The following is a 57671-nucleotide window of genomic DNA, read 5'->3' on the forward strand; positions in this document are numbered from 1 at the left end:
GACATGTAAACACCAAGGGCATGGAGGAAAACAAAGGCCCGTGGCGGGGGGGCCGAACTTTTTCGCCAGGGCCTGTTTTGTCAGTTGTGTGAGGGCCGATTTCGGATCCTCAGTCTTCGGGTCGTCTGCTTTTGGATCGTCTAGTTTGGATTTCGGTTCGAACTTGCGGTTTCCACGGTGACAGTCCTCTGGGTGGGCGCGATCTGCAGGGTCCGCAGAATTGCGTCGAGGCGCAGCATGACCCTGTCAGGATTGACTTCTCGTGCCAGGCCATCCTGGTTGCGGGTCTTCACTCCCATCTCGACTTCGTAGCAGGTGCCGTTGCTGTAGGTCTTATACTGGCGGACCTTCGATGCCTCGACGCCGTCTTCGGTCTCGATGTCGATCCAGTCGAAGCCGACTCCGTTGACGGTGTCTGTCTCGATCTTGCCGCCTTCGAGCACGTGGAACGTCGCTTCGCATTCGGACTCGCTGGCGATCTCCGGATCGAGGCTGAGGGTGAAGTATCCGCTTTCGAAGTCGGTCCCGTCATAGAAGCCCTTGGGAATGTCGATGCGGGCGAGCGTGATCTGGGAGTCGTGACCGTCGGACTTCGGACGCAGCGAGGCGTTGGCGCTGGATTTGGCGATGGTCTTGGCGTTCACAAACGCATACTGCCATGGGTAGACAAACGAGACTCCGTAGTCGCGGCTCTTGTAGGTGACAGGCTTCGGCACAAGCGGCTTCTCGGCGGATGGCGTCCTGGCGTTGGTCGTGGCCAGCGCGGCCGATGGGGCCCAGGCGACGGCAGCGGCCACGACGGCGAGCGCGGCCAAGAGAGTAATAAGGTTGACTGTACTGATAGATGGCGTGGTGGATGCATCGGACGGTTTCATAACGGCCTCCTTGGGGCTGCTCGTGGAGGTGCAAAGCACCAGCCAATCGAGGCCGCGTTGATTCTTCGCGACTTAGAGTTTTCTCGAGCCGGCGGCGAGCGTGGACGCCCTGACACAGTGTCTAAAAAACAGCTACAAGCTCCAAGCTGCAAGCTACAAGGGAAAGCAAATAGTCGCCAGCCGCCAGTTGCCAGAAAGCAGTTTCAAGTTTCAGGTTTCGAGTTTCGAGGAACTGCAGGGGCTGAATGCTGATTGCTGAGTGCTGAATGCTGAATGCTTTCCAAATCCGCGCAAATCCGTGAAATCCGCGGTTAGCTTTTGCTCTTGCCTATTATTTATACTTCCCTCGCCCAGCGAACGGAGGAAAAATTACATGGGAGGCTTGATCCCGCTTGGCGATGCTTCGCGGCGGCCGGTACGCATGCCTGTCGTCACCGTGCTGATCATCCTGGTGAACGTGTTTGTTTTTGTGCGCGAGCTGTTGCGTGGCGACGCATTCGTGATGCAGTGGTCTGCGATCCCCGCGCAAATTGTCTCCGGCCATCACTGGATCACGATTCTGACGGCCATGTTCATGCACGGCAGTTGGTCGCACATCATCGGCAACATGGTCTTTCTGTGGGCTTTCGGCCCTGAGATCGAAGATGCCATGGGCCGATGGCGCTATCCGGTTTTCTACCTGCTGGGCGGCGTGGTCGCCATGCTTGCCCAGGTTGCCGCCGACCCCCATTCCACGGTCCCTAACCTGGGCGCCAGCGGCGCGATTGCCGCGGTGATGGGCGCGTTTCTGGTCACGTATCCGCGCGATCAGATTCGCTCGGTTTTGTTCATCTTCATTTTTGCGCGGATCACCTTTATCCCAGCCGTTCTCTTAATCGGTTTCTGGTTCCTCACCCAGCTCTTCAGCGCCGGCTCGGTGGCCCATGTACAGACCGGCGGAGTGGCTTACCTGGCGCACGTAGGCGGTTTTATCTTCGGCGCCGCTACTGCGCGCTGGTTTGAAGACCGGCGGCGGATCGCTTTGCAGCCGACCGTCGACTGAGGGCAGTTGCCAGCTAGCAGTTGCCAGTTGCCAGTCAAAAAGCAAAGGCTTTTCGCCGCGGATTGACGCGGATCAGCGCGGATTTCAATGACGCCGGGTGCCCACTCGCGCGCCAGCGTGTGTGGGATATGTTTCTCTGCTGCGCCTCCAACGGGCCAGATCGAATGATTCAACCATGACGAAAAAGGTTCAAATGATACCACTCTGATATCAAAATGTTGATTTTCACCAATTGTGCGTCATCATGGTCCTCAGGTGTCCCTGGAAGGGATACCGGAAAGGATATCTATGAAAATCGCAGAGCTTTTTGGAGTAAAAACCAACCCCGGCCAGCAACCCCGTTGCTGCCACAAACGTAATGACGGAACCGAGTGTAAGGCCAATCCTCGCAAGGGCAGTCAATATTGCTTCTTCCACGATCCCGCAGTCGAAGAGAAAAGGGCGGCAGCGCGCCGCGCCGGCGGAGTCATCCGCGGTCGCAACGCCCAGGCGAATGCCCAGGCCATTCCCGTGCTGGCGGCCTACCTTCTCGCCAAACCCATGGGCGAATCCTCCGGCGTGCGCGAGTTTTTAAACGAAGCCGCCAGCCAGTTCTGCCAGGGCAAGATTGACTCCCGCGACGCCAACCTCCTCCGCCATTTCGCCCTCGCTGTGCTCCGCACCCTTGAGTCCGACGCGCGCACCGAACGCCAGGCCAACCGCGAAGCCGCTCGCCCTGCCAAAAAACAACGTATTGAAAGCGTAAACTTTGTCGTCAGGGATATTGTCACCGGGGAAGTGTTCGATCCTCACAAGAACACCACCGAAGCCTCTACCCCGAAACCCTTCTCCCCGCTAGGCCAGTCAGACCCAAAGCCAGACGCAAAGCAAGACCAACCGGATCAAGGCTGGCAGCGGAGCATCAACCCCGCATCCGATGCTAGCGCCCAAGCTCCGGAACAGATGAAAGTTCAGCCACTGGCAAAAGCCTCGCAAAAGAATAAACAAAACGAACCCCCATCGAACGGCCACGATGTCATGAACCCGGCCTCGCCTTCCGCGCAGCCCATCTCATCTCCGCCGCAAGAAAATCAACCCGTATACCCTCCGGGCCTGGGGCCTCGTTATCTCGCCGTGGCCACGTCCTGCATGCCCTGGTGGAGAAAACAGGGAATCAATCAAGGCTTCGTGACCGGCACGGTTCCCCGGACTGCCACCAGGCCAGCCCCGGCCACGCGCTTCAGGGGCACAAGGCGGTAGCAGGCACTAAGAGTTTGGAAAGGCATCCCAGGATGCGGGGCTTACTCGGAATAGGGTGAGCGCGGAGCGAGCGCCGATGCAGCGCGAGCGGAGCGCGAGGGCGAAGCAGCCTTGTTTTGGCTGCGAAGCCCTTAGAATAATGCCCTTAGAGGTCTTTGAAAATTCATGAAGGCAGCGCTCACACGACCGCGCAGATAGCTGCGGGTTTGCTTCGATCCGTGTTGATCCGTCCTCATCCGTGGCGAAAAGGGTTTGCTTTTCCTTGGAGCTTGGAGCTGCGAACTTGGAACTGCCCCTCAGCTAGTCCCCACCCTGACATCAGTTTCCCCCAGCAAATACGCGATGATCAGCGCTGTTTTAGAGCTCTGGGCACTAGCTAGCAAGTCCCCACCCCGCGGCTCCGGGTTCTATAAAAACTGCATGGCGCATCACACTTCAAACTGAAGCGCACCCAAATCTAAACCAACCTTCTTGGCTGAAGTGCGTCCAATAATAGGGAACTTTGCCGTCTTTTTTCCGTATTCTTCTCTATATGCGGTTACTGCTTGATATCTTCCTGCAGACCATACGCACCCTCTGGGCGCATAAGCTACGCTCGTTTCTGACTATGTTTGGCATTGCCTGGGGTGTGGGCTCGCTGCTGTTGCTGGTCGGGGTGGGCGAAGGGTTTCGTTCCGGCCAGAGGCGTGAGCTGAACAATATTGGCGAGAACATCATGTTCATCTTTCCCGGCCGAGTTCCAGCCGTCCAGGGAAGCCAGATATCCGCCCGGCCTTACCAGTTGACCTACGATGACTATCTTGCCGTGCGTGACGGGGCCAAGGCAGTGCGCTACGTTTCGCCCATCCTCTCGCGCGGGGACATCAGCGCGGTCAGCGACTACACCAGCACCAACGGCGAAGTCTTTGGCATCGTGCCTGAGTACAACAAGATCCGCACCATTAACATGGGGCCCGGTCGCTGGATCAATGATGAGGATAACGCCCAGCACCGCCGCGTGACCGTGATTGGCTCCGAGATGGGCAGGAACCTTTTTCCCGGACGCCCCGCGGTGGGCAACACCATCACGCTCAACAATGTGAGTTTTGAAGTTATCGGAGTGCTGGTAAAGATCGGCAAGGAAGGGAACAGCGGCACCAACCTGCGCTTCTTTGTGCCGGTGAATACCATGCGCGACCTGTTCCGGGTCAAGGGCGACAACAAATACGACGCCATTTCATTCATCAACTACCAGCCGCTCACCACAGATGGGCACGAGCTGGCCAAGCAGCAGGTGCATCAGATCATCGCCCAGCGCCACGCCTTCGACTGGCACGATAAAGACGCCTTCGAGGAGTGGGACACCATTGAAAACATGAAGACCGTAGGAAAGATCTTCGATGTGATGGATTTGTTCCTGGGCGGCGTGGGCATGGTAACGCTGGGACTGGGCGCTATCGGCATTATCAACATCATGCTGGTTTCGGTGACCGAGCGCACCAAAGAAATTGGACTGCGCAAGGCCCTGGGTGCGACCAACAAGAACGTGCTCACGCAGTTTTTCCTGGAGGGCGCGTTTCTCACGCTGCTGAGTGGAGGCGCGGGATTGGCGGTTGCCGCCGGGATGATGGCGCTGCTTTCCAATCTTCCCCAGCCTGAGGGTTTTGATACGCCGCAACTGGTGCCCACGTCGGCGGCGCTGGCCATTGCTTCCCTCGCGCTTGCCGGTATTGTTGCCGGGCTGTATCCGGCGCGGAAGGCCGCTATGATGACGCCGGTCGAGGCGTTGAGGAGCGAGTAGGGAAGCGAAGTAGGAAGTGCGAAGGAAGAGAGTTAGAAGATTCTTCAGGGAATGCCTTGAGGCAGCATGGCTACTGAAATATTTTCGGGGTCCTTCGACTCCGCGCCCATCCGCATGGTTTGGGAAAGGCTCTGGCGGCGCTACGCTCAGGATGACACTTCCTGAAAAGTAAAAGCTATTGGGGATGCGATCAGGGCGAAAGCTGAAAGTAAAAGCTAAAAGCTAAGAGCCAAAAGCTAAGAGCCAAAAGCTAAGAGCTAAAACGACCAAACACAGCTAGAAGCTAGGAGCTAGGAGCTTGAAACTAGCAGCTAGCAGCCAGGAGCTAAAACATGACCACCGATTTGCTCGAGCAGGCATACAGTTCGTTGAAGCATAACCGCCGGCGTTCGGCGCTGACCATGCTGGGCATGGCGTGGGGCATTGCTACCGTGGTGCTGCTGCTCTCCTATGGCGCGGGCTTCGAGCGTGCCATCATGTATTTCTTCTCCAGCTTCGGCTCCAACATGATCGGCGTTTTTCCCGGACGAACCTCGCTCCAGGCTGGTGGAACCAAAGCCGGAGCGCAGATCCGTTTCAAGATGGAAGACGTGGATGCTCTCACCGCCGAGGTTCCTCTCATCAAACGCATCTCGCCTTTTGTGGACATAAACAACGCCACGGCGCAATATGACACGCGCAGCGCCATCATCTCCACCAGTGGCGTCTATCCCAGCTATCAGGACATCCGCAATATGACCGTCTCTGAGGGCAGGCTGCTCAACGAACAGGATGAACAACAGCATTCGCTCTCTGCCGTCATGGGTTCGGAGCTGAAAGACAAGCTGTTTTCCGGCAAGCCGGCCATTGGGGAAAGCGTGCGCGTGAATGGCCTCTCCTTTCAAATCGTCGGTGTCTTGCAGCGCAAGGTCACCGACGGCGATGATAACGACAATAACCGCGTCTTTATCCCTTTCAGCACGATGGGCCAGATCAAAGACACGCAATACGTGAACGGAATCTTCATGGAATACGAGGGCCCCAACAACGAGAAGGTGGAAAACGCGGTCCGTCAGAGCATGGCGGCCCACCATAACTTTGATGCTAAGGACAAGCGCGCCATCTTCGTCTGGAACCTCATGCAAGACGTCCAGGAGTTCCGCATCGTGACCACCGGCATCAAGATCCTGCTGGCCTTTATCGGCACGCTCACCCTGGGCATCGGCGGCATTGGTCTGATGAACATCATGCTGGTCTCGGTCACGCAGCGCACGCGCGAGATAGGCGTCGAAAAAGCGCTGGGTGCGCGCAAACGCCACATCCTCTTTCAATTCCTGGCGGAAGCCATGGCCATCACCGCCGCAGGAGGCATTGCCGGCGTGATTCTGGCCTACATTGTTTCCTGGTGTGTCGGGTCGCTGACTCTGTTTGGCGCTTTCGTGAAAGATGCCGGTGAAGGGGACATCCATTTAAAAATTGATCCCTCAATCCTGCTGACGGCCACATTGATTCTGGCCTTCGTGGGATTGGTGAGCGGCATGCTCCCCGCCATCAAAGCGGCGCGCATGGATCCTATTGAGGCTTTACGCTACGAGTAGAGTAAAGGCTTACCGCGGATTACACGGATTTGCGCGGATTTCAAAACTTCATTGTTAGAGCACGTCTACACGTCTAATAGAATGACGCTTAGGGATGAGCATCAGGTAGTCTTTGTAAGACTGAGGACTGAGGACTAACGACTGAGGACTGCTGTTTCATGCAGATGCTGCTCGACATCTTTCTGCAGACGATGCGCACACTTTGGGCGCATAAGCTGCGCTCGTTCCTGACCATGTTCGGTATTGCCTGGGGAGTGGGATCACTTCTGCTGCTGGTGGGCGTGGGCGAGGGCTTCCGCTCCGGCCAGCAGAAAAACCTGGCGACCGTCGGCCAGGACATCATCTTCGTTTGGTCCGGCCGCATTCCCGCCGTATCCGGACAGCATCAGGGCATGCGTCCTTACTTTCTTACTTACAAAGACTACCTCGATGTCAAGAATGAAGCGCAACTGGTGCGCTACGTTGTTCCTATCATCAACCGGGGCGACCTGCGGGCGATAAGCGATTTTGCCAGCTCCAGCGGGGCGGTGAGCGGCAGCCTTCCCGATTTCAGCAACATTCGTTTCACCCCGATGGGCGAGGGCCGCTGGTTGAATGACGACGATGTAGCCGAGCACCGCGCTGTCTGTGTGCTCGGGTTTCAGATGATGCGCAACCTCTTTCCCGGAAGGCCGGCTATCGGCAGCACCATTCTGCTGAACGGAATCCGCTTTGAAGTGATCGGAGTGCTTTCCAACATCGGACGGCAAGAGAACAACCAGAACAACATGCGCGTCTATATTCCCTTCAGCACCATGCGAATGTACTTTCCCATGAAGAGCGAGCAGACGCCTGACGATATTTCGGCGCTCAACTTTCGTCCGGTCAGCCGCGAGCAGCATGCCGCGGCCATCGAAGAGGTGCACAGGATCATCGGCCGCAACCACGGCTTTGATTATCACAACAAAGATGCGTTCGAAGGCTGGGACACCATACAGAGCGAAGAGCAGGTCGGCAAGATCTTTACCGCCATGGACGTGTTCCTGGGCGGCGTCGGCATGGTCACGCTCATGCTGGGCGCCATTGGCATCATCAACATCATGCTGGTCTCGGTGACCGAACGGACGCATGAAATCGGTCTCAGGAAGGCGCTGGGCGCGACCAATCGCAATATCATGTCGCAGTTTTTCCTCGAAGGCGCATTTCTTACCACACTCAGTGGAGGCATGGGGATCGGGGCCGCGGCTGCTCTGATGGCGGGGCTGGGAATGTTTGAGCCTCCTAACGGCTTTGATCCGCCACACCTGGTGCCCATGTCGGCGGCGCTGGCGGTGATTTCGCTTTCTGCTGCGGGGATCGTGGCGGGGTTGTATCCTGCGCGCAAAGCCGCGCTGCTTACTCCGGTGGAGGCGTTGAGAAGGGAATAGGAAGTATGAAGTACGAAGGAAGAAGGATGAAGCTAAATTCTTATCGCGAGGGAAGGTAAGAGCTAAGAGCCAAAAGCTAAGAGCCACAAGCTAAGAGCTATCAAGAACCAAACACAGCTAGAAGCTAGCAGCTAGGAGCCGCCTTTAGATGGTCCACGATCTTCTCGGGCAAGCCTATTCCGCCATGCGTTACAATCGCCGGCGCACCGCGCTCACCATGCTGGGCATGGCCTGGGGCATCGCGACCGTGGTCTTGCTGCTGGCTTATGGCGCCGGATTCGGGCGCGCTATCCACAACATATTTTCTAATTTTGGTTTGCAGATGATGGGCATCTGGCCGGGGCGCACTTCTCTGCAGGCGGGTGGCGCCAAGGCCGGCACGGCAATACGCTTCACTCTGGATGACGTGCAGCACATTCAGGACCTGGTGCCGCTGGTGCGCCATATCAGCCCGGAGGGTTGGATGCAAACCGACGTCGAGCGTGACAATCGCTCCTTCCAACTCCCCGCCAATGGCTTGACCCCAGACATACAGTACATCCGCGCAATTCAAGTGGAAAGTGGACGGTTTTACGGTCCCGAGGACGAAATGCAGCACGCCCGCGTGGCCGTGCTGAGCTCCGATGCAAAAACCAAGCTGTTTTCAGGCGAGTTCGCGGTAGGTGAAAACATTCGCATACACGGCATCACCTTTCAGGTCATCGGCGTGCTTGCAGCGCACATGCAGGAAGGGGACGACAATATCAACGACATAATCTACATTCCCTTCAACACTATGAGTGACCTGAAAGACATGCACTACCTCGATGGCATATGGATCGGCTACGAAGGCACCGAATACGAGAAGATTGAAGGCAATATCCGCAGCGTGCTGGCCAGTTATCACAACTTCAATCCCAAGGACCCGCGGGCGGTCTTTGTCTGGAACACCATGAAGTCGGTCAACAACTGGCAGATCATCACTGTGGCGCTCGAGGTCTTTCTGGCCTTTATCGGCACGCTGACGCTGGGCATCGGCGGCATCGGGCTCATGAATATCATGCTGGTCTCGGTGACTCAGCGCACGCGCGAGATCGGCGTGGAAAAAGCCCTGGGGGCGCGCCGGCGCGATATCCTGTTTCAGTTTCTGGCGGAGGCGCTGGCCATCACCATTGTCGGCGGGCTGCTGGGCATCATCGTGGCCTACACCATTTCTTTTGCTGTAGGGGCAATTCCTTTGTACAGCGTGATTGCCAAGAATGCCGAGGCGGCGGATATCCACCTGGTCATCTCGCCGGTCAATCTGCTGGTTTCAACCTTTATTCTGATGCTCGTGGGGATTGTGAGCGGCATGCTGCCGGCCATCAAAGCGGCGCGTATGGATCCCATTGAGGCATTGCGCTATGAGTAAAGAAAAAGCTAACCACAAAGGACACTAAGGTATTCACGAAGGACACGAAGGTAAATAGGGGGCACTGCTACAGATAAAAAAGGGCGCACTTGGCGCCCTTCTTAATTCCGACCTGAGAACTGTATTTACGCTCCAACTAACTCGGCTTCTGAGCGTACGCCATACATCTCGTACCACGGGGTTGCGGCCTTCAGGCGCTCGTTAACATTTTGAATATTCTTTACGCCCTCTGTGTTCATCCAATCTTCAAAGGCCTTGCGCCCTTGCTTGGCGTAAACCGGGATGCCATCTTTCCAGGTGGCGCGTCCGCACAGTACTCCGGCGAACTTCACGCCCGACTCGGCTACCAACTCCAAAGACTCGGTGAACTCGGCGTTGCTGACGCCGGCAGAGAGATAAATGAAGGGCTTGTTGGTGGCCTCGGCCGTGCGGCGGAAAAGATCCTTGGCCTCCTGCTTGGTGTAAGCTTTCTGGCCGCCGAAGGCCTTGGTGCCTTCGACAAACTTCATGTTGACGGGGATTTCGACCTTCAGCACGTCTACCCCATATCTGTCTTTGGTGAACTCGGCCATGCTTTTGGTCACGATCTCCGGCTTTTTCTTGGCATATTCCAGGCCTTTTTCATCCACGCCTTCTTCGTATCCCACCAGTTCGAGGAAGTATGGAATGTCGTTGGCGCGGCACTCGTCGCCAATGCGCTCCGCCCAGGCGTGTTTAACGTTGTTGATCTTGTCGCCATCGGTGGGAGTGTAGTAAAGCAGGATCTTGACGGCATCGGCGCCGGCTTCTTTCAGCCGCTTAGCCGACCAGTCGCCCAGTAAATCGGGCAAACGGCCGGGCTCGGTCTTGTCGTAGCCTGTCTTTTCATAGGCGAGCAGCAGGCCGGAGTTCTTGTTGCGGGCCTTGGCAGCCGGCAGCCCCCACTCGGGATCCAGTAAGATGGCGCTGGCATACTGCGTGAGCACCTGGCTCACGACAATCTTGAATTCTTCCATGTTGGCATCGGTAATCTCCCCGCCCTTTTCCTTGGCCAGGGACTTCTGCAGTGAGCCGCGCTGGTCCATGGCGGCGGCGGCGATGACGCCGCGCTTATCGGCGAGATTCTTTAATCCGGCGAGTTTCCCCGGGGTGAGCTTCATGACATCCTCCTGTATGTGACAACAAAAAGAATAACTAATTAAAAGAGTAATTGTAACGCACGCGCACCGGTTCCCGTGCGACCGTCGTCACCAGGCCGTATTCTTAATTTCGGTTTGACAAATTTCGCGCTCCAGCCGAGAGCCTTACTTCTGCGGCGGAGCGGGCGGCTTCCAGGTATTCAGGAATTGGATGATGTCTTCTTCCGACATGCCCCGGGCGCTTTCAAATTCTGCGGTTGCATCAAGCACCTTACCTTCCGGCGTCAGGACGGCCAAAGATGGAATGCCTTTTTCCAGGTCAACGTGGTATTTCTTCACCAGATCCAGGTTCTTGTCGAAGCGGCCAACATCCACGTGTACCACCTTGAAGTTGGCGTTCAACAGCGGCTCTACCCGCGGCTGATGAAAACCGTAGTCGAGCGCGTAGCAGTCTCCACACCAACTGGCGCCAAAGACAAGGATCACGCGCTTATGTTCTTTGCCCGCTTCACTCATGGTGTGCGCAATTTCCTGCTGCGCATCGGCGTCTGAGCGGTACAGATTGGGGTCAGGTCGAAAAGGTATCTTGAGAGGCGTGTTTGCTGTCTGTGCCTGGCAGAAGGTTGCAAGCAGGATCAGCGGAAGAAATAGAGACTTGCGCATTCGCATGTTTAGACCTCATGCGCATAGTAAACCAAAAGCAGGTCTCGTGGAGATTCAGTAGCGTCCTGCATTTATCGCGAGATGCCTTTGCGCGCCAGCAACGCACGGTGATTGCTGGTGTCAGCTTACGTACAGAGAGGGCTGCCACGATATAATCGTGCACTACACGGAGGTGTTGTGTTGGGCCGGCTTCGACAGGTGCTGCTGCGCGACTTTATTGGAGGGTTTGTCATTGCTTGGATGCTGGCCAATGGGCTTGGAAGTCTTATTGGAATCTTTTCCACTCCGCTTGAATTGCTTGCCGCAAGCCTTTTCAATCACGCTGTCAGAGATACCCTCGGGGCCGTGCCGGAGGGTATGAGAGCAGGCCTTGTCATTTCGGGAGTAGTTCGAGCCAGCCTATTCTTTTTGGTGGCCTACATCCTGGCGAGTTGGTTGTATGGTCAACCTAAGCCGCAGAAAGATGATACAAAAGGAAAGATAATTGACGGCGCCGGCGAGGGTAACGGAAGCACCTCACAATAGCTTCACTGACGCAAGAGCAAGCTCCCCAGTACGGCCTGCTGTTTGGTGATCAGCGACTCGATTCCACGAATTTGTAACCGACAAATGATGACGAAGAGCCGGGCTGTTGATATCAGCTTGGTTTGTGGAAGACGGTATAAAGTAAGAAAAGGTTAAGGATGATCCCAAGTAAGCCAAAAACTCGAAAAAACCAGATTGGTTTTGATCCGAACCCGAAACGCTTGTATCGCTCGCTCTGATTAGCCTTTCTTACTTCTGTCGGGTTGAGAAATATATACAACGACATCGCAAATGAGCAGAGAAAAAGGATAAGCATTGCTGCCCTATCGTCGTTATTCATCAAATTGAAAGCCAGACCATTGACCATTCCAGCCTCATTGTCTTAGGAGCAGGCTCCCCAGCACGGCCTGCTGTTTGGCGATCAGGGACTCGATTCCTTTGCGCGCAAGGTCCATCATCTTTTTGAGCTGTGCGTCATCGAAGGGATGTTGTTCGGCTGTGCCCTGGATCTCCACAATCTTTTTGCCGCCGGTCATTACCAGGTTCATATCCACTTCGGCGCGGGAGTCTTCTTCATAGGCAAGATCGAGCAGCACTTCACCATCCACAACGCCCACGCTGGTTGCGGCCACGTAGTCGCGGATGGGAGCGGAGGTAAGCGTGCCCGCCTCTACCAGCTTTTGCATGGCCAAGCCCAGCGCCACGAATGCGCCGGTGATGCTGGCAGTACGTGTACCGCCATCGGCCTGAATGACGTCGCAGTCAATGAAGATGCTGCGTTCGCCCAGGCGGGCGAGATCGGTTACGGCGCGCAGCGATCGGCCGATGAGGCGCTGGATCTCGTGCGTCCTGCCGCCGATGCGTCCCTTGGCCGATTCGCGCGGGGTACGCGTGAGCGTGGAGCGCGGAATCATGGCGTACTCGCTGGTGATCCAGCCCTTGCCGCTGTTGCGCAAAAATGAGGGTACGCTTTCTTCCACGGAGGCGGTACAGATGACGCGCGTGTTGCCCACCTCAATCAACGCCGAGCCTTCGGCTGTGGTGATGTAGTCCGTAATTATCTTCACCGGACGCATCTGCTCCGGTGTGCGATTGTCAGATCGATAGATCATTGGAAGGCGGCTCCAAGCTCTCAGCTCCAAGCTGCAAGCGGAGGCAATCTGAGATCATCTCACAGAAAGATAAAAATCTTAAACGCGGCGAAAATGCGTGGGCAAGATGCCCACACGACAGCCGGCGGGACGCCGGCGCTACTTCAAACTGAACCACTACAGGAAAGCTCTTGCTTGAAGCTCGGAACTGAGAGCTTGGAGTTAGCTCTTGAGCTGCACGAGTTTCACTTCTTCGATGCGCTGGCCCAGGAAGCGTTCGCCTATGCGCTGGAATTTTTCTACCGAGTCAGTAGCGAAGAAAGAGAGTTTGGGCAAAGAATTTTTTGATTGAGCAGGATCGTGGGCTTTGGTTTTTTTGAAGTGCCGTACTACGGCATCTGCCGTGGATTCGGCTGAGTCTACGATGGCAACCCGCGGCGGAGTGAGGCTACGAAGCAGAGCACTCAGCAAAGGATAGTGTGTGCAGCCCAGCAAAAGAACATCCGTCTCCGAATCGTCGGCGAACAATTCATTCAGATAAATCTCGGCAACTTGCCGGGTAACGCTGTGCTCGGTCCATCCTTCTTCTACGAGTGGGACAAAAAGTGGGCAGGCCTTCTCCCGCGCCTCGATGCCACGTTTTTTCAGGGCCCGCTGATAGGCATGACTGGAAACCGTAGCCTCGGTCGCAATGACCGCCACTTTACGGCTTTGGCTGACCTCAGATGCACGGGAAGCGCCAGGCTCAACCACTCCGATGACGGGGATGCGGAGCGCATCTTTGATCGGTCCCAGTGCCAGGGCCGTAGCGGTGTTGCAGGCAACGACCAGCAAATCAGCTCCCCGGCTTTGCAGGAAGCGCGCGCTGGATTTAGCGTACTTGGCCACGGTTTCTGCGGACTTTGATCCGTAGGGCAAGCGCGCTGTGTCGCCGAAATACTGGTAGTGGGCGTGGGGAAAAAGCCGGATCAGTTCTTTGAGAACAGTAAGTCCACCCATGCCAGAATCGAAAACTCCGATGTTGGGCGGATGTTTAGCAGCACGAGATCTAGTGATTTTAGCCATGAGGAATTCAGGTTTTATTGCAATGCTTGTACCAACTGGTTCACGACGCTTGCGTCATAGACTGTGATCAGGTCGGCGTGGCCGGCCAGGGTCTCGCGCTCTTGTCCATCTACCAGGATTTTTACTTGCTTGATCTCGGGGATATTGGCGGAAAGCGTGGCGATCATCGAATCCACGGTCAAAGTTTCTTCCCACACTCCAGAGCGGTGAGTGTCGGCAAAGGTGCTGTTCAAATCAACGACCGCCAGGTTCTGGTTCACCATGTAAACATCGTTGACGTCTGATCCCGCGCCAATCGGATGCGGCGAGGTTTCCTGCAGGTACTCGGTCAGCAAGGTTCGCAAAATCGTCCGTGCTCTTGCCGGAGTCTCACTCGGCAGCGCCACCATCGTAGTGCGCTTGCGCAGCACGCCCAGGTCATCATAGGCAACATAAAGTGTTACTGGTTCGGCGGCGGCGCTTACCGGTGGGGCCAACAGCGTAGAGTCGGTGCTGTGCCAGGTGCTGGTCTCGGCTCTGTGCTTCAAGCTCAGCATGTAGAAGCCAACGCTGAAGATTCCGGCCAGCAGCAAGGCGAACGAGATTTGCACATGGCGTGGAATCATCGCGGCTGCTCCAGGCTGCTTCGCACAGAGACGATAGCGGCGGCCAGCGAGTTGGCAACCATCTGCTGATAGTTGCTGTTGGTCAGGCTTTCTGCGTCACCATTTTGCGGTGCAACTTCAATTGCGATGGCGGCCCCGGCAATATTGTTCAGCGGTCGCACTGGGGCAGGCATCATCGCGACCGGAAGTTTGGACTGGTTCTTGGTGATTTGATCTATCACCGAGTAAGCCAGAATTCTACTGTTGTGCACGTACCCTGACTGCGCCGTTTCCCAGGGAAGGAAAGTGCCGGGCGCAGGAGCAGTTTCAGGCAGCATGGAAGTGTAAACCCGCACTCCGTGCCCCAGGGTACCGGCGTGGATAGCGACATAAACCGCGGCGCGCGACGTGTTGGTCACCGCCGCCCGCTGGTCGAGCGAGATGGTGGAATCAGAGTCGCGGATCATGAACGTTACCAGGCCACGGTCATTCAGTTCGGCGCGCAGCCGGCGGGCAATGGCCAGGGTTATATCTTTTTCCGCCAACTTGTCGCTGAGTGCGGCGCCGCGTTCGGAGCCGCCGTGGCTGGGATCAATCACAATTAAATAACGCGTATGCGGCACACTAGGCTCGCCCAAAATCGCTGATCCGGAGCTGGCCGCAACAGGTGAGTTAGGATTGCTCTCTGTCGCAGCCGTGCTATTGGCAGCAGGAGTCCCGCTGGCTGTCTGCGTTTCCGCCGGCGAGGTGGCCGTCGCCAGTTTAGGGGCCGCTGAAAGGACAATCGTTTTGCCCTTATCGCTGAAACTTGCCAGCAGGGGCTCAGAAGCCTCGATCACCATCTCGCCTCCGTTTTCATTTTCGGAGTAGTGCACAGAGGTAATGAGCGGGTCGTCATACTTCAGGTTTTGTGCCGTCATCGCCAGCGGGTCATGGCTGAAGGAGAGCCGCAGTTTGCCTCCTTCTGAGGTGATGCGCGGGTTCACGGATGCTGTGAAAGAAAGCGCCAGGGTGCTGGGTGTTCCTTTCTTCAGCTCTGCGGAAAATCGCGTGCCTCCGCCGTTGACAAAGAGCCGCCGGGAGATTTCGTGATATTCGGCGTGTCCACCTGTAAAGTGCGGTAATAGTTCCACCAGCGAGGCGAAGGGCACGAGCCCGTGGTCATTTTCGAGAAGAAATTTGCTTGCGAGCTGTACAGAAGTGTTGCCGACCTTGCCGCTGGTTTGTCCGGACTTAAAATGCGCCTCTAGGCGGTCGTAGCGGAGCTTGAAATTGTCTCCCTCGATCGTGGCAGAGGTGTGTCCCAGTTGATCGAGGATGTTCTGAAGATCAACATATTCCTTGCCCTCGCGTTCCTGAAGAAGAACAGAGAAGCTGCTCTGGGGCGTAATGATGGTGAGTTGTTTATCTTCCGCCGGGCGCGCCACCAGGAAACATAAAGAGACGGCAACCGCAATTCCGGTGATTCGGAATTGCCGCTGCAACAACACCTCTTTATTCCAGCGCATAAATGGTCAGTCCACTTAAGAGTTTAGGATAAAAGTCCGTGGATTTCTGCGGCATAACGTCTCCGGCGAAAGCCACGTCGCGCATCTGCTCAATACGCACCGGGTTCATGAGGAACGCAATATTTGCACTGCCGGAGCGCACCAGTTGCAGGGCCTCTGAGGCATCACGAAGATATCGAATGTGCTCCTGATTGCGGATCGATTCCTCGGACATGCCCAGCGCTCCTTCCAGCAACAATTTGTGCAGTTGGGTTACATCCAGTTGGCGCTGTTGCTCGGGCAGCCCGGCAAGCGCCTGTTGGGCAGCGGGTAAACTTCGCAGCAGTGAGACTGTGTTTTTGGCGGCAGCCAGCAGGGCAACGCCGTTTTTCCCTGCGTCTCTTAGTTTCTGCACCAGTTCGCCGTCTGGAAGCTTTGCGTCAAGCTGCTCGATAGAGAAATATTTTTTTGCTGCCTGGTAAAAGCCCGGTTCGTCAAAAGATGCAAGTCCGGAGACCACGCGGTGTGTCGGCAAAATCAGCAGGCCGGGGCTTGCCATGTTGATCAAGGTCATCATGACGTAATCCCAGGGGGCGGGCTGGGCTGCAGGCGCCGCCGCTCTGCGTTCATTCCGGTAATTGAGGGCGGTTTCGTAGCGGTGATGTCCATCGGCGATGAGAAGTTTCTTGTCGGCCATCACCTGGCGAACGCTCGCGATGATTTCTGGCTCGTTGACTGCCCACAATGAGTGCCGAACTTCATATTCATCGCGCACGCTGATATCGGCCTCGCGGTTTTGCGCCAGCAACCCTTCGACCTCTGATTTAGGGTCGTTGTACAGCATGAAAATCTGGCCAAAGTGTGCGCGGGTAGCACGCAGCAAGTTCAGGCGGTCGCTTTTCGGCTTGGAAAGCGTCTGTTCGTGACGATGAACCACGCCCTCGGAGTACTCGCAAATCTTGCCCAGGGCAATGAAACCCCTGCGCGTATGAACCGGAGCGCTGTAGCCGGGAGCGGTGAATTCCTGGGTATAGAGATAGATAGAAGGCTTGGCATCCTGCAACAGGACTTTTTCAGCCTGCCAGGTTTTCAAATATTCGGCGGCACGGGTATAGACGTTTTGCTGTGGGCCGTCTGCGGCAAACTGTTCCCCCAGGATGATACGTACCAGGTTATGGGGGCTGGCGGCATAATAGCGCCGCTGCATCTCTGGGGTGATTTTGTCGTAAGGTTGAGTCACCAGATTAGAAATCGGGTAACGCACCGCATCGTACCGCAGTGCCTGGAAAGGGAGGATTTCAGCCATGCGAAAGATGATTCTAACATCAACCTGGAATAAGTTCGGGGCGCCGCAGGTTATATCTTGTGTGGTTCGTGAAAGTTAGGAGGGCATGCCTGAAGTGCTTACTAACTGAGGTGCCAAAGAAAACCAATTGTTTGCCCGAAACATCTCAGCGAACTGGCAGATGTCATGTGCCCTTAGAGCTAACCGGGGCGGTGTACTTTAGTGCAGAGCCTGACTTGCAAGCTGTGATAGTATCTGCAGAAAAGAGGCTCTGCTACGTCCATACCTCCCTTGGGCGGACGGAGTTTAGACTGTGCTTTCGACCATAATACTTCCGAGTGCCAGATCGCGCGGGGGGAGGTTCGTACCAGGTTTGCAATCCACAAACCGTGTACGTTTCCAATTCTCAGTTCTCCTGTACGTTATTGTTTTGCTTGCGATCGCAATGATTGCTTCTTCCCCTCTTCTGGCCCAAGGCTCAGACGACCAGGTCCACATCACTCCGCTTCCTAAACCAACTCCTCAGCCGCCGCCTGCGAACAACATTTTAGATCCGACCTTGAAGACGCACACCAAGCCTCTCAAGGTTGATGTGAACCTGGTGCTGGTCAGTGTGACCATTACCGATCCCATGAACCGCATTGTCACCGGGCTGGAAAAGGAAAACTTCCGCATCTTTGAGGGAGACTCCGAGCAGCAAATCAAGCACTTTGCCAGCGAAGATGCGCCTATTTCCCTGGGCGTGATCTTTGACATGAGCGGCAGCATGAGCGACAAAATTGATAAGTCCCGGGAAGCGGTCGTGGAATTTTTTAAGACCGCCAACCCGCAGGATGAATTCTTCATGATTGCCTTCTCCGACCGTCCCGAGCTGGTCTCAGACTTCACGCGGTCGGTGGAAGACATCCAAAGCAAGCTGGTCTACATAGTTCCCAAGGGCCGGACCGCGCTGCTGGATGCCATCTACCTGGGCATGGATAAGATGAAGCAGGCGCAGAACAGCAAGAAAGCGCTTTTGATTATCAGCGATGGTGGCGATAACCGCAGCCGTTACACGGAAGGCGAAATTAAGAGCATGGTGCGGGAAACCGATGTGCAAATCTATGCCATCGGAATCTTCGATTTCCTGGGACGGACCCCAGAAGAGGCAAGCGGTCCCGCCCTGCTGGGTGATATCACGGAAGTGACCGGTGGGCGCACGTATGTGGTTAACAATCCTAATGAGCTGGCAGATACGGCCACAAAAATTGGTATGGAGCTACGCAACCAATATGTGCTCGGATACCGTCCAAACAATGACCGGCATGACGGCAAGTGGCGTAAAATTAAGGTGAAACTGGAGCCGCCCAAAGGGCTTCCGCCGCTGCATGTTTACGCAAAGACCGGATACTATGCGCCTTCGCAATAATCTCGTTCTAGCTATCACAATTCTTTCCCTGATGTGTGTTTCTGGCGCCTGGAATCAGGCAGTGGCCCAGGCTCCTTCGCAACCGCAAGCGGGCGCCGATTCGGAGATCGAGGGCGGCCCCCTCAAACCCGAAGAGCTGGTGGTTCCATCGAATGCGGCCCTGACTTCGCTGTCGCCGCCCATTGTCACCGATTCCACTTCACATTCTCCCAACCATCCCATTGATACCACCCAGGGCAAGGGACACGAGGTGCAGCAGCAGGGCAAAAGCGGCGTCTTTGTCATGCGGGCCGAAGTGGATGAGGTGGTGCTGCACGCTACGGTCGTGGATGATCACCAGCACCTCATCACCACTCTCGATCGCAACGCGTTTTCAGTTTTTGAAGATGGCCAACCGAAGCCCATCACGTCTTTTCGCCATGAGGATGTGCCTGTGGCCGTCGGCATTATTGTGGATAACTCCGGCTCCATGCGCACGAAGCGCGCCGCGGTAACCCAGGCAGCGTTGAATTTCGTCAAAGCCAGCAATCCCGATGACCGGGTATTCATCGTTAATTTTGATACCGACGCCTGGATTGACCAGGATTTCACCGCCAGCATCCCGAAGATGCGCGAGGCGCTGGATCGCATTGATTCGCGCGGCGGTACCGCGCTTTATGACGCGGTAACGGCTTCGGCGGACTACATCATCAAGCAGGAAAAAATTGATAAGAAGCTGGATAAAAAAGTTCTGCTCGTAATCACTGATGGCTGGGACAACGCCAGCCTGCAGTCGCTGGAGCAGGCTGTGCGTCACATCCAGGTTGAAAATGGCCCTACCATCTACACCATCGGCATTCTGGATGAAGATGCGAAAAGAAAGGGCCGCAGGGCACTGCGCGAACTGGCCGAGCAGACCGGCGGAGTAGCTTATTTCCCCAAGGACCTCGCCGAGGTGGACTCCATGACCCAGGAAGTTGCCCGCGACATCCGCAACCAGTACACCATTGGGTTCAAGAAAAACCCTAACGATCCTCCCGGGTATCGCGCAGTCAAGGTAATGGCCCGCGCCGATGGTTACAAAAATCTCACCGTCCGCACCCGCAGCGGATATTTTCAGGGTGAAGAAAAAACTGCAAAGAAATGATGGCCCCCTCCGGCTAGCCCGCAGCGCTTCCGCCTGATAATCTGTATTTACGCCCCATGTATTCACGCCACATGAAAGCTATGCCATGAAAACCCTGGAAGCCGCCCATCTTCGGACTAGGATCAGGATCGCCGAAAACGTCATCGAGCTGGTTGGCAGCACGCCTATGCTGCGCCTCGCCCGGCTGACTCCGCCCGGCGCTGCCGACGTTTACGCAAAACTGGAGTATATGAACCCGGGCGGCAGCGTGAAAGACCGCGCCGCCATAGGCATGATCCGACGCGCCGAGCAGCAGGGCCTGCTGCGTCCGGGATACACGATTCTTGAAGCAACCGCCGGTAACACCGGCATTGGCCTGGCGCTGATCGGCGTGAACAAGGGTTACCGCGTGGTGTTATGTGTTCCTGAGCGCTTTTCCCAGGAAAAAGTCCAGGTCATGGAAGCGCTGGGCGCCGAGGTGCATCGCACGCCCGACGCCGAAGGGATGCAAGGCGCCATCAGGAAAGCCAAAGAGCTGGCTGCAAATATCCCTAACTCTTTTATCGCGCTGCAATTTGAAAATCCCGCCAACCCGGATTTCCACTACGAGACCACAGCCCCTGAAATCTTCGAGCAGATGCAGGGCCAGGTGGATGCTCTGGTGATCGGCGTGGGTACAGGCGGCACTTTTTCCGGAATTGCCCGCTATTTGAAGGAGCGGCTGCCCAACGTTTTGACGGTGGCGGTTGAAACCCAGGGCTCGGTGCTCGCAGGCGGCCCTCCGGGTGAGCATAAGGTGGAAGGCATTGGCGTGAGCTTTATTCCCAAAACCTTCGACAGCCGCGTGGCCGATGAGATCCTTATGGTGCGCGATGACGAAGCTTTTGGCATGGTCAAAGAAATGGCGCGCAAATGCGGCGTGCTGGGTGGCTCGAGCGGCGGCGCCAACGTCTTTGCCGCCGTGCAGGTGGCCAAACGCCTTGGCCCCGGCAAACGTGTGGTCACGGTTGTGGCTGATGGCGCAGAACGGTATTTATCCAAAGGAATTTTTGAGGGCGGAAAGTAAGCTGGAAGTCAGAAGTACGAAGTTAGAGGTAAGAAGCGCGATATGCATTTACTTCTAACTTCTTTCTTCTGACTTCGTACTTCCCAAGAAGTTTGCTAGACATCTCTTATGAAAAAAGATCTAGGTTTTTCCACGAAGTCAATTCACACAGGCCAGGAGCCGGAGCCGGCCACCGGCGCCGTTGTGGTTCCCATCTATGCCACTTCTACTTACGCGCAGGAGGAGATTGGCAAGCACAAAGGCTATGAGTATGCGCGCGTCAGCAATCCCACGCGCACCCGGCTCGAGCAAAATCTGGCGGCGCTCGAAGGCGGCAGCTCATCCCACGTTTTTGCCTCGGGTATGGCGGCCATCAATGCCGTCTGCACCATGCTGAAGGCGGGCGACCACGTTATTTGCTCGGATAACGTTTATGGCGGGGTGCCTCGTCTCTTTAATGAAGTACTGAGCCACTACGGGCTGGAGTTTGCCTATGTTGATACCTCCAATGTTGGCGCAGTGGAGCGGGCCATCAAGCGCAATACCAAAATTGCCTATGTGGAAACGCCCACCAATCCCCTGATGACCATCAGCGACATCGCCGCCATCAGCCGGATCTGCCATCGGCGCAACGTGGAATTGGTGGTAGATAATACATTTCTTTCGCCGTATTTCCAGCAGCCCATCGCGCTGGGGGCCGACATGGTGGTCCACTCCACTACAAAATTCCTCAACGGCCACAGCGATGGTCTGGGCGGAGTGGTGATCTGCACCAAGCCAGCACAGGCAGAAAAGCTGGCGTTTATCCAGAAAGCCGCAGGCGCGATCATGTCACCCTTTGAATGCTGGCTGGTGCTGCGCGGCGTCAAGACTCTAGCTGTGCGTATGGAGCAGCACGACCGCAACGGACGCGCCGTGGCCGCGTTTCTGGAAAAGCATAAGAAAGTTGAGAAGATCTACTATCCCGGTTTGCCCGATCATCCTCAGCACCAGTTGGCCAAACAGCAGATGAGCGGCTTCGGCTCCATGATCACCTTTGAGACCGGCTCGCTGAAAAATGCCAACAAGATGTTGCGCAAATTGCGCATCTGCACGCTGGGCGAATCCCTGGGCGGAGTGGAGACGCTGATCTCGCATCCCGCCACCATGACCCACGCGGCATTAGGCGAAAAAGGCCGCAAAGCCATCGGCATTACCGACGGTATGGTGCGCATCTCGGTGGGCATTGAAGACGTGGAAGATCTGTTCGAGGATCTGGACCAGGCCCTGGCGGCGATTTAACCAGTCGCTGAGCAACATGCAGCAACAACTGTGAAACATGCGCATTACTTCTAGCCATTGCTGGCGCAAGACGTGGTGGTCTCTGCTGCTGATTATGATAAGCGCGGGCCTCTCCGCTTTGCCCAATCACACACAGAAATCGCGATCGGGAAATTCCCGCACTCAAGTGATCGGCTACCTTACCGAAAATGGCGTGAAGGCCGGCCGGTACACTGTGAAAGATGCTGTAACCAGTGGTGCTGCCGGGCTCCTCACCAGGCTTGATTATGCGTTTGGCCGGGTTGAAGGTAATCAATGCCAGATTGGAGACCGGGAAGCGGCGTTGGACCACGCGTACGGCGCTGCAGAGAGTGTTGATGGCACCGCCGATCCAGTTGGCCCCAACCGGCTTCGCGGCGCCTTCCATCAACTCCAGGAGCTGAAGCGCCGTTATCCCAGATTGAAGCTGGTCATATCGTTCGGTGGCTGGGGCCAATCCCAGGGTTTTTCCAGCGCCGCTGAGCCCGACCACGTGCGCGAATTTGTGCGCTCCTGCGTGCACACCTTTGTTGAAGGAAACTTTGCTCCGGGCATTCATGCTCCGGGAATTTTTGATGGCATTGATATTGACTGGGAGTATCCGGTGGAAGGCGGAGTGACCAAGGGCAGCCCGGAGGACACCAAGAATTTCACCGCCATGGCCGCGGAATTCCGCCGCCAACTCGATGCCATTCGGCCAGGTCTTCTGCTCACTGCAGCGCTGCCAGCTGAGGCTGAACTCTATAAAAACTTTGAGCTGAAAAAAATCAGCCGCTCCATGAACGATCTCTCCATCATGGCTTACGATCTCCATTGGAACAGCGAGCCGCTGACCAACCTGCACAGCCCCTTGTTCCACGATCCCGCCGATCCATCAAAAGCTCCAATGGACGACCACTTTGGAGATTATGCCGTTCGGGGCTTTCTCCAGGCCGGTGTCCCGGCCCGGAAGATCGTGTTGGGCGTTCCTTTTTATGGCAAAGGCTGGAGTGGAGTGAAAGATATCAATCATGGTCTCTACCAGCCAGCGACTGGCCCTGCACAGGATTGGGGTGGCTACAGAGCGCTGAAGGCCTTGCCGGATGCAGACCGGCAGTACTCTTCAACGGCAGTGACCTGCACTCTCTGGAGTGGCGGCAACTTCTGGAGCTACGATTGTCCTGAGGCTTTGCGCGTGAAGATGGATTACGTTCGAAGTCACCACCTGGGCGGAGTGATGTTCTGGGAACTGAGCCAGGATACAGACGACGGGGAACTGCTGCGTGCGTTGATCCAGCGCTGAAGCGCTAGGCTATGCGTCACCCCTGTCGGGGCTGTTCCTCTTGCCGTTATGCGAAATTGAGTTCGATCCCAAACTTACGACGACTAGCGGGCTGTTCTATCTCATCGTCTCCGAACTGAGGCTTGCATTATGAGTTTTCAATACGAAGAATGATGAGAATGCCTCGACAATCTTTGCCGGCAACTCGCCAACCGCTTTCCGCGCCAAAAGATCATGGCCCAGACCTTCAGCTTCCAGCAGCATGGTGCGGGCGGGAATCAGCTTCAGCGCTGACTCGATCTCTATCGTCGAGCCGAACGGATCACGCGAGCCATGCACGAAGAGCGCCGGGACCCGCATCCTGGAGAAATGGCCGGTACGCATTTCGGTTGGCTTTCGCGGTGGATGGAGAGGGTATGACAGCAGCAGCAACCCAGCCAGCAGTTGCAGACCGTCAGATTGAGGATTACCAATTTGGGAATCATTGGCAGGAATACCGGCCGATAGCGAGTCGGCAACCAGCATAGTTGCCTGCCTGCCACCGTAGGAGTGGCCTCCAAGAAAGACATGGCCAGGCACCCGCTGCTTTACCACGTTGACCGCTCGCCGCAGTCCTTCCCGATCACGTTCAGCGTAAGCCGGGAAGGGCGGACCATGCGGGCGTGCCTGGCGGAAGGGAAGGTCGCAGCGCAGGACAGTAAACCCGGCTTCGGCGAATGCATCGGCTATTGCTACCAGGAGCTTGGACTGGCAATTTGCTCCGGCCCCATGGGTGAGCACCAGCGCGTCGCCGTTTTCGTGAGCGGGTAGATGAAGGAAACCACGAACCGCCGGCTCGGCGGAAAGATCGGCAAAGGGTTCGACAGAGCGTTGTGAAGCCACAGATAAATTGTATATAGAAATTCGGTTATCACGATCATGCTTGAAATTGTCATTCCGACGCGTAGCGGAGGAATCCCTTTTGTGCCGAAACCCCATGCTCCCGTTCATCAATCAACAAAGGGCAAAGGGATTCCTCGTCGCGCTGCTCCTCGGAATGACAAGAAGTCTTAATTTTTCTGCAGGCTTAAAGTGTGTAGGAACAGATATTTCCTTTACTCGTAGCGCAGTGCCTCAATCGGATTCAACCTTGCTGCTTTGCGTGCCGGGTAATATCCAAAGAAGATGCCCACGGCAATCGAGAAGATCACTGCGATCAGAATTGCAGTTGTGGAAACGGAAACAGGCCAGCCCAGCACCCGTGGGATCAAGAAGCTCAGGATCAAACCGCTGAGAATGCCGATGGCTCCTCCCATTGCGCTCAGCACCACTGCTTCGGTCAGGAACTGGCGCTGTACGTCTTCTTCGGTCGCGCCGATAGCCATTCGGATGCCGATCTCGCGCGTGCGCTCCGTCACAGAGACCAGCATGATATTCATGATGCCAATTCCGCCGACGATCAATGAGACGCTGGCAATCGAGGCCAGCAGCAACGTCATCACGGTTGTTTGCTGATCGTAGAGGTCGGCCACGTCAGCCATATTGCGCACGAAAAAGTCGTCATCCTGTCCCGCACGGATATGATGCCGGTCGCGCAGTACGCCTTCAATCTGGGTTTGGGCGGCGAAGCTGGCTTCTTTGGACTGGGCCGAGACCATGGCATATTGCAGCCATTCATTTCCTGCGATCTTTTTTTGTACCGTGGTGTACGGCATGATGATGATGTCATCCTGATCGCTGCCCATGGCTACCGAAGATCCTTTTACGGAAAGCACGCCGATAACGTGAAAAGGTAACTGGTTAATGCGGACCGTCTGGCCTATGGGGTCGGTGTCGCCAAACACGTTCTTGCGCACCGTATCGCCAATGATGGCTACGTTGTCTGCCGTCTGCACATCATCCTGGGTGAAGTTCGTGCCTTCGGCCAGCGGCCAGACACGAATATCCAGATAGTCGGGTTCGGTGCCGGTAATGCGCGTATACCAGTTGTCATTGCCGAAGACGATCTGCGCCGAAGCTCCGGTGCCGGCGGCTACTGTGGCCACCGCCGGGCATTCGCGCCGAATAGCCACAACATCGTCGTAAAGCAGGGTCTTGGTGTTGCCCCAGCCCAGGCGCACGCCGCCTTTATTCATGGTTCCCGAGCCAACATAAAGAACGTTGGATCCCATGGCCGCAATTTGCTGCTGCACCTGCTGCTGAGCGCCTTGTCCTAAAGCCACCATGGCAATCACCGCACCGACGCCGATGATGATGCCCAGGCTGGTCAGGCACGAGCGCATCTTGTTGCGCGCGATTGCCCGTAGTGCGATGCGAATTGTGGCCATCAACTCCATAGTGCTACTCCAGAGCTAGTCCTCAAGCTGCGGCAGCGTCCGCAGAACTTCGCTGGCAATCTGCCGGTCCTGAATCGGCTCATCTTTGCGGATCTTTCCGTCGCGGAAGATAAGAGCACGCTTGGCAAACTGCGCAATATCGGGTTCGTGGGTCACCAACACAATCGTCAGTCCGCGCTCGTCGTTGAGTTTCTGAAATATTTCCATGACCTCGACCGACGTGCGGCTATCGAGGTTGCCGGTGGGCTCATCGGCCAGCAGAATGGCCGGCCTGTTTACCAGCGCCCGCGCAATGGCCACGCGCTGTTGCTGTCCACCGGAGAGCTGAGAAGGGAAGTGTTCAGCGCGGTCGGCCAACCCAACCATCGCCAGGGCCTCTTTGGCCCGCTTCAAGCGTTCTTCTTCCGAGATCCGCGCATAGATTGCGGGAAGCTCAGCGTTTTCCAGGGCCGTGGTGCGCGACAGCAGATTGAATCCCTGGAAGACGAAGCCGATCTTGCGGTTGCGAATGGCGGCCAACTCGCGTTTGTTCAACAGCGAGACATCCGTTCCTTCCAGAAAATATTTCCCGGCACTGGGCCCGTCGAGACAGCCGAGGATGTTCATGAACGTGGATTTACCGCTGCCGCTGGCACCCATCACAGCCACAAACTCTCCGTGGGCAATTTCAACGCTGATTCCACGCAACGCGTGCACCTTGGTATCACCCAGCTCGTAATACTTGTGCACATCTTCCACACGGATCGGGCTGGTGGCCTCTTTTGCTGAGGGCGTAATCGGCGATGTGTCTATCATGGTTGCCATTTTCGTTGCTCTCTCAGGTGCTAACGCCCTCCAGGACGTGGCGTGCCTCCCAGCGGCGAAGAGGTGCTGCTGCTGGTGCGTTTGGATGAAGACCCTGTGACCAGTTGCGCATTCTCCGGTAAGTCGCCCTGCAACACCTGCGCAACCGCCGTAGTGGTATGGTCCGTGATGCCAGTCTGAATTTGGACGGGCTGCAGCGTTTTATCAGGACGCAGCTCCCAAACTACTGCTACGTCGTTGGCTTGGGATTTCTTTTGCCCTCGCGCCTGACCATTGCCTGCGCCTGCTGCGCCGCCAGCGGAAGCGTTTGCTTGCGCCGCTGTACCGCTGGCGCCGCCGTTACCGCCAGTGCCTGCACCAGCGCCCGAACTATTGGCATGGCCTCCGCCACTGCGACCACTTTGAATGCCGTACTTTGCATACAGTTTTTGGATTTCGTCCGCGGTCAGATCCGGCTTATAGCGAAGCGCGCTGTTGGCGACCTTCAGAACGTTGTGCGCTGACGCCACTGGAATGGTCACGTACGCTGTCATTCCGGGGAAGAGCTTAAGGTCGGGATTATCGAAGTCCACGATGGTGTCATAGGTCACCACGTTCTGCACCGTGGTGGCATTCATGCGGACTTCATCAACGTGTCCGTCAAATTGATCTTGCGGGAAGGCGTCTACTTTAAACGTCACGCGCTGGCCTGCCTTGATCTGTCCCACGTCAGATTCGTCTGTCTTGGCATAGACCTGCATCTTGGTCAGGTCTTGGGCAATCACGAATAGCGTTGGCGCCTGCAATGAAGCGGCCACCGTCTGGCCTACATCCACATTGCGGCTCACCACTGTGCCGTCAATAGGAGAGGTGATGATGGTGTGATTGACATTGGTTTGCGCGACTGCAACCGCGGCTTGCCTCTGCGCCACTTGTGCCTGGGCTTGCCCAATATCTGAATCGGCCGCGTCCGCCGCCGCCGCGGCGGTATCGGCGCTGGCCTTATCCACTTCAAGCTGCTGCTCGCTGATCACTCCTTGCGCCGCCAGTTGCTTGGAGCGTTGATATTGGCTTGCCGCCTGCAGCGCCGTTGCGTGGGCCTTAGCGGCATTGGCCTTGGCCGAGACCACCATGGCGCGAGCATTTTGCAGGTCAGCCTGGGCCTGCAACAGCGTACCCTGATAAATCGAAGGATCAAGCTTGGCGATGACCTGTCCTTTTTTGACCCGCGAGTTGAAATCCGCAAACAACGAGGCGATCGTGCCTGAAACCTGCGAACCGACCTGCACGCTGGTTACAGCGTTGATGGTCCCGGTGGCTTCCACCACCTGGCGCAGGTCTCCGCGCTCCACCGGAGAAGTAAAGTACTGCGTAGTGTCTCCACGGTTGAGCATAAAGGCCGCCAATACCACCACGACCAGGACAACCGCGATTAAGATCAGCCAACGCTTGCCATTCAGTTTTATGTCAGTCAGTTTCACAGTATTGGTTCCTGCTTAATTAGACACACTTGTATATGGAAATGTCTCCACAAGTATAGCGAGATAACAAAATTTAACCGAAGAGAGACGGCAAGCTTTAACACTTCTTTACATTTTCATAAAATATTTTAAAGATATGTATTAGAATAACGATTTGAATCGTATATATTTGTTTAAATTTGACCTATGGCTGAACTTCTTCACGCGCGCGAGGCTGCCCAGATTCTGGGTGTGAGCTACTCTACTCTCAAGCAATGGATCTATCACGGCAAGTTGCGCAGCGTGCGCACGCCCGGCGGGCACCACCGGATTCCACGCCATGAACTTGATCGCTATCTTCATCGTCGTGGAGAAAAAATCGGCGCCGAGCGCCGGCGCAGCTTCCGCCGCATCAGCGGACGCAACCAGCTTGTGGGCCGCGTGGTTGAGATCCGCAAAGAAGGCCTGCTCGCCCAAGTGAAGCTTTCGATTGGCGGGCAGCAGATTACTTCCATCATTACCGCCGATGCCGTCCGTGAAATGGGTCTCGAAGTGGGCCAGACGGCGGCCGCGCTCATTAAATCCACTGAAGTCATGATCCTTACGGTGTGAACCCATGTCATTCAAAAAGACCTTGTTTTCTATTGCACTGATCTTTTGCACTGTTGGAGCGGCTTCTGCGCAAGAGCTTCATGTGGCCGCAGCCGCCGACCTCAACTTTGCTCTGCCGGAGATCGCGAAAGCTTTTGAGGCGCAGACCGGAACCAAGGTGCTCATCTCCTTTGGTTCATCGGGCAATTTCTTTGCGCAAATTCAGAGCGGTGCGCCTTTTGACGTTTTTTGCTCCGCGGATATGGGCTATCCACAAAAGCTGGCTGCTGCCGGTCAGGCTTTGCCGGAGACGCTCCGCCAATATGCTTCTGGACGCCTCGTGCTTTGGGTTCCTAGTGGTTCCAAATTGAACTTCGAACGCGACGGAATCAAGGTGCTGCTTGATCCCAGCGTGAAGAAGATTGCCATCGCCAATCCCGAGCATGCGCCTTACGGACGTGCCGCGGTTGCCGCACTACAAAAAGCCAAACTCTACGATCAGGTAAAAGAGAAGCTTGTGCTGGGCGAAAATGTCTCGCAAACAGCGCAGTTCGTCACGTCTGGCAATGCGGATATCGGTCTGATCTCGCTGTCGCTGGCTCAGGCGCCAGAGCTGCAAAAACAAGGCCACTTCTGGAAAGTTCCGCCGGAGATCGCCGATAGCCTGCCGCAAGGCGGCATTGTTCTGAAGCAAAGTGCTTCCCCACAAGTGGCGGAAAAATTTCTCGATTATCTCTCCTGTCCGGCTGGAGCCAAGATCCTGGCGCAATACGGATTTGACGTAACAGTTTCGGGAAACTCAGATCCGCAGAAGTGCGGAGAGTTGTCGGGCAAATGAACTGGCAGGCCATAATTCTGACTTTGCGTTTGGCTGTAACTGTCTCTGCTGTTCTGATCATCATTGGACTCCCACTCGGGTACTGGATTGCTTTTTCCCGCTGGCGCTGGAAGTTTCTGATCGAATCTCTGGTTGCCATGCCGCTGGTGCTGCCGCCGACCGTTCTGGGCTTTTATTTCCTGCTGCTGCTGGGTCGCGGCGGTCTTGTGGGCGCATGGCTGTATCGCATCTTTGGCGTAACCTTGCCCTTCAGCTTTGCCGGCCTGGTGATAGCTTCGGTGTTATACAGCATGCCCTTTGCGGTGCAGCCGCTGGTTGTGGGCTTTGCCGCCGTGGACCACAAGCTGATTGCCGCGTCTGCTCTGCTGGGAGCCTCGCGGCTACGGACTTTTCTGCGGGTCATTCTTCCACTCTCCCTGACCCATCTCATTACCGCAGTTGTGCTCAGCTTTGCCCACACTCTGGGAGAGTTTGGCGTCGTCTTAATGGTGGGCGGCAACATTCCGGGGGTGACTCGCACCATCTCCATCGCCATCTATGACAACGTTCAGGCGTTGAATTACGCGAGTGCCAACCAGAATGCGCTTTGCCTACTGATCTTCAGCTTCGTGATTTTATCGGTCGTCTATGCGCTCAACCGCCGCGCTTCTTTCTTTGGTACTGCCCCATGATTCCCGCCTCGCCACTCGCAACCGAAAAGAAAAAAGCACTTGGCCGACTTGATCTGCGTGTAAAAAAACAATTCATTGCCGCCAAACACGGGACAGTGGATTTTTCTCTGGATGTCAGCGTTTCAGCAGCGGCAGGCATCACTATCCTGTTCGGCCGTTCCGGATCGGGGAAAAGCACGCTCCTGGATTGCATCTCAGGTCTGCTGCAACCGGAAGGCGGAAGGGTGGCGCTAAACACGGAGACAGGAGAGACGGTATTTTTCGACTCCGACAAAAGCATAAATGTGAGTCCGGCGCAGCGCGCAGTCGGATATGTCTTCCAGAACCTTGCCTTATTTCCTCATTTAACCGTCAAAGCCAACGTAGAGTACGGGCTCGCGCACCTTCCGCGTGAGCTGCGGCAGAAGCGCCGCACGGAAATTCTGCTGCTGTTTCACTGCGGCCAGCTTGCCGACCGCAAGCCTGATGAAATTTCCGGAGGCGAACGCCAGCGCGTCGCCCTGGCGCGCACTTTGGTCACCGAACCACGCATTCTCCTTCTGGATGAGCCCTTGAGTGCGCTTGATGTTGGCACCAAGCTGAAAATCCTGGAAGATTTGCAGGCGTGGAACGAAAAACGCCGTATTCCTATCCTGTATGTGACCCATAGCCCGGGGGAAGCAATGAGGCTGGGCGAGAACGTGATTTATCTGGAAAGTGGCCGCGTCCTGGCCCAGGGCAAAGCAGAAATCATCAGACAGTATGCGGTTGATGAAATTTGAAGCTACGGTCTGATCGCAAGCTGAGCTTAAAACTTTCCAACAAAAACCGGTTCAGGGTTTAATTCGAGACCGAAAGTCTCCTGTACGCGCTGCTGGATTTCGTTTTTCAAGACAACAATATCGGCAGCACGGGCGCCGCCGCGATTGATGATGGCCAGCGCGTGCTTGCTGGAGATCCCAACAGCTCCGTGTTCGAAGCCTTTGCTGAATCCAGCGTGCTCCACCAGCCAGGCAGCAGAGATTTTCACTCTTCCATCAGCAGCCGGGAATTGGGGCACGCGCTCTCCCTTGGTTGCAGGTTTGTGGCAAATCTCGTCATATTGTTCTTGCGTGACCATTGGGTTCTTAAAAAAACTTCCAGCGCTGCGGCAATCCACATCGCCTTCCACCAGCAACATGGCTTTGCTGCGCCGGATTTGGCGTACGGCGTCGCGGGTCTCATGCAGTGTCGGAGACTTGTCGCCGAAGAATTTTTTCAGGTCAGCGTATTTAATACACGGCTCCGCGCCAAGCGTAAGCGCATATGACACACGCAGAACAATGTAACGTCCGCGGGCAGAAGAGTTAAAGATACTGGTGCGATAAGCGAATCCGGAATCGCGGTTTTCGATTTCGAGAATTTTACTCTGTTCTAGGTCAAGAATACGCATGCGAGTAATCGTGTCTGCAACTTCTTGCCCATAGGCTCCTACGTTTTGCACCGGAGTCCCGCCGACCGTGCCAGGAATTCCACTCAGGCATTCGATTCCTCCACAATTCAAGCTGACGGTATGGGCTACGAAGCTGTCCCAATCCTCGCCTGCGCCCGCTTCGAATATGGCTTTGCCGCCTGTACTGGATTGAGTAATCCCCCGAACGGCAATTTTTATGACGACCCCATCCCAGCCGGAATCAGAGACCACCAGATTGCTTCCTCCTGCAAGCACGAACAGCGGCAGGCCGCGTTCGCGAGTGAACGAGACCGCCTCGCGTACATCATCTTCTGTTTCTGCTTTGATAAAGTAACGCGCCGCTCCGCCGACCTGGAAGGTGGTCAACGGCGCCAATGGAATGTATTCCTGAATCTTCACGTACGCCAAGATTATCAGAACAGCTCTTAGCCTTTGGCTCTTAGCTTTTGTGATTGAGCTACCTGCAACTCTGGATGTCCCATGCTGTCACGCAATCCGCTACAATAATGTCAGACTGATTTTTTTGGAGGATGTGAAAATGCCGATGTATCCCGAACTGATGCTGATTCCCATGCGAGAAGAACTGACCCGGGTTGGGGTGAAAGAGCTGCGCTCGGCCGCTGATGTAGATGCCGCACTGAAGGCCGAAGGTACAGCCTTGGTGGTAGTCAATTCGGTTTGTGGATGCGCCGCCGGCCGCATGCGTCCAGCGGTTCGTATGGCATTACAACATGCCACGCTTCCGGAAAAACTCTACAGCGTCTTCGCCGGACAGGACGCCGAAGCTACACAGCAAGCCCGCTCCTATTTCACCGGATATCAGCCGTCTTCGCCTTCGATTGCTATCCTGCGCGACGGCAAATTGATTTACATGTTGCAGCGCAGCCAGATCGAAAATCGCGAAGCCCAAGCCATTGCCGCCGACCTTACCCACGCTTTCGATCAATTTTGTGTAAAGAGCCCTGCTAATTGAATCATTGATTCATCGGGTCATTGAGTCATTTTTCTCAATGACCCAATCACTCAATGACCCAATCTCTCAATCCACTGGTTTGCGCAGCATAAACGCTTTGACCACAATCTGCCGCGGATCGAGCCCTACCGGAACCATCGTGAACAAGATGAAAGACTTCATCGGAGGCCTCACGTTGCCGTCATACCGAACCACGGAAACGTCACCTGAACCGGAGTCAACCACAAGAAGATACTGCTGGCTGGGAGTGAGGGCCAGGGCGTCGGGTTTATCTCCTACCGGGACGGTCTGCAGCAGCTTGCCATCATCAATGCTGTAGATGGAGATCGAATTCCCGTTGAAATTGCTGATGTAAAGCAAGCTATTATCTGCGGTTACGATGGAGCGCACCGGTCCCGGCCCCAGCAGATGCGTGCTGCTGACTTCATTGTTTCCCGTGAGCACCTCGGAGACGGAGTCAGAGCCAAAGTTACTTACGAAGATTTCTCCGCCATCGGGTTTAAGCGCAAGATGCATGGGTGTCTTGCCTACATCGAGCAAAGTAAGCAGCCGGTCGGCGTTTTGATTGAGTGGCTCATCGCTGGTGGCTGCTTTTTCTTGCTGATCGCCATTTTTTGGTTTCGTTTTGGGCGAAGTCGGTTTGGCTGCCGGAGTTGCCGAAGGTGCGCCCGCCGGCGCAGGGACCTCGCGCTGCAATTGCACCACGGCAATCTCGTTGGCGGAGCTGCACGAGATGAAGGCTTTGCTCGAGTCGGGAAGAAAGACAATCTCCTCCGGCGCCTGGCACACGGGAATGGTGGAGCGAACATTCATCGCCGCCGTATCAATCACAGAAACCGTGCTATCGCCGCGATTGGAAGCCACTGCAATTTTGCCGTCCGGCGAAACCCGCACCACACCGGGCGAATGTCCTACCGGTATGATGCCCACGGCCTTGCGGTTATCCAGGTCCACGACTGAAACATTGGCTGAGCCTGCGTTGGCGATGTACGCGCGTTTGCTGTCAGGAGTGAGGTCTACGAAATAAGGAGAGCGATGCAGTCCGATCGTGGCCACCACGGCGTTGCGTTCGGCATCAATGATGCTCAGGTTGTTCGACTCTGAGTTCACAACATAAATTTCATTTTTCTTAGGATTGGCTACAATGCCCGTGGGACTCTGCCCCACCGGGATGCGTTTCACATTCTTGAAGGTGAGCAAATCAATCACGCTGACTTCGTTGCTCTTGCCGTCGGTGATGTAGGCATACTCCCGGTACGCGGGCGGATAGTTAGGCAGTGTGTCCGTGCAACCGGAAAAAAAGATTGCGAAGAAAAAGAGCAGCACCGTTCCCACAACAAAACGCGCAAATTGGCCAAAGGAAAGATGCTGTGATTTCATCGCGTCTAGCGCGCCGCCGCAGTCTGCGGGCGGGGAGGCTGTGCAGGTTGGCTGGGAACATCACGGTGCAGAATAGCAGCAATCTGACGCAACTCCTTCATGAGCTGCTCGAACTGGTCGGGGAAGAGTGACTGCGCGCCGTCCGAGAGAGCATGGTCAGGATCGTTATGAACTTCAACAATCAATCCGTCAGCGCCAACTGCTACCGCGGCGCGTGAAAGTGGAATCACTTTGTTGCGCTGGCCGGTGCCATGGCTGGGATCAACGATGATGGGGAGATGGCTAAGCTTTTGCACCGCCGGTACGATGCTCAGGTCGAGTGTATTGCGGGCGTGATCAACAAAGGTGCGCACGCCGCGCTCGCACAAAATCACGTTGTAGTTGCCCTCGCTCATTACGTACTCCGCCGCCATCAGCAGCTCTTCCAGAGTGGCCGCCAGGCCGCGCTTGAGCAGCACCGGTTTTTTTGCCCGTCCGGCACGCTTCAGCAGAGAAAAATTCTGCATGTTGCGCGCCCCAATCTGGATCACATCAGCGTACTCTTCCACCAGTTCTAGACTTTCGTGATCAATGGCTTCGGTAACGATCTTCAGACCATAGCGCTGGCGAATCTCCGCGAGAATCTTGAGCCCCTCCACTCCCATGCCCTGGAAGGAATATGGTGAGGTGCGTGGCTTATAAGCGCCTCCACGGAAAAAACGCGCGCCCAGGCGATGCACACATTCAGCCACGGCAAAAGCCTGCTCGCGGCTTTCGATGGAGCATGGCCCGGCAATGATGGCTAAATCGCGCCCGCCAATGGTGTCTTCCGCGCCATCCGAACCAGGAAAATGTATAACCGTGTTTTCTGGTTTTACATCCCGGCTCACCAGCTTGTAGGGTTTGCTGACGGCAATGACTTCCTGCACGCCGGGCATCTCATCGAGGCCGATCTCGACCATGCCCTGGTTGCCGGTAATGCCGATGGCGGTGCGCTGCGCTCCCGGGATGCTGTGTGCGCGCAGCCCATGCGCCTCGATCTTTTCACATACGGCGCGCACCTGCTCTTCGGTGGCTTGCGCCTGCATAACAACTAACATCGTGTGTCCTTAAAGACCCAGTTTAATTGCGGAGTTGAGTAAAGGCAAAGCGCCCGCCCCCTCTGCAACATCAGCCCAGAGTGTAAACCCCGAATTTGGGATTTAGGCTCTACAATATTTTCTGAGTATTGATTATTGACAATATAAGGACTGACGACTTGTCCCCACCCCGCTCTATCAAAGACGAACAAGACATTCTGAAGCTGCCCGTTCCCAAAAAGCCGCCGAAGCTCACTTCGCGGCGGATTGGGATTCATACGTCAACTGCCGGCGGCGTACAACTGGCTGCTGAGCGCGCCTACCGGCTGGGATGCAATACCTTCCAGATCTTTTCTTCCAGCCCGCGCCAGTGGAAGCCCTATTTGCTGAGCCGCTCGCAGTGCGACGAGATGCGCAGCTTGCGCAAAAAATACGGCATCAAGCCGCTGGTGATCCACACCAATTATCTGGTGAACCTGGCGGGCACCAATCCCGAGTTCCACGCCAAATCCATAGAAGCTTTTCGCGCTGAATTAGAGCGTGCTCTTGCACTGGGCGCCGAGTATCTTGTGCTGCATCCCGGATCGTTTCGCGGCAGCAGCCGGGAAGAGGGCATGGATCGGGTAGCGGCAGCCATTCGCGAATCAGCTAATGGCCTGGACCTGAAGGCGGGCAACCTGGCCATCCTGATCGAAAACACCGCCGGAGCGGAATATTCTCTGGGGAGCTCGTTCGAGCAGGTTGGAGAATTATTGGCAAAGCTGCGCGGACTTGTTCCTGTGGGTGTTTGCATTGATACCTGCCATACCCACGTCGCCGGCTATGACATCGTCAGCGAATCCGGCATGCGTGAGACGCTGGCACAGCTCGACTCTAGCGTGGGCCTGAAGAATGTCGCCGTCTGGCACTGCAACGACGCCAAAGCCACACGCGGATCGAAGCTCGACCGCCACCAGCATATCGGCAAAGGCCAGATCGGCCTCGAGCCTTTTCGCCGCCTGCTGAATGATCCGCGCACGGCGCATGCCGCCTTTATTGCGGAGACCCCGATTGATGAACCCGGCGACGACGTGCGTAACGTGGAAACGCTAAAGAGCCTGGTGGAGAATTGAGCAAATCATTGAGCAATCAAAAGATTAGAATGCTAAAGAAATTTCCCCGTAGAGACGTAGCTTGCTACGTCTCTGCATGCAGCGCCAATGATTCGCAGTTCTGGCATGACACTTTTCAAACAAAAATACAGAATTGAAAGCACGCGCAAGAAAGATTGGGACTACACATCCCGCGGGTGGTATTTCATTACGATTTGTACCAAAAATAGGGTTTGCTGCTTAGGAATGATTAGAAATGGCCAATCTGTTTTGAGCCCTTTGGGTAGTTCTGCCAATGATTCTTGGCGCGAAATCCCCAATCATTATTCGAATGTGTTCGTAGATGAATTTGTGGTCATGCCCAATCACATTCATGGCATTGTTGTGATTGAGGGTGATCACGTTCATTCACCTGACTCTCAATGGATTTCCTAATTTCCAATGGCAGCCGAGATATCACGATCGCATTATTCGCTCCAATGCGTCTTTAACAGCCGTACGGGATTATATTCAGAACAATCCGATGAATTGGGAAGAAGACGAGCATTTTGTTCAGGGAAGTGCGTTTCCCTTACAGAATGATTTAGTCTAAAAGAGAGAGACGTAGCAGAGCTACGTCTCTACGAGAGTGCATTTAAGACTCGATAAGACCATGACCGAACCGAACGTAACCAATACGACCCAGGAATTGCACTACGATCCGCAGCCGATTGAAGAAAAATGGTCGGCGCGCTGGCAGCAGGACCCGCAACTCTACGCCGCTGAGCCTTCCAGCTCGCAGCGCAAGAAATACTACGCCCTGGAGATGCTGCCGTACCCCTCGGGCGCGCTGCACATGGGGCACGTGCGCAACTACTCCATCGGCGACGCGCTCGCCCGCTACATGTGGATGCGGGGCTACAACGTGTTCCATCCCATGGGATGGGACGCTTTTGGCCTTCCGGCGGAAAATGCCGCGATCAAGAACAATGTTCCTCCGCGGGAGTGGACGCTGCGCAATATCGCCAATATGAAGACGCAGATGAAGCGTCTGGGCTTCGCCTACGACTGGTCCACAGAGGTCACCACCTGTCTTCCCGATTACTACCGCTGGAACCAGTGGTTCTTTCTCAAGATGCTGGAGCGGGGGTTGGCCTATCGCAAGAAGAGCAAGGTTAATTGGTGTCCGCAGTGTGCCACGGTTTTGGCCAACGAGCAGGTTGTGGGCGGATGCTGCTGGCGCCATGAAGATACGCTCGTGGAGCAGCGCGAACTCGAACAATGGTTCTTGCGAACCACTCGCTACGCACAAGAGTTGTTGAGCAACCTGGACCAGCTTGAGGGCTGGCCGGAAAAAGTGCGGACCATGCAGCGCAACTGGATCGGGCGCAGCGATGGCGCGAACGTTGATTTCAAAGTCGAAGGCAGTGGCGAGATCATTACGGTTTTCACCACCCGCATTGACACTATCTTCGGCGCGACCTCGGTACAGCTTGCTCCCGAGCATCCGCTGGCGGCGAAGTTGGTGGCAGAAAATCCTCGCCTCTCCTCAGAAGTACGGGAGCTGATTGCCGAGCAACGCAAAGCCAGAGAGGCCGGCGACATCGCTGCAATTGAAAAGCACGGCGTGGCCACCGGCAGTTTTGCCGTGAATCCATTCAATGGCGAGAAGCTACCCATCTGGGTGGCTAACTATGTCCTCATGGATTACGGCACCGGCGCCATCATGTCGGTTCCGGCGCATGATGAGCGCGACTATGACTTCGCAAAAAAATACGGGCTCGATATCCCCGTAGTAATCATGCCCCGCCATGAAGATGGATCGCACGTGACCAACGCGGAAGAGCACATACTGCCCTTTACCGCCGACAATAGCCTGCTCATCAATTCTGGAGAGTTTAGCGGCCTCTCCAGTCAGGAAGCGCAGGCCAAGATGACGCAGCTTGCCGAGCAGGGCGGCTTTGGCAAAGCTACGGTGACTTATCGGCTGAAAGATTGGGGCATTTCACGGCAGCGCTACTGGGGTACGCCCATCCCGGTTCTTTATTGCGATAAGTGCGGCATTGTGCCCGTGCCGGAAAAAGACTTGCCGGTCGTGCTTCCCGACAAAGTCGACATCACCTTGCAGGGTGGCTCGCCGCTCTCGCGCGTGCCCGAGTTTGTGAATGTCACGTGTCCCAAGTGCGGCGGCAAGGCGCGGCGCGAAACCGATACCATGGATACGTTCGTGGATTCGTCATGGTATTTCTACCGCTACACGAATCCGAAGTTGGATGATAAACCGGTCGATACGGCGACCATTTCCTACTGGTTTCCTATTGACCAGTACATCGGCGGCGTCGAGCACGCGATTTTGCACCTTATTTACTCGCGCTTCTGGACCATGGTTATGCGCGACCTGGGGCTGGTAAAAAACTCGGAGCCGGTAGAGAGACTCTTCACTCAGGGGATGGTGATTAAAGAAGGCGCCAAGATGTCTAAGAACAAGGGCAATGTGGTTGCGCCCGATGACATGATCGCGAAATACGGCGCCGACGCCACGCGTCTCTACACCCTGTTCGCCGCCCCGCCTGATCGCGACCTCGATTGGCAGGATACCGGCGTCGAAGGCGTAAGCCGCTTTCTCGGACGCGTCTACCGCTTCGTGATGCGCAACGCGAACGCGCCCGCCGCGCAAAAAAGTGAAGTGACTCCGGTTTTGCGTTCGGTGCAACGTAAATTGCACCAGACCATCAAACGTATCACCGACGACTTCGATGGCCGCTGGCATTTCAATACTTCCATTGCCGCCATCATGGAGTTGGTGAATGAACTTTATGCCGCCGAGAGCGAACTCGCTTCCAGCAACTTGCTCGGAGAGGTACAACGCACCCTGATTTTGTTGCTTGCTCCTTTCGCGCCTTATCTCGCCCACGAACTCTGGGCGACATTGGGCGAAAAATCGAATCTCTTGCGGCATCCCTGGCCGAAGTATGACGCGGCTTTGGCGAAAGAGGACGAAATAGAAATTGCCGTGCAGTTGAACGGCAAGGTGCGTATTCGGTTGCTCGTTCCTGCCGATGTCGCCGGAGATGAAATAAAGCAGCGTGATTTTGTGCTTAACGATGAAAAAGTGCGCGCTCTGCTCGACGGTAAGCAGGTGGTGAAGGTAATCTCCGTTCCCAATAAGCTGGTCAATATTGTTGTGAAGTAGCTCCTAGCCACTAGCTGTTTAATCAACGGTACGTAAGGAGGGGACCTCAGTGTACGATCCTTACAGTTTTTCGAAGTCAAAAAGGAAGTTCCGGTACAATCGTCGCAAGCATGAAAAAAGATCTCTCTGAGGTCGACCGGTTGGACGTCGCGGCGCGCTGCTTGGTTACCGAGGCATACATTTCTGGTATGCGTGTGTGTTTGATCTTCTTCAGCATCTCCATCATTTCTTGGGCCATGGAGGCAAAGGGCTCCTTCTACACAGTGCTGACTTCCCGTGTCCTGGCGATACTCTTCGCCCTAATCAGTGCGAGTTTCTGGTTCGCCTGGCGATATAGGGTTTATGCATTGGCAATTCTCCCAGTCGTCTGGATGGCGGGATTCATGTTGAGGAATGGTTTTCCGCGTTACTGGCTCGTATGGCTGGCGGGTTCGTCGATTACCCTCTTGCTGATTTATCGAACATGGAAGGGCGCTGGCGCACGGGAAACAGCGCAGTGCGAGGGATGGGAGAAGGAGCATGCGCAGGTTGAGCAGTGGCTGCGTGTGCTGCAGAATCAGGACTTGTCAGCGGATGTACTCGAATTCAATGGAGGAAGTTTTTGGGTCGGATATCATACATACCGCCTCATGAAAACGGAACGCTGCTGGGTGGTTGCAAAATTCAGGAAGGGCCACCTGCGAAGACCGTTGGAATACCGAATTCTGGAATTGGACGGCGTCTTCTTCAGCCTGCTGCCAGAAGGAAAACTGAACATTGACATTGGTGGTCGCACTAAGCGGAGGGTCAGCGCGTCCCCCGAAATGCTGAGCGCGCTGCAGGGCGCAATGCACCTGGTTGGATGATGCATTCTGGTATCTTCTTCACGATTCTTGCTGGCCGTTCAACCTCGAATTGAAGGCGTTATCCTCCTGAAAGACGGTGGATCGAATTCATATCCTCAACGAGGTCACCTTCCGCCAATTTCTTTTTACATGATTAAAGCGGATTTAAAAACATTAAGGGATCAGTTATACGTTGGCCTAATAGCTCTCGAACAGCTAGAAGCCAGCAGCTAGGAGCTTGCACTCATGATTCAAGTTGGGCTCATTGGTTTTGGTTTGGCCGGCCGGGTGTTTCATGCTCCCGTAATTTCTGCTGTCCCCGGCCTGAAGCTGGCGGCCATTCTGCAGCGCAGCCGGGGAGATGCGGCCGCGCTGTATCCGGAGGCGCGGGTGGTGTCAACACTGGAAGAGCTGCTCGGGATCGAGGAAATCAGGCTTGTGGTCATCGCCACGTCGAACGCCTCGCATTTCGATCTGGCGCGGCGGTGTTTACTCGCGGGGCGGGACGTGGTCGTGGATAAGCCGTTCGCCACCAACTGGCAAGAGGCCAATGAGTTGGTGCGGCTTGCGCAAGAACACGGACGCCTGCTTACCGTTTTCCAGAATGCGCGCTGGCATGGAGATTTTCAGACGGTGAGAAAGCTGGTAGGCGCCGGCACTTTGGGGCGGCTGGTGTTCTATGAAGCACACTATGAGCGTTATCGTCCGCAGCTTCGTCCCGGGGCATGGCGCGAGCGAGCCGAGCCGGGCAGCGGCGTGCTCTTCGATCTGGGCCCGCACCTGATCGATCAGGCGCTGCTGCTCTTTGGAACACCGGAGGCGCTTTCCGCCGACGTTCGCATCGAGCGGGACGGAGCGGCGGTTGACGATGCTTTCGACGTTGCTCTGCATTACAAATCCCTGCGAGTCGCGTTGCGTGCGACCATGCTGGCCTGCGGGCCCGATTTACGTTTTGCTCTTCACGGCACGCATGGTTCTTACGTCAAATTTGGACACGACCTGCAGGAAGAGGCGCTCAAACGCGGCGAAATTCCCCGCGACGATACCTGGGGAGGAGAACCCAAAGAGAAGTGGGGCTCCGTCTACACGGAAAAGGACGGTAACGTTGTGGCCAAGCCGCTGCCCACTGAGCGGGGCGACTATCGCCGCTACTACGAAAATGTTCGCGATGCCATCCTGGGCCGCGCCGCCATCGACGTGACCAGCCAGCAGGCGCTCAATGTCATGCGCGCACTGGAGCTGGCGCAGGAGAGCAGCCGAAAACGCTGTACCGTTCCCTGGCGCAGTGAGTAACAGCTAACCTGTCCCCAATCATTCCGCGCTTTTCGCAGTGAGTCCTATTCCTGGTTGCCGCCCTCCCGTGCCACACTTTGCTGGTATCCTAACCGGGCGTATGAACAACGAAACTCCATCGCGTGCCGGCTGGCGGCTGGCGCGTGAGAATCCAAAACTTGTTCTCGTAGAAGTCATCTGGCGTTGGAGCTTCGGGCTTGCAGCGCTGTTATTGCTGCTGCAGGCAATCGCCAGCATACTCCATCGCGTAACCATTTCCGATGCCGACTGGGCGGCGCTTCACAATCTCGATCTTCACGAAACTCCCAACGCCGTTGCCAAGATCCTGTATCTATCCTGGAAAGTTTTCTGCCTCGTGCTCGCGGTGTTGCTCCCGGCAATGGCGGTTCTCTGGATAGCCGCCGCTACCTGGGGACGCGCGGCAACCCTGAAGATTTTGCAGAAGCGCAGCAATACGACCGCTGTAGCCGGGCTGACACTGCTGCGCGTCTTACTTTTTCTGTTTACGATGATTGTCGCGGTACTTACCGTCGTGGGCGCGGATATGCTTGCAACCCGCCCTCCCTACAATCCGGAAGAGCCCGATTTGCTTCTGTATCTTGCGATTGTGCTCATCGCTTTGCCGCTGATCATCATCGTATGGTCAATCTTGAATTGGGTGCTCTCGCTGGCGCCGCTCTTTGCCGTGCAGGAACAAAAGGGAACCTTTGCCTCGCTAGCCGCCACCTTTCGCAGCTTGCGTGCAAACGCAAGGGCCTATTGGTCTATCAGTGGGGTTTATGGAACGGCCCGTGGGGCTGCGCTTCTCGCCGTAATTGTGCTCGGCGTGTTTCTCGGGATACTTGGCAACAACACGATCATTCTCGCACTGCTCATAGCACTTATGCTGGCCTACTTTGTTCTGGCTGATTTTCTTTATGTCGCGCGCCTGGCAGCCTATCTCAAGATTATTGAACAGAACTCCAGCCCCGTTGCAAAGCCATAGTTGATACTGCGCAGCCAATACAGTGTAGTGCAGCAAAAGAGGCGTCGCCCTTCCACACGCGTTACAGAGCATGGCCGCACCTCGCTTGCGTGTATATGTTAGTGCAATGCCGCGCATTGCTTTGGTTGGCTTGCCTTCAAGCTTTCGTCACTGCGGCCTGGCGGGCGCCGCGCCGCCTGCGCACGTTCGGGCGCGCTCCAGCAGCAGAGCGCGCTCGCGCGCATTGCGTGTAAGAGACGCCGCGCGCTCGAACTCGGCGCGGGCCTCGTCGAGGCGTCCGAGCTTTCTCAGCAGATCGCCGCGAACGCTGGGCAATAGATGATAGCTGCGAAGCGACGGGTCGGAGGTCAGCTCGTTCACCAGCTCAAGACCGGCTGCCGGACCGCGTGCCATCGCGACCGCCACCGCACGGTTCAACTCCACGATCGGGGAAGGTGTGATTTCGGCGAGTTCAGCGTAGAGCGCCACGATGCGCTCCCAGTCCGTCTCCTCCGAGGTATGCGCTCGCGCGTGACAGGCGGCGATCTCAGCTTGCAGCAGGTATGGGCCATGCGCACGGCCGAGCTTGCCGGCGCGTTCGAGCGCGGCGAGGCCACGGTGGATCAGGAGATGATCCCAACGAGCGCGGTTCTGATCCAGCAGCAGGATAGGCTCGCCCGAGGGGCCTACCCGAGCTCTTGAACGCGATGTCTGAATCTCCATCAGTGCGACCAACCCATGCACCTCCGGCTCATTGGGGGCGAGTTCGGCCAGAATGCGCCCGAGTCTAAGCGCATCTTCGCACAGCGCGGGCCGCATCCAGTCATCACCGGCGGTTGCCGAGTAACCTTCGTTGAAGATAAGGTAGATCACCTCGAGCACCGAGGACAAACGGGCGCCAAGCTCTGCTCCGCGGGGCACCTCGAAAGGCACGCCTGCATCGGCCAGGGTCCGCTTGGCCCGGACAATCCGCTGGGCCACGGTCGGTTCCGGCACAAGAAATGCGCGGGCGATTTCATCGGTGGTGAGACCCCCGAGCAAACGTAGTGTGAGTGCAGTGCGCGCCTCGGAGGAGAGCACAGGATGGCAGGCGACGAAGACGAGGCGCAGCAGGTCGTCGCCGATGGGATCGTCAATCGCGGCATTGAGATCTGGCACAGACATCTCCCTGGCCTCATACTCGTAACCGAGGTCCTGGTGCTTGCGCTCGAGCCGCTGGTTTCGGCGGAGATGGTCAATGGCACGGTGCTTGGCGGCAGCCATAAGCCAGGCGCCCGGATTATCCGGAATGCCCGACTGCGGCCATTTTTCGAGCGCCACAACCAGAGCGTCCTGGGCGAGGTCCTCGGCAACACCGATGTCGCGTACGATCCGTGCCAGACCGGCGATGAGCTTGGGCGATTCGATTCTCCAGACCGCGTCAATTGCGCCATGGGTATCGGTAGTCGTCATGACTACCGATCACACCATGTTCAATGCTTCAGCGCAAGGCCGTGACACTCTGTGCCATGGTTCCAGGACCTGAGAAGCGCTTCAGCCAGGCGCTCCTATCCCTTGGGAGCGAAGTCTTCCGGCCCGCACATCTGACGAACCTCAGTCTCGCCCTCCCAACCCGGCCAGTGTTTCTTGTGAAGTTCCATGAAGCGGACCGCCGATTCGACCGCCTCTTCCTTCGATTTCAACTCAAACTGCGCATAGCCACCGATAACCTCCTTGGCCTCGGTGAAAGGCCCATCGGTTACGGTCACCTGCCCTCCGGAGACCCGGACGCGAGCCCCCAGCGCACTTGGCCCGAGCCCCCCGCTTCCGAGCATCCCGCCGGTTTTGGCTTCCTCTTCGGCGGCCTTCGCAATAGCATCCATCAGCGACTTGGGAGGGGGCCCCTGCTTCTCGGAGTGCTTGACTATCATCATGAATTTCATCGTTTTATAGCTCCTTATGTTTTTTGGGTTGGCCAGGATTCCGGCCGGCTTGGCCGTAAATCCTGCTCTATTGATACGTCGAACAACGAACGGCAAAATCGACACGACAGATCCGCTCTATGCCTATTTTTTTGCGGATGCCTGCTTGCGCAGGCGCGCCTCCTTCTCCCTCAGCTCGGGAGTGAGTTCGGGGCCGAAGTCCTCGGGCGAAAACACCCGGCGAATTTCGACTTCGGTCTCGTCGGGGTGAGGATTGGGGCAGCGCTTGAGCCACTCGACCGCCTCTTCCATTGACCTGACTTGCCATAGCCAGAAGCCGGCGATCAGCTCCTTCGACTCGATGAACGGTCCGTCAATCACGGTGCGCTTGGCTCCCGAGAACCTGACACGCTTGCCCTTCGAACTCGGGTGCAGCCCCTCGGCCGCAAGCATGATGCCGGCCTTCACCAGCTCTTCATTGTATTTCCCCATTGCCGTAAGCAGCTCAGTGCTCGGCATAACCCCCGCCTCTGAGTCTTTGCTGGCTTTGACTAGTACTATGACTTTCATCGTCTTTTCTCCTATGTATTTTTTGGCTTGAGCTGGGCTTCCGACGGGTTCTGACCGGCTGAATCCTCGCTCTATTTAGACGTCGAACGGGAAAAGCCGAGATCGACAGGTCCAGTATCTTAATTTCGAGAAGTATTTGTTGAAGGGCCGTCAGGCTTTAGATAAAGCACATCCACAGTTTCACTTACCTGCCCACATTCATTCATGATCTTGGCCGCACGTACTGGGCAACCTCAAGCACCGAATCTCTCCGCGGCGCGAGCCTTCGCTCTTGCCGCTTCTTCTTCCCGATTCTTGGGTGGTGCGTTGGTTTCGAGCGAACGGAGAAGACGAGTCGAAACGTCGGCTACTTCATCGACTGCTGCCAGGAACGCGGCTTCGTTGGCCTTGGAGGGTTTGTTAAAGCCGCTGATTTTTCTCACGAACTGGAGTGCAGCAGCTCGGGTTTCTTCCGGAGTTACGGGCGGATCGAAGTTGAAGAGGGTTTTGATATTCCTGCACATTGGCTGTGACCTCAAGTTATCAGAACGCTAAGCCGCGCGAAAAGACGTTAGCCGGCTTCCGCGCAAACTTTATCTTAACAATCCTGTGACGTTCTTTGCATCACGGGCAGCCGCCTCTTCGGGGGTTGCCGGCCTTGGTCGTGCAGCCGGCATACCCGAGACGGCCATTTGCGAAATCAAGAAATGCTTTCCCTCTGTATTTGGACTGATAAAATCAAACCATGCAGACTCAAGCTCCCGCCCAGTGCATCGTCATCCTCGATTTTGGCGCGCAATATTCGCAGCTTATCGCGCGGCGTGTGCGCGAACAGAATGTGTTTTCAATCGTACTGCCCTGCACGGCGACACTGGAAGAAATTAATCGCTACGCGCCGGCGGGCATCATTCTGAGCGGCGGGCCAAGCTCGGTCTATGACAAAGATGCTCCTCCGGCGGATGAGCGCGTTCTGTCGCTTGGCGTCCCCGTGCTTGGCATCTGCTACGGATTGCAGTTCATCGCCCATAAGCTGGGCGGCAAAGTGAGTCCCGCCGAAAAGCGGGAGTACGGATACGCCGAGGTTGAGCTGCTGAACGGCTCACCACTCTTTAAGAACCTGCCGCGCTCATCGCAGGTATGGATGTCTCACGGCGACGAGGCCCTTGATCTGCCTCCCGGCTTCAAGCGCACCGCCCAGACTTCAAATGCGCTGGCTGCCATGGAAGACCAGCAGAAAAAGATTTTCGCAGTACAGTTCCACCCCGAAGTGCACCACACCAAAATAGGAACTGAGCTGTTGCGCAACTTTGTCTTTGAAATCTGCCATGTCGAACCCAACTGGACTGGACAAAAATTCATCGATGAGACCGTGGCTTCGATTCGTGAAACCGTGGGCACGGGCAGGGCCATTTGCGCTCTGAGCGGTGGCGTGGATTCTGCCGTCGCGGCTGTCCTGGTCCACCGCGCCATCGCAGACCGCCTGACCTGCGTCTTCGTGAACAACGGTGTGCTGCGCAAAAACGAATTTCAGAAGGTTCAGCAAAATCTGCACGATCGTCTGGGACTGAACCTGGTGGCGGTAGACGCCTCACAACGGTTTCTTTCCAAGCTTGCCGGTGTGACCGACCCGGAAAAGAAACGCAAGATCATCGGCAATGAATTTATCGCTGTTTTTGACGACGAAGCCCAACGCATCGAGCAGGTTATCGGCAAAGTGGATTGGCTGGTGCAGGGCACGTTATATCCCGATGTCATCGAATCGCGCCCGGTGCGCGGTTTCTCGCAAACCATCAAATCGCACCACAACGTTGGCGGCTTGCCCGAAAAGATGAAGCTGAAGCTCATCGAACCGCTCAAAGACCTTTTCAAAGATGAGGTCCGGCGCATCGGCCGCGACCTGGGCATGCCGGAAGAAATCTTGCAACGCCAGCCCTTTCCTGGTCCGGGACTGGCTGTGCGTATTCTGGGCGAAGTGACAGCCGACCGCGTGGCACTATTGCAAGAGGCCGACGACATCGTCGTCAGCGAAATCAAGAAAGCCGGACTCTATAACAAGATATGGCAATCGTTCGCGGTGCTGCTGCCGGTGATGTCAGTAGGCGTGATGGGCGACATGCGCACCTATGCCTACACCTGCGCCGTCCGCGCTGTGCACTCGGAAGACGGCATGACAGCCGACGTCGTGGACCTGCCGCATGACGTCCTTACCCGCATCTCCACCCGCATCGTGAATGAAGTCAAAGGCATCAATCGTGTGGTCTACGACATTACCTCCAAACCACCCGGCACCATTGAGTGGGAATAGGGAATTACGATTTGTGAAGTACGATTTACGATTTTTGTCCGTCCAGCTTTCTTGTCATCTGGGAATGAATAAAAGAACAGAGATTGCTGACCTGCGCCTGCGAGTTGCAGCCAACGTGGACTCAGAAGCAGTTGCCCGCCTGGTCAACGATGCCTTTCGCCTCGAACGACTTATCTTTACCACTGAAGATCGCACCAACCCTGAAGAAGTGCGGAGCATGATGAGTAACGGAGAATTTCTACTCGTCGAAGACGGCGCGGCACTTGTGGGTTGTGTGTACCTGGAGCCCCGCGGTGAACGCTGCTACCTGGGATTGCTGTCCGTAGAACCTGTCCGGCGGCGCTCCGGGTTAGGCACCTGGCTCATGACGATTGCGGAAGATCACTGCCGCGCAGCCGGAGCCCGTGGCGTTGATATTCAGATCGTGAATCTGCGGAAAGAACTGCCAGATTACTACCATCGCCTGGGATACGTGGAGACCGGAACCGCCCCATTCCCAGCTCATGTAAAAATCAGCCAGCCTTGCCACTTCATCAAGATGTCAAAAGAATTATCTTAAGCCCTAAATTAAGAACGTAATCTGTTGTCGTTGAATCTTGTCCCCCCTCCCCCCTTGCTTGCTAAGGGGCGCATCGTAAGTTGTTTTGATTCAATGACAGGTAGAAGGTCGAAGCGTGGCAGTAGATGAATGTATTGATGTCGCAGTGTTAACGCATCACTTCGTCTATGACTACACTATACCCATGGGCGGAAATGCTCACCTGAATGCCAAATGAACGCTGTAAGCGGCCGCGATTCGAGCATTAAAGATTTTTGGCACAAAAGGGATTCCTCCACTCCATGTCGGAATGACAAGAGCGGGCTTTTTTCGTGGTTTCTGAAGCTTCGTCTTTACAACTTCCGAAGCTTCGGCCTGCAAGATTTCTTTGGAACTGCTTTTTTCAGTCTGTTTACTTACCTTCTTTCTCTTGGTTGGCCCGGAATGGAGGGCTCACGGTGATGGCGCCCGGGACCGTGTCTTCCGAATTGAAACTTGAGGTCATATCGGTGCCGTTCAGGTGGAAGTGCGGTGTTTTGCCGAGATGACCGGCAACGCCGGAGAGCAGTTGCTCTTGTTGAGCGGCTTCTTTCAGGGAGCGGAGCAGGAGGTTGGCCATATTGGCGATGGCTTTGGCGGCGCGGAGGTCTATCTCTCTACAGCGGAAGAGGTTGACGGTCTCGGCCAGCAGTTTGGCCACGTCGGAGGGAGTTTCCAGGGGAATGGCGGAGAGACCGGGAGGCATGGTGGCTGTGTCAGCCTCACGGCTGCGGGCTTCGCCGCCTTCTTGGCGGGCTTCTTTCCGTACTTCTTTCCGCACTTCTTTCTGCACTTCCTTCTGCACTTGGGCTCGTTTGTTTTTCTGGCCGGGGTCGTGGAAGAAGCAGTAGGATTTGCCGGTTTGGACCTCGGCGTGGCAGCGGGCGCCGATTTTACTGATGTGCTGGCAGCGTGGTTTTTTGGTGGAAATTTCCGGATGAGTCATATTCATGGTCTCCTTAATTTGTTTGACACATGAAATATGATGACCCAAGTCAGGGCGGAATGAACATTTATGATACCATTACGGTATCATTATGGCACTAGAACAATTCCACAATTGGTGTATCCCGGCAAGCACCGGGGCTGAAGCCCAGTTGTTTTCGAATCTCAACGCCGGCCTGAAGGCCGGCTCTTCCACGGCAGGGGTACAGCAATTGTGGAAGCGCTATCGTGTACAATCTCTGCAGTTTTCGAAGTCAAAAAAGAAATTCCGGTTTGCACCTTCGTGGCCAGTACTTGCAGGAAGAGATTGTAGCTTGCTGAAGTAGATTTTAAGACAAGCTGTGGAGGAAGGACACATGCTCAAATGGGGTGCCGTGATCACGGTCTTCTACGCGCTGATCGTCGTGTTTCTTTTGGCGCCGCTGGCAGTAGTTCTCCCTTCTCTCCCTTCTGATACTGTAGGTCATATTAACTTCCCATATCTCTACAAACAATGGGCGGTGTGGATTCCAATTGCGATCGCCCTGATCAGTCAGGCGCTGCTCCTCTTTTTGTCCGTGGATACGTCCTGGCGACGGCTCAAGCCCCGGGCTCATATTCTCGTTTCCTGCTTGCTTACTGCCACATTGCTGGCTCTGTTAACGGGGGCTGCCATCCTCTGTTTATTATTTGGAGTTTCCAAGGACTACTTGGTGAATGCGATCGGCGCCTTGGGTTGCTGGGCCGGCATTTGGGTAGCATGGATAATTGTGTTTTATTTGTATGGCCGGAATTCCAGTGCGCTGATAACGCGGGCAATCTCGTGGTTGCTCAAAGGCAGCGTCCTGGAACTTCTGATAGCAGTACCCGCTCATGTCATTGTGCGCCGCAGACATGATTGTTCAGCGCCGGTGGTAACCAGCTTCGGCATAATCACCGGACTTGCGATCATGTTGATGTCATTTGGCCCCAGCGTACTCCTGCTTTACAAAAAGCGCCTGGACGAGTACGCGACCCGCAGATCAGTAGCCAAGTAGGACTATCTGACAAAACTGCAGATGAACCTGTAAGCGCGGAGCCGCAGCTTTGCCTTTGAGACCGCGCAGGTAATACAGCTTTAAACCAGTCTTAGTAAATCCCGCCTAACAGCTAAAGACTGTTCTTATTGTCCGCTGCTGCCCTTGCTGTCGCGCTGGTAGGGAGCCGCCAGGTATTTGCGCGCTTCATCAAGAGCGCCCTGAAAATTGTCGTTGGTTTCGAGCGCCCGCCGGTATTCATTGACAGCCCGGTTGCGCTGGCCGGTGGTATCGAAGATTTTCCCTAACTGTATGCTGCTCCAGACCTCGGTCCATCGGGGTTCGCCATCGCCCTCACGGGCAGCGCGGTACTCATTGGCTGCGGCCTGGTAGTTACGCTGCTGAAAGAAGACCTCGGCAATGCGATAGTGGGCCAGGGAGCTGTTTTTGTTGATCTCCAGCGCCCTTTGCAACTCGGTCAATGCCTGCGCCAGGTCGCCCTGCTGCACGAGTTGCTCGCCCTTCATAATGGCGACCCGCAGCTTGAGGTCACCCGAACTCTTGAGCACACGATTGTCGGGGTCGATGGTGATCTTGCGCGGCATGCCGAAGGTTTCAATGGTGTAAGGAGACTCGGTGCCCACGACCTCAATGCGCTTATCTTCGGGCTTGCCGTCGGTATCAATCTTGAGCTTGACCGGCATGCGGAACAAGTCGAGGTCCTGGCTGATCTGGCCGCTCACACGGAAGCCTTTCGGGATGCGGTAAACCGTGTACTTGTTCTTGAATTCGGGGGCGCCGGTCGAATCCAGCCATTCCGCGAAGAACCACTCCAGGCGGTCACCGAAATGTTGTTCTGCAATCTGCCGGAAATCATTGCTGTTGGCCGCTTTTCCGGCAAACTGCATGGCGAACTGGCGCATGGTATTGTCGAAAGGTTCGTCTCCCATGACCCAGCGCAGCATCTCGAACATCATGGCGCCCTTGTCGCTGGAGAGAGACTGCGCCTCCGGCGAAAATGGCGGCAACTTGCCTACACTAGCCAGAGGGATATTGTCATAGGCAAGCGCGCCCACTTCCATGTCTTTCACTGCTTCCTCGTAACCAGCTTCACCGGCGGCGGACTCAATATAACGCGCCTCGGCATAGCGCGCGGCGCCGTCGCGCAGCCAGCCGTCCTCTGTTGAGGATGGACTTACGCTTGCGCCCCACCACTGGTGCGCTATGGTATTGGCCAAAAGGCGGTAGTCAACTTTAGCGTTTACCGCGCGGCTGGCGATGGCCGCGACCTCCGGGGCCCAGGCGTAGGGAACCGTGTCATCCGGTAACTCCACAATGTTCAGAGTTGAAGACGGAGCCGGCCCATACATGGAAGAGAAATAAGAAAACTCTTTACCAGCAGTTTCGGCATACGAGGTGGCGAATCCGGCGTGGTTAGTAGGGAAGAAGACATGGATGTTCGCCCCATTTAACTGACTGGCGGTCTCCTGAAATTTCCCGATGATAAGCGTGCCAGGAAAGCTGGGTTTCTGCCAGGCGAAGCTGAAAGTTGTACTGCCGGTGGGAGCCACTGAGTGCGTAGTCACCGGCGGCGCAGTCTTGGCAGCGGTACTGGTCGTCCTGCGAGTTCTGGTGGTGCTTCGCCTGGTAGTTGCGACATTCGGGGTAGCCGGAGTTTCCGCAGCGCGGCGGCGCAGAATAGGCGCGGTTCCTTCGTTGGAAGAGTCATTCGCAGTGTTTTCCGGCGCGGCAGCGGGTTGTTCTATGGTCATCGTTATGGGAGTTGACGGTGTAGTTCGTCCACTGCCCACGATGGTGTATCCCGCAGGGACCGCGACGTTAATCTTGGCGGTAAAGCGGTTAATGCCATATCCATTTACCGGAAACCATCGGCCTGCGTACAACAGGTAGCTTGTGTCTTCGCCGATGTAGGCCAGCTTCAGCCCTTCCACCGGGCTATCATCGGCCGAGCCGAGTGCGCCATCGTAGTCGAAGGTCAGGGTTGTGCTGTCATCTTTGGCCAGGGTCTTAGGCAGAGTGAGGCGTACGGAGTTGTCCTGGCTGATGCGTTCAAACTGTATCTTCTCTCCAGAAGCGCCGGTTACATGGTTGACCCGCAAGGCATTGTGCAGTTCAAAGACAGCGCTGTTGATATCATCCAGCGCCGTGAACTTGACCTGCGCCGTAGCGTGCAGATGATGCGACCGGGGTGTAACCGCCGCGTTGATGACGTAGTCATCCACCCGCAGGCGTGGTCTTTCGGCGGCAAATACCGTCGCGATGAGAACAAGGACGAGCAGAAATACAACACTGCGTCCCAAGGGCCGTAGCTTGAGCTGCATATCAGGAACTCTCCAGAAGGTGCTCTACGTATGATGAAAATTTTACACGAAAAGATGTTTAGAGCTTGTCTTTACCTTGTCAAATTGTATCTCTCAACAGCGCTGATTTTGAAAAAGTTAACACCCTTGGCAATAAAGAACAGGATGAGCAGCCTAAAAACCCTTGGTCCCTCCACTTCGCCGCTTTTTATCTAAGGGCTTCGCAGCCAACAGAAGGCTGCTACGCCCTCGCGTCCGGCTCGCGCGCGACAGCGCTCGCCATCCGCTCACCCGCGCGGCTTCGGTCGGGATGACAAAAGCCGGAGTAGGAGTTTTATGAAACATGCTCTAAACGCTTCTCATGATTGCATCGGCAGCGCATTCTATGGCTGGCCGCTGCCCTTCATGGCGCAATTCAGTCTGGACTTCGGCCAATCCTGCCAGCATCTGCTCGCGGGGCTCGCCATCGGAAATGATCTGCTTGAGATGTTTCACCACATTTTCAGGCGTGAAGTCGTTTTGCAGCAGCTCAGGAATGATCTGGCGGCCTGCAATCAGGTTGGGCATGGCTACATAAGGGACTTTCACCAGCCGCTTGGCCGCAAAAAATGTAAGTGGCGACAGCCGGTATACAGTGACAAAAGGCGTTCCCATCAAGGCAGCCTCGACGGTTGCCGTCCCGCTGGTGACGGCTGCGGCGCGTGAGTGCAACAACGCAGCAGCCGCATTTTTTACAGGAATCATGGAGGTGAGCACATCAGGTTTGCCGGCTGCCAGCTCAGTTTGCGCCATCATGTTTCTAAACCACCCCGTATCCAGATTTGAAGCGACGGGGAACAGGAATTGATAGCTTGCGTTTTCAGCCTGTAAAAGTGCGGCTGCTTGCATCATCGCCGACAAATTGGCTTTCACCTCTTTGCGGCGGCTGCCGGGAAGCAGGGCAATCCACGTGCGCGATGCATCGAGCCCGTTTTGCTGGGCATAAGCCTCGCGCGAGATGTCCGGCTTGGGCATGTCGGCGAGCGGATGTCCTACGTACTCCACATCCACGCCGTATTTGCGGTAGAAGTCCTCTTCAAAAGGGAAGATGCATAGAACTTTTTTGACCCAGCGCTGAATGCGTTCCACCCGGTACTCACGCCAGGCCCAGAGCTGTGGGGCTACAAAATAGATCACGGGGATGCCGCGCGCGTGCATCTCGCGGGCCACGCGAAAGTTGAAGGCCGGGGAATCAATCACAATGGCAACGTTCGGTTTTTGCGGGGCCTGGTCCACAGCATGCAGCAGCTTGCGGAACTCCGCGTAGATTTTGGGCAGGTGGCCGAGGATCTCGGTCATGCCCACGACGGCAAGGTGCCGGGAGTCAACGATGATCTCGCAGCCGGCGGCGCGCATGCACTCGCCGCCTACGCCCAGAAACTCAAGGGGCTCATCTTCGGTGCGGGCGCGTCGGCGCAGGGCCACGGTAAGCTGGGCCCCGTATAAATCGCTGGATGCTTCTCCTGCCGAGATGAGGAACTTCATGGTGTTAGAAACTTAAGAATCATCAAGATTTTAAGATTGAATAGTTATTTAAAAACAATCTTATAAAAAATAAAATTTCAGGAGCTGTCGCGTAAGTAAGCTTTGATTACATTACCGCTTGGTTCCCAGGGGCTAAAGCCCGATTTTTTGTGATCCTTAACGCACAGCTAAAGCCGTGCTCTTCCACGGTAGTACAAACATCATTGTGGCCCCGATCAGTCCCGCACCCTGACAAACACGGTAGCAGAGAGTTTCGGCACAAAAGGGATTCCTCCACTGCGTGTTCGGAATGACAAGAAAGCCGACTCTTTCCGCAAGCTCTGAAAGCCGTGCTCTTCCACGGTGATCCACCCTGACACACGGGCAAGGTTTAAAAAGGTTTAATCGTCTGCCCCGACCAGTTTTTCTGTGCCATTTGCTGCGGCCGACAAGGAGATTTCCTGGTCTTTATATTGCAACTGATAGAGCTTCCAATAGATTCCGCGGCGGGCCAACAGTTGCTGGTGGTTTCCGATCTCGCGCACGCGGCCCTTGTGCATAACAATGATCTTATCGGCGCGCTGGATGGTCGAAAGCCGGTGGGCCACGACGACCGAGGTGCGTCCCTGGGTGCCGATCATGCGGTTGAGGGCGTCGCGCACGTGGAATTCGGTTTCGGTATCAACGCTGGAGGTGGCTTCATCCAGGATCAACACGCGGGGGTTATGGGCCAGTGCGCGGGCAAAGGAGATAAGTTGCTTTTGTCCGGTGGAAAGTGTGGTGCCACGCTCGTGGACGGGCTCCTGGAAGCCGCCGGGCAGCTTGCGGATAAAATCGGCCACGTTGACCTGTTCGGCGGCCTGCTCCACGGCTTCGGATTCGATCCAGTCGCTGCCCAGCCGGATATTCTGCTCAATGGTCCCGGTGAAGAGAAACGGATCCTGTAATACCATGCCAAAGTTGCGGCGCAATTCGTCCAGGTCCATCTCGCGGACGTCCACGCCATCTATGCGGACGGCGCCGCGCTGCACATCGTAAAAGCGCAGCAACAGGGACAGGATAGTGGTCTTGCCTGCGCCGGTGTGGCCCACAATAGCGATGGTTTCGCCGGGTTCGATGGTAAAGGAGACGTCGCACAGCACCCAGTCGGGCTCGCCGGCCTTGGATTCGTGGGCGCGCGCCACTTCAACGGGCGCGCCATCCTCGGCTTCCTTCAGCGGTACGTTTCTGTAAGCGAACCAGACGTGATCGAACTCGATGCGTCCGGGGCCCAGAGGCTTTTGAGGAGAAGGTGGCGTGACGATTGCCGAGGGAGTATCGAGCAGCTTGAAGATGCGCTCGCTGGAGGCCATGGCGCCTTGCAGGATATTGTATTTTTCGCTGAGATCCATGATCGGGCGGAAGAAGCGCAGGGCGTATTGCATGAATGCCGTCAGGATGCCGATGGTGACCGCCCCGCGCAGCACTTGGCTGCCGCCGAACCAGATGATGGCAGCGATGGCAAGCGACGACAGCACTTCCACCACGGGGTAGTAGACGGAGTAGGCCATGATGGCGTCTTTGAAGGCATCCATATGGGAGGCATTGATATCTTCAAAGCGCTTGTAGGCGCGCTTTTCGCGGTTGAATAACTGCAACACCATGATGCCGCTGACGTGCTCCTGCATGAAAGCATTGATGCGAGCGATGGCGGTGCGAATGCGGCGGTAAGATTCGCGCACCGAGCGGCGGAACAGCGTGGTGACAATCAGGATCAGGGGCAGGACTGCGAGAGTGATCAGCGCCAGCCACCACTTCATGGTCAGCATGACGGCGACGATGCCAACCAGCACAAAAACATCTTCAATGATCGAGACCACGCCGGCGGTGAACATTTCGTTCAATGCGTCCACGTCGGTGGTGACACGGGTCACCAGACGGCCGACCGGATTCTTATCGAAAAATCCAACGTGCATGCCCTGGAGGTGACGGAAGATCTGGCTGCGCAGATCAAACATGACCTTTTGGCCGGTCCATTGCATGTAATAGGTTTGGGCAAATTCGAGGAAGAACCCGAAGCAGAGCAGAAAGACGTAAATCGCGCCAATCTGGGCAATGCCCACGAGCGGTTGCGGACTCAACCAGCGCTCAAGGCCAAACAAATTGTGCGCGCCTGGCTTGGGGGCCAGATATTTATCAACGGCAACCATGGTCAGGTAAGGGCCCAGGATGTCGGCTGCGGCTTTGAGCACAATGGAAACCAGGGCAATCGCTACCTGCCACTTGTAGGGACGCAAGTAGGTGAGCAGCCGCTTCATCAGCCGGCTGTCATACGCTTTGCCCAGTGCTTCTTCTTCGTGGATATTGGCCATGCGACCTGTGAATATTGTATAGACGTTCTGGACGTAATGGTGGATGCAAAAGAAAGACGCAGTCGGAAAGAAGCACTCAGCCGCGAGAGCCAAAGCTTGACCGCAGAGAGTGGGGAAGAACGCAAAGGGGCGTCTAGGGCGCGGTGCGTTTTGCGAAGTATCTTACGGGGCGCGCCCCTCTTACAAGCGTGACCTCTGCGACGAGAGTGTAATTGTCTTGAATAAATTTCTTCAACTCCTCGTCGGATTCGTATCCATCGTCCTTGGTCCAATCCCACATGAACGCATTTGGCGTAGCAGAGTCAATAAACAGATCAGGCATGGAGCTGCGCAAGTCTGCGAGGAAGCGGCTACGGAAATAGGGCTGCAAGGGGCCTTTGGTAATCACAAGAGCTGCCACCGCATCGCGAGTTGCCGGCGGAATTCCGGTGAGCACATAAACGCCGGGGGTCCATCCCCATATCGCCAAGCTCTTCACGGAACGGGTTTTTTGTATGACGCCGACCATATCGGCAAGCCTTTCATTGGTCTTCAGCCGCGGATTGCTTGCATAGAACGACTGGGAGGAGCGAGCCTGGTACGCGCTGAAAACTGCAAGCCCCCCCAACACAATAATCGAGAACAGCATTGTGTACAGTCGTCGGGAGCGGGACTGTTCTCCGGCAGGCCAATCTGTATTGGGGGAGGCTAACGTCACAGCAAGGCAGGTTACGGGAAAAATGAGGAACTGTGTATGATGATCAAATATTTTTGCCGGCCTGCACACGGCAAAGAGCGCGGCACCCGTATAGGCAAGTATGCCCGCGAATATCCAGCGATGCGCTGCCGTTGGCAACCATGGTGCCTGGCTTCTGAGGACACTCAACAAAAACAGGACGAAAGCGAATCCGAAAATGTTCAGAAGCTGCTGGGCGTGGGGTTGCGCGAAGAAATAAACGCAATGATCTATCAATTGTTTTACGGTGAGTGGGCCCGCCCAGAAAAGGTTCTCAAGTATGTAGGAATTCCAGAAATCCCTCAACGATCCGCATGCGATCAGTACAGCAAGCATGATCACAGTCGGGAGAAGGGCCCCACTGCAGAGCACGATCGTTTGCAGCGTCCGCTGCCGCAGGCTCAGGGAGCGGCTGCCGAGAAACAAGGTTGCGGTAAAAATCACGAGACCGAGTACGGCAGCGATCGGCGCCGCCTGTATTTTGAACCACGGAGCCATGCCCAGCACAAGACCGCCCAAAAAAAGAAGAAGCTGCTGGTGCGATTCACTGCGTGAGGGAAAATCCTGGGACCACACCAGGAAGCTATAAAACCCCAGAATCAACATCAGTGCTGGGAAAAGTTCACTCGAATAGTGCAGAAAGTCCGGACTGACCGTGTCGCCATAAAAAAGGACCATCGAGATCGCTCCCAGAAGCGCGGTTATCTTGGAACCAATCCGGAGAAAAACGAGATAGGACAACAGCACCTGCACACTGACCAGCACAGCCGCAAGCACGTGCGCCATGAGGTAACTCGGCTTGAACCCCATCCCCAGCAGGATGGATATCGGATAGGAATTCAGAGGTCCGCTGGACGTCGGATCTATACCTTTCCATGGACGCGGATCCTGAAGAAACTTCATGCCCTGGCTCAGCCATTGGCTTTCATCAACGTTCAATTCATATGGAAGGACGATGCTCGGCAATCGCATCAAGACGAGACACCCGAGTAATACTGCCGATACGATCACCGGGGACAGAAACGCAAAGCTGGAGGGATGCTGCAATAGCATTGCGCTGGAGTGTTCAGCCTGGCTGCTCGCAGTGGCGTGCATTGGCATAGTGTATCGGCTACCGAGTTACCTCGTCACTTGGTCCCACGTCTCATGAGTGCTGAAGAGTAAGAACCTGTACAAGAGATTTTTCCGCTGGAGATGGTCGACCTGCGGGGTTCTGACAGGATGCAGCAGGGCATCAGTTGTAGGCCGGTGCTAGTTGGTAAATGGGCGTTGGAAGCTGGCATCAATGCCGGTGACGACGACTTTTCCGTTTTCCCGGCCGATGGTGGCTCTTTCGTAATCCTGCATAGTTCCCGTAGATCCGTAGTCTCCCTCGGCAGCCAGATACGTAGTTACGGTCTGGATGGCAGTATAGGTAAT

The 57671-nt window shown here is 55.8% G+C and carries 51 protein-coding genes (1 of these 51 running past the window's edge); 26 read left to right on the forward strand and 25 right to left on the reverse strand.

All coding sequences use genetic code 11. The features are described 5' to 3' along the window. Nucleotides 1–140: 140 nt before the first annotated feature. Entirely contained in the window at nt 141–716 is a 576-nt protein-coding gene (locus tag VK738_06735) for a hypothetical protein (GenBank protein HTD22330.1), read from the reverse strand. On the opposite strand from VK738_06735, the gene VK738_06740 reads away from it, so the two are divergent. The 7 genes from VK738_06740 (at nt 700) to VK738_06770 (ending at nt 9309) form a co-directional block, all read left to right on the forward strand. Then, nucleotides 700–936: a hypothetical protein gene (locus VK738_06740; protein ID HTD22331.1), complete on the forward strand. Its 237-nt coding sequence runs from the start codon at nt 700–702 to the stop codon at nt 934–936. The two genes, VK738_06735 and VK738_06740, sit on opposite strands and share 17 nt — an antisense overlap. A gap of 312 nt (nt 937–1248) precedes the next feature. Beyond that, complete coding sequence (locus tag VK738_06745; GenBank protein HTD22332.1) at nt 1249–1917, forward strand: rhomboid family intramembrane serine protease; 669 nt, start codon at nt 1249–1251, stop codon at nt 1915–1917. A gap of 288 nt (nt 1918–2205) precedes the next feature. Continuing rightward, the gene (locus tag VK738_06750; protein HTD22333.1) at nt 2206–3156 is read left to right on the forward strand and encodes a hypothetical protein; all 951 of its coding nucleotides are present in this window, start codon (nt 2206–2208) and stop codon (nt 3154–3156) included. 532 nt (nt 3157–3688) lie between these two features. Further along, nucleotides 3689–4936 (forward strand): ABC transporter permease, encoded by a 1248-nt coding sequence (locus tag VK738_06755; GenBank protein HTD22334.1) that lies wholly within the window; start codon nt 3689–3691, stop codon nt 4934–4936. A gap of 332 nt (nt 4937–5268) precedes the next feature. Further along, nucleotides 5269–6513: an ABC transporter permease gene (locus VK738_06760; GenBank protein HTD22335.1), complete on the forward strand. Its 1245-nt coding sequence runs from the start codon at nt 5269–5271 to the stop codon at nt 6511–6513. A gap of 158 nt (nt 6514–6671) precedes the next feature. Beyond that, nucleotides 6672–7919, forward strand: a complete 1248-nt coding sequence (locus VK738_06765) for an ABC transporter permease (protein HTD22336.1) — start codon at nt 6672–6674, stop codon at nt 7917–7919. A gap of 148 nt (nt 7920–8067) precedes the next feature. Beyond that, entirely contained in the window at nt 8068–9309 is a 1242-nt protein-coding gene (locus VK738_06770; GenBank protein ID HTD22337.1) for an ABC transporter permease, read from the forward strand. A 125-nt stretch (nt 9310–9434) separates the two neighbouring features. On the opposite strand, the gene VK738_06775 is transcribed toward VK738_06770, so the two are convergent. After that, nucleotides 9435–10448 carry a tagatose 1,6-diphosphate aldolase gene (locus tag VK738_06775; GenBank protein HTD22338.1) on the reverse strand — a complete coding sequence of 338 codons (1014 nt, stop codon included), beginning with the start codon at nt 10446–10448 and terminating at the stop codon, nt 9435–9437. Between the two features lie 144 nt (nt 10449–10592). Next, nucleotides 10593–11096 (reverse strand): thioredoxin family protein, encoded by a 504-nt coding sequence (locus tag VK738_06780; GenBank protein HTD22339.1) that lies wholly within the window; start codon nt 11094–11096, stop codon nt 10593–10595. A gap of 174 nt (nt 11097–11270) precedes the next feature. Between VK738_06780 and VK738_06785 the strand changes: the two genes are divergently transcribed. Continuing rightward, nucleotides 11271–11615: a hypothetical protein gene (locus VK738_06785; protein HTD22340.1), complete on the forward strand. Its 345-nt coding sequence runs from the start codon at nt 11271–11273 to the stop codon at nt 11613–11615. A 374-nt stretch (nt 11616–11989) separates the two neighbouring features. Here the strand turns inward: VK738_06785 and rph are convergent, their stop codons facing one another. From rph to VK738_06810, 5 genes are all read right to left on the reverse strand, one after another. After that, the gene (gene rph, locus VK738_06790) at nt 11990–12727 is read right to left on the reverse strand and encodes a ribonuclease PH (protein ID HTD22341.1); all 738 of its coding nucleotides are present in this window, start codon (nt 12725–12727) and stop codon (nt 11990–11992) included. 201 nt (nt 12728–12928) lie between these two features. Then, complete coding sequence (murI, locus tag VK738_06795) at nt 12929–13771, reverse strand: glutamate racemase (GenBank protein HTD22342.1); 843 nt, start codon at nt 13769–13771, stop codon at nt 12929–12931. Between the two features lie 14 nt (nt 13772–13785). Next, nucleotides 13786–14376, reverse strand: coding sequence for a GerMN domain-containing protein (locus VK738_06800; protein ID HTD22343.1), 591 nt, complete (start codon nt 14374–14376; stop codon nt 13786–13788). Then, a complete protein-coding gene (locus VK738_06805; protein HTD22344.1) occupies nt 14373–15863 on the reverse strand; it encodes an N-acetylmuramoyl-L-alanine amidase in 1491 nt (496 codons plus the stop codon). Before VK738_06805 ends, VK738_06800 begins: the two co-directional genes overlap by 4 nt. Then, the gene (locus VK738_06810; GenBank protein ID HTD22345.1) at nt 15850–17148 is read right to left on the reverse strand and encodes a DUF1015 domain-containing protein; all 1299 of its coding nucleotides are present in this window, start codon (nt 17146–17148) and stop codon (nt 15850–15852) included. The genes VK738_06805 and VK738_06810 overlap by 14 nt, the downstream gene beginning before the upstream one ends. 424 nt (nt 17149–17572) lie before the next feature. Between VK738_06810 and VK738_06815 the strand changes: the two genes are divergently transcribed. The 5 genes from VK738_06815 to VK738_06835 all read left to right on the forward strand — a co-directional run bounded on the left by VK738_06815 (nt 17573) and on the right by VK738_06835 (nt 23266). Continuing rightward, entirely contained in the window at nt 17573–18535 is a 963-nt protein-coding gene (locus VK738_06815) for a VWA domain-containing protein (protein ID HTD22346.1), read from the forward strand. Further along, nucleotides 18519–19661: a VWA domain-containing protein gene (locus VK738_06820; protein ID HTD22347.1), complete on the forward strand. Its 1143-nt coding sequence runs from the start codon at nt 18519–18521 to the stop codon at nt 19659–19661. Before VK738_06815 ends, VK738_06820 begins: the two co-directional genes overlap by 17 nt. Nucleotides 19662–19746: 85 nt before the next feature. Beyond that, on the forward strand, nt 19747–20706 hold the full coding sequence (gene cysK, locus VK738_06825) for a cysteine synthase A (protein ID HTD22348.1): 960 nt from the start codon (nt 19747–19749) through the stop codon (nt 20704–20706). A 108-nt stretch (nt 20707–20814) separates the two neighbouring features. Then, the gene (locus VK738_06830) at nt 20815–21966 is read left to right on the forward strand and encodes a PLP-dependent aspartate aminotransferase family protein (GenBank protein HTD22349.1); all 1152 of its coding nucleotides are present in this window, start codon (nt 20815–20817) and stop codon (nt 21964–21966) included. A 37-nt stretch (nt 21967–22003) separates the two neighbouring features. Further along, nucleotides 22004–23266, forward strand: a complete 1263-nt coding sequence (locus tag VK738_06835; GenBank protein HTD22350.1) for a glycoside hydrolase family 18 protein — start codon at nt 22004–22006, stop codon at nt 23264–23266. 96 nt (nt 23267–23362) lie between these two features. Here the strand turns inward: VK738_06835 and VK738_06840 are convergent, their stop codons facing one another. From VK738_06840 to VK738_06855, 4 genes are all read right to left on the reverse strand, one after another. Next, entirely contained in the window at nt 23363–24127 is a 765-nt protein-coding gene (locus tag VK738_06840) for an alpha/beta fold hydrolase (protein ID HTD22351.1), read from the reverse strand. 212 nt (nt 24128–24339) lie between these two features. Further along, nucleotides 24340–25560, reverse strand: coding sequence for an ABC transporter permease (locus VK738_06845; GenBank protein HTD22352.1), 1221 nt, complete (start codon nt 25558–25560; stop codon nt 24340–24342). A gap of 15 nt (nt 25561–25575) precedes the next feature. Further along, entirely contained in the window at nt 25576–26364 is a 789-nt protein-coding gene (locus tag VK738_06850; protein ID HTD22353.1) for an ABC transporter ATP-binding protein, read from the reverse strand. A gap of 20 nt (nt 26365–26384) precedes the next feature. After that, nucleotides 26385–27824 (reverse strand): efflux RND transporter periplasmic adaptor subunit, encoded by a 1440-nt coding sequence (locus VK738_06855; protein HTD22354.1) that lies wholly within the window; start codon nt 27822–27824, stop codon nt 26385–26387. Nucleotides 27825–28010: 186 nt separating this feature from the next. Between VK738_06855 and VK738_06860 the strand changes: the two genes are divergently transcribed. The 4 genes from VK738_06860 to VK738_06875 are packed head-to-tail and all read left to right on the forward strand — an operon-like array spanning nt 28011 to nt 30664. Beyond that, entirely contained in the window at nt 28011–28415 is a 405-nt protein-coding gene (locus tag VK738_06860; GenBank protein ID HTD22355.1) for a helix-turn-helix transcriptional regulator, read from the forward strand. A gap of 4 nt (nt 28416–28419) precedes the next feature. Continuing rightward, the gene (gene modA / locus VK738_06865; protein HTD22356.1) at nt 28420–29232 is read left to right on the forward strand and encodes a molybdate ABC transporter substrate-binding protein; all 813 of its coding nucleotides are present in this window, start codon (nt 28420–28422) and stop codon (nt 29230–29232) included. After that, nucleotides 29229–29903, forward strand: a complete 675-nt coding sequence (gene modB, locus VK738_06870) for a molybdate ABC transporter permease subunit (GenBank protein ID HTD22357.1) — start codon at nt 29229–29231, stop codon at nt 29901–29903. Before modA ends, modB begins: the two co-directional genes overlap by 4 nt. After that, nucleotides 29900–30664: an ATP-binding cassette domain-containing protein gene (locus VK738_06875; GenBank protein HTD22358.1), complete on the forward strand. Its 765-nt coding sequence runs from the start codon at nt 29900–29902 to the stop codon at nt 30662–30664. Before modB ends, VK738_06875 begins: the two co-directional genes overlap by 4 nt. 26 nt (nt 30665–30690) lie before the next feature. On the opposite strand, the gene VK738_06880 is transcribed toward VK738_06875, so the two are convergent. Further along, entirely contained in the window at nt 30691–31734 is a 1044-nt protein-coding gene (locus VK738_06880; GenBank protein ID HTD22359.1) for a UDP-N-acetylmuramate dehydrogenase, read from the reverse strand. 139 nt (nt 31735–31873) lie between these two features. Here VK738_06880 and VK738_06885 point away from each other — a divergent pair, with 139 nt between their 5' ends. Continuing rightward, nucleotides 31874–32308: a BrxA/BrxB family bacilliredoxin gene (locus VK738_06885; GenBank protein HTD22360.1), complete on the forward strand. Its 435-nt coding sequence runs from the start codon at nt 31874–31876 to the stop codon at nt 32306–32308. Nucleotides 32309–32374: 66 nt separating this feature from the next. Here VK738_06885 and VK738_06890 read toward each other — a convergent pair whose 3' ends face one another. Together VK738_06890 and aroF are read right to left on the reverse strand one after the other, a co-directional pair. Then, nucleotides 32375–33688, reverse strand: coding sequence for a beta-propeller fold lactonase family protein (locus VK738_06890; protein ID HTD22361.1), 1314 nt, complete (start codon nt 33686–33688; stop codon nt 32375–32377). A gap of 5 nt (nt 33689–33693) precedes the next feature. After that, nucleotides 33694–34767 carry a 3-deoxy-7-phosphoheptulonate synthase gene (gene aroF / locus VK738_06895; GenBank protein ID HTD22362.1) on the reverse strand — a complete coding sequence of 358 codons (1074 nt, stop codon included), beginning with the start codon at nt 34765–34767 and terminating at the stop codon, nt 33694–33696. A 158-nt stretch (nt 34768–34925) separates the two neighbouring features. Between aroF and VK738_06900 the strand changes: the two genes are divergently transcribed. From VK738_06900 to VK738_06920, 5 genes are all read left to right on the forward strand, one after another. Further along, nucleotides 34926–35858 carry a deoxyribonuclease IV gene (locus VK738_06900; GenBank protein HTD22363.1) on the forward strand — a complete coding sequence of 311 codons (933 nt, stop codon included), beginning with the start codon at nt 34926–34928 and terminating at the stop codon, nt 35856–35858. Between the two features lie 631 nt (nt 35859–36489). Continuing rightward, nucleotides 36490–39009 carry a leucine--tRNA ligase gene (leuS, locus tag VK738_06905; GenBank protein HTD22364.1) on the forward strand — a complete coding sequence of 840 codons (2520 nt, stop codon included), beginning with the start codon at nt 36490–36492 and terminating at the stop codon, nt 39007–39009. Between the two features lie 110 nt (nt 39010–39119). Continuing rightward, nucleotides 39120–39854: a hypothetical protein gene (locus VK738_06910; protein ID HTD22365.1), complete on the forward strand. Its 735-nt coding sequence runs from the start codon at nt 39120–39122 to the stop codon at nt 39852–39854. 225 nt (nt 39855–40079) lie between these two features. Then, complete coding sequence (locus VK738_06915) at nt 40080–41126, forward strand: oxidoreductase (GenBank protein ID HTD22366.1); 1047 nt, start codon at nt 40080–40082, stop codon at nt 41124–41126. 100 nt (nt 41127–41226) lie between these two features. Beyond that, nucleotides 41227–42111, forward strand: a complete 885-nt coding sequence (locus VK738_06920; GenBank protein ID HTD22367.1) for a hypothetical protein — start codon at nt 41227–41229, stop codon at nt 42109–42111. Between the two features lie 147 nt (nt 42112–42258). Here VK738_06920 and VK738_06925 read toward each other — a convergent pair whose 3' ends face one another. From VK738_06925 to VK738_06940, 4 genes are all read right to left on the reverse strand, one after another. Beyond that, nucleotides 42259–43542 (reverse strand): RNA polymerase sigma factor, encoded by a 1284-nt coding sequence (locus VK738_06925; protein HTD22368.1) that lies wholly within the window; start codon nt 43540–43542, stop codon nt 42259–42261. Nucleotides 43543–43637: 95 nt separating this feature from the next. Further along, entirely contained in the window at nt 43638–44003 is a 366-nt protein-coding gene (locus tag VK738_06930; GenBank protein HTD22369.1) for a YciI family protein, read from the reverse strand. Nucleotides 44004–44135: 132 nt separating this feature from the next. Then, nucleotides 44136–44561 carry a YciI family protein gene (locus tag VK738_06935; protein HTD22370.1) on the reverse strand — a complete coding sequence of 142 codons (426 nt, stop codon included), beginning with the start codon at nt 44559–44561 and terminating at the stop codon, nt 44136–44138. 233 nt (nt 44562–44794) lie between these two features. Then, complete coding sequence (locus VK738_06940; GenBank protein HTD22371.1) at nt 44795–45064, reverse strand: DUF2277 domain-containing protein; 270 nt, start codon at nt 45062–45064, stop codon at nt 44795–44797. Between the two features lie 221 nt (nt 45065–45285). Between VK738_06940 and guaA the strand changes: the two genes are divergently transcribed. Next, nucleotides 45286–46845, forward strand: a complete 1560-nt coding sequence (gene guaA / locus VK738_06945) for a glutamine-hydrolyzing GMP synthase (protein HTD22372.1) — start codon at nt 45286–45288, stop codon at nt 46843–46845. Between the two features lie 64 nt (nt 46846–46909). Further along, complete coding sequence (locus VK738_06950) at nt 46910–47404, forward strand: GNAT family N-acetyltransferase (GenBank protein ID HTD22373.1); 495 nt, start codon at nt 46910–46912, stop codon at nt 47402–47404. A 391-nt stretch (nt 47405–47795) separates the two neighbouring features. Here VK738_06950 and VK738_06955 read toward each other — a convergent pair whose 3' ends face one another. Continuing rightward, the gene (locus tag VK738_06955) at nt 47796–48368 is read right to left on the reverse strand and encodes a hypothetical protein (GenBank protein HTD22374.1); all 573 of its coding nucleotides are present in this window, start codon (nt 48366–48368) and stop codon (nt 47796–47798) included. A 355-nt stretch (nt 48369–48723) separates the two neighbouring features. Between VK738_06955 and VK738_06960 the strand changes: the two genes are divergently transcribed. After that, nucleotides 48724–49383 carry a hypothetical protein gene (locus VK738_06960; protein ID HTD22375.1) on the forward strand — a complete coding sequence of 220 codons (660 nt, stop codon included), beginning with the start codon at nt 48724–48726 and terminating at the stop codon, nt 49381–49383. Between the two features lie 125 nt (nt 49384–49508). Here VK738_06960 and VK738_06965 read toward each other — a convergent pair whose 3' ends face one another. The 5 genes from VK738_06965 to VK738_06985 all read right to left on the reverse strand — a co-directional run. After that, nucleotides 49509–51704: a M1 family aminopeptidase gene (locus VK738_06965; GenBank protein ID HTD22376.1), complete on the reverse strand. Its 2196-nt coding sequence runs from the start codon at nt 51702–51704 to the stop codon at nt 49509–49511. 327 nt (nt 51705–52031) lie between these two features. Further along, entirely contained in the window at nt 52032–53207 is a 1176-nt protein-coding gene (lpxB, locus tag VK738_06970) for a lipid-A-disaccharide synthase (GenBank protein ID HTD22377.1), read from the reverse strand. Between the two features lie 380 nt (nt 53208–53587). Further along, on the reverse strand, nt 53588–55537 hold the full coding sequence (locus tag VK738_06975; protein HTD22378.1) for an ABC transporter ATP-binding protein: 1950 nt from the start codon (nt 55535–55537) through the stop codon (nt 53588–53590). 133 nt (nt 55538–55670) lie between these two features. After that, a complete protein-coding gene (locus VK738_06980; protein HTD22379.1) occupies nt 55671–57353 on the reverse strand; it encodes a hypothetical protein in 1683 nt (560 codons plus the stop codon). A 150-nt stretch (nt 57354–57503) separates the two neighbouring features. Further along, nucleotides 57504–57671, reverse strand: the 3' portion of a protein-coding gene (locus VK738_06985) for a hypothetical protein (protein HTD22380.1). It continues 345 nt past the right edge of the window; the window shows 168 of its 513 coding nt (coding positions 346–513); the start codon falls outside the window, past its right edge; its stop codon occupies nt 57504–57506.

Source organism: Terriglobales bacterium, from assembly GCA_035487355.1.
In the GTDB taxonomy this organism is placed as follows: domain Bacteria; phylum Acidobacteriota; class Terriglobia; order Terriglobales; family Acidobacteriaceae; genus QIAW01.

Excerpts from the sequence above, each read along its gene's own strand:
- VK738_06745 (HTD22332.1), top strand. The coding sequence starts at position 1,249 with ATGGGAGGCTTGATCCCGCTTGGCGATGCTTCGCGGCGGCCGGTACGC.
- VK738_06750 (HTD22333.1), top strand. The coding sequence starts at position 2,206 with ATGAAAATCGCAGAGCTTTTTGGAGTAAAAACCAACCCCGGCCAGCAA.
- VK738_06755 (HTD22334.1), top strand. The coding sequence starts at position 3,689 with ATGCGGTTACTGCTTGATATCTTCCTGCAGACCATACGCACCCTCTGG.
- VK738_06760 (HTD22335.1), top strand. The coding sequence starts at position 5,269 with ATGACCACCGATTTGCTCGAGCAGGCATACAGTTCGTTGAAGCATAAC.
- VK738_06765 (HTD22336.1), top strand. The coding sequence starts at position 6,672 with ATGCAGATGCTGCTCGACATCTTTCTGCAGACGATGCGCACACTTTGG.
- VK738_06770 (HTD22337.1), top strand. The coding sequence starts at position 8,068 with ATGGTCCACGATCTTCTCGGGCAAGCCTATTCCGCCATGCGTTACAAT.
- VK738_06775 (HTD22338.1), bottom strand. The coding sequence starts at position 10,448 with ATGAAGCTCACCCCGGGGAAACTCGCCGGATTAAAGAATCTCGCCGAT.
- VK738_06780 (HTD22339.1), bottom strand. The coding sequence starts at position 11,096 with ATGCGAATGCGCAAGTCTCTATTTCTTCCGCTGATCCTGCTTGCAACC.
- rph (HTD22341.1), bottom strand. The coding sequence starts at position 12,727 with ATGATCTATCGATCTGACAATCGCACACCGGAGCAGATGCGTCCGGTG.
- murI (HTD22342.1), bottom strand. The coding sequence starts at position 13,771 with ATGGCTAAAATCACTAGATCTCGTGCTGCTAAACATCCGCCCAACATC.
- VK738_06800 (HTD22343.1), bottom strand. The coding sequence starts at position 14,376 with ATGATTCCACGCCATGTGCAAATCTCGTTCGCCTTGCTGCTGGCCGGA.
- VK738_06805 (HTD22344.1), bottom strand. The coding sequence starts at position 15,863 with ATGCGCTGGAATAAAGAGGTGTTGTTGCAGCGGCAATTCCGAATCACC.
- VK738_06810 (HTD22345.1), bottom strand. The coding sequence starts at position 17,148 with ATGGCTGAAATCCTCCCTTTCCAGGCACTGCGGTACGATGCGGTGCGT.
- VK738_06815 (HTD22346.1), top strand. The coding sequence starts at position 17,573 with ATGATTGCTTCTTCCCCTCTTCTGGCCCAAGGCTCAGACGACCAGGTC.
- VK738_06820 (HTD22347.1), top strand. The coding sequence starts at position 18,519 with ATGCGCCTTCGCAATAATCTCGTTCTAGCTATCACAATTCTTTCCCTG.
- cysK (HTD22348.1), top strand. The coding sequence starts at position 19,747 with ATGAAAACCCTGGAAGCCGCCCATCTTCGGACTAGGATCAGGATCGCC.
- VK738_06830 (HTD22349.1), top strand. The coding sequence starts at position 20,815 with ATGAAAAAAGATCTAGGTTTTTCCACGAAGTCAATTCACACAGGCCAG.
- VK738_06835 (HTD22350.1), top strand. The coding sequence starts at position 22,004 with ATGCGCATTACTTCTAGCCATTGCTGGCGCAAGACGTGGTGGTCTCTG.
- VK738_06845 (HTD22352.1), bottom strand. The coding sequence starts at position 25,560 with ATGGAGTTGATGGCCACAATTCGCATCGCACTACGGGCAATCGCGCGC.
- VK738_06850 (HTD22353.1), bottom strand. The coding sequence starts at position 26,364 with ATGGCAACCATGATAGACACATCGCCGATTACGCCCTCAGCAAAAGAG.
- VK738_06860 (HTD22355.1), top strand. The coding sequence starts at position 28,011 with ATGGCTGAACTTCTTCACGCGCGCGAGGCTGCCCAGATTCTGGGTGTG.
- modA (HTD22356.1), top strand. The coding sequence starts at position 28,420 with ATGTCATTCAAAAAGACCTTGTTTTCTATTGCACTGATCTTTTGCACT.
- modB (HTD22357.1), top strand. The coding sequence starts at position 29,229 with ATGAACTGGCAGGCCATAATTCTGACTTTGCGTTTGGCTGTAACTGTC.
- VK738_06875 (HTD22358.1), top strand. The coding sequence starts at position 29,900 with ATGATTCCCGCCTCGCCACTCGCAACCGAAAAGAAAAAAGCACTTGGC.
- VK738_06885 (HTD22360.1), top strand. The coding sequence starts at position 31,874 with ATGCCGATGTATCCCGAACTGATGCTGATTCCCATGCGAGAAGAACTG.
- VK738_06890 (HTD22361.1), bottom strand. The coding sequence starts at position 33,688 with ATGAAATCACAGCATCTTTCCTTTGGCCAATTTGCGCGTTTTGTTGTG.
- aroF (HTD22362.1), bottom strand. The coding sequence starts at position 34,767 with ATGTTAGTTGTTATGCAGGCGCAAGCCACCGAAGAGCAGGTGCGCGCC.
- leuS (HTD22364.1), top strand. The coding sequence starts at position 36,490 with ATGACCGAACCGAACGTAACCAATACGACCCAGGAATTGCACTACGAT.
- VK738_06910 (HTD22365.1), top strand. The coding sequence starts at position 39,120 with ATGAAAAAAGATCTCTCTGAGGTCGACCGGTTGGACGTCGCGGCGCGC.
- VK738_06915 (HTD22366.1), top strand. The coding sequence starts at position 40,080 with ATGATTCAAGTTGGGCTCATTGGTTTTGGTTTGGCCGGCCGGGTGTTT.
- VK738_06920 (HTD22367.1), top strand. The coding sequence starts at position 41,227 with ATGAACAACGAAACTCCATCGCGTGCCGGCTGGCGGCTGGCGCGTGAG.
- VK738_06925 (HTD22368.1), bottom strand. The coding sequence starts at position 43,542 with ATGACGACTACCGATACCCATGGCGCAATTGACGCGGTCTGGAGAATC.
- VK738_06930 (HTD22369.1), bottom strand. The coding sequence starts at position 44,003 with ATGATGATAGTCAAGCACTCCGAGAAGCAGGGGCCCCCTCCCAAGTCG.
- VK738_06935 (HTD22370.1), bottom strand. The coding sequence starts at position 44,561 with ATGAAAGTCATAGTACTAGTCAAAGCCAGCAAAGACTCAGAGGCGGGG.
- VK738_06940 (HTD22371.1), bottom strand. The coding sequence starts at position 45,064 with ATGTGCAGGAATATCAAAACCCTCTTCAACTTCGATCCGCCCGTAACT.
- guaA (HTD22372.1), top strand. The coding sequence starts at position 45,286 with ATGCAGACTCAAGCTCCCGCCCAGTGCATCGTCATCCTCGATTTTGGC.
- VK738_06950 (HTD22373.1), top strand. The coding sequence starts at position 46,910 with ATGAATAAAAGAACAGAGATTGCTGACCTGCGCCTGCGAGTTGCAGCC.
- VK738_06955 (HTD22374.1), bottom strand. The coding sequence starts at position 48,368 with ATGACTCATCCGGAAATTTCCACCAAAAAACCACGCTGCCAGCACATC.
- VK738_06960 (HTD22375.1), top strand. The coding sequence starts at position 48,724 with ATGCTCAAATGGGGTGCCGTGATCACGGTCTTCTACGCGCTGATCGTC.
- VK738_06965 (HTD22376.1), bottom strand. The coding sequence starts at position 51,704 with ATGCAGCTCAAGCTACGGCCCTTGGGACGCAGTGTTGTATTTCTGCTC.
- lpxB (HTD22377.1), bottom strand. The coding sequence starts at position 53,207 with ATGAAGTTCCTCATCTCGGCAGGAGAAGCATCCAGCGATTTATACGGG.
- VK738_06975 (HTD22378.1), bottom strand. The coding sequence starts at position 55,537 with ATGGCCAATATCCACGAAGAAGAAGCACTGGGCAAAGCGTATGACAGC.
- VK738_06980 (HTD22379.1), bottom strand. The coding sequence starts at position 57,353 with ATGCCAATGCACGCCACTGCGAGCAGCCAGGCTGAACACTCCAGCGCA.